42 protein-coding genes and 3 tRNA genes are annotated in these 40,846 nt (G+C 71.4%); 25 read left to right on the top strand and 20 right to left on the bottom strand.

Features of this window, described 5'->3' with window-relative positions; translation table 11 throughout:
* Positions 1-917, top strand: a 917-nt coding sequence (gene purD, locus RBH18_RS24145; RefSeq protein ID WP_306211594.1) for a phosphoribosylamine--glycine ligase, incomplete at its 5' end; no start/stop codon positions are given.
* A gap of 239 nt (positions 918-1,156) precedes the next feature.
* Here purD and RBH18_RS24140 read toward each other — a convergent pair.
* Positions 1,157-1,609: an SCP2 sterol-binding domain-containing protein gene (locus RBH18_RS24140; protein WP_306211591.1), complete on the bottom strand. Its 453-nt coding sequence runs from the start codon at positions 1,607-1,609 to the stop codon at positions 1,157-1,159.
* A gap of 130 nt (positions 1,610-1,739) precedes the next feature.
* Between RBH18_RS24140 and RBH18_RS24135 the strand changes: the two genes are divergently transcribed.
* The 3 genes from RBH18_RS24135 to purB are packed head-to-tail and all read left to right on the top strand — an operon-like array spanning position 1,740 to position 4,920.
* Positions 1,740-2,273: an ArsR/SmtB family transcription factor gene (locus RBH18_RS24135; RefSeq protein WP_306211590.1), complete on the top strand. Its 534-nt coding sequence runs from the start codon at positions 1,740-1,742 to the stop codon at positions 2,271-2,273.
* Positions 2,270-3,502 (top strand): MFS transporter, encoded by a 1,233-nt coding sequence (locus RBH18_RS24130; RefSeq protein WP_306211587.1) that lies wholly within the window; start codon positions 2,270-2,272, stop codon positions 3,500-3,502. Before RBH18_RS24135 ends, RBH18_RS24130 begins: the two co-directional genes overlap by 4 nt.
* Positions 3,499-4,920: an adenylosuccinate lyase gene (gene purB / locus RBH18_RS24125; RefSeq protein ID WP_306211585.1), complete on the top strand. Its 1,422-nt coding sequence runs from the start codon at positions 3,499-3,501 to the stop codon at positions 4,918-4,920. The genes RBH18_RS24130 and purB overlap by 4 nt, the downstream gene beginning before the upstream one ends.
* A 50-nt stretch (positions 4,921-4,970) precedes the next feature.
* On the opposite strand, the gene RBH18_RS24120 is transcribed toward purB, so the two are convergent.
* On the bottom strand, positions 4,971-5,654 hold the full coding sequence (locus RBH18_RS24120) for a S1 family peptidase (protein ID WP_306211583.1): 684 nt from the start codon (positions 5,652-5,654) through the stop codon (positions 4,971-4,973).
* Between the two features lie 283 nt (positions 5,655-5,937).
* On the opposite strand from RBH18_RS24120, the gene purS reads away from it, so the two are divergent.
* The 3 genes from purS to purL are packed head-to-tail and all read left to right on the top strand — an operon-like array spanning position 5,938 to position 9,694.
* Positions 5,938-6,204 carry a phosphoribosylformylglycinamidine synthase subunit PurS gene (gene purS, locus RBH18_RS24115; protein WP_306211581.1) on the top strand — a complete coding sequence of 89 codons (267 nt, stop codon included), beginning with the start codon at positions 5,938-5,940 and terminating at the stop codon, positions 6,202-6,204.
* A complete protein-coding gene (gene purQ, locus RBH18_RS24110; protein WP_306211579.1) occupies positions 6,201-6,911 on the top strand; it encodes a phosphoribosylformylglycinamidine synthase subunit PurQ in 711 nt (236 codons plus the stop codon). Before purS ends, purQ begins: the two co-directional genes overlap by 4 nt.
* Positions 6,908-9,694, top strand: coding sequence for a phosphoribosylformylglycinamidine synthase subunit PurL (purL, locus tag RBH18_RS24105; RefSeq protein ID WP_306211577.1), 2,787 nt, complete (start codon positions 6,908-6,910; stop codon positions 9,692-9,694). Before purQ ends, purL begins: the two co-directional genes overlap by 4 nt.
* Positions 9,695-9,817: 123 nt before the next feature.
* Here the strand turns inward: purL and RBH18_RS24100 are convergent, their stop codons facing one another.
* Both RBH18_RS24100 and RBH18_RS24095 read right to left on the bottom strand, forming a co-directional pair.
* Complete coding sequence (locus tag RBH18_RS24100; protein ID WP_306211575.1) at positions 9,818-10,282, bottom strand: GNAT family N-acetyltransferase; 465 nt, start codon at positions 10,280-10,282, stop codon at positions 9,818-9,820.
* Between the two features lie 173 nt (positions 10,283-10,455).
* Positions 10,456-12,525: a carboxypeptidase-like regulatory domain-containing protein gene (locus RBH18_RS24095; protein WP_306211573.1), complete on the bottom strand. Its 2,070-nt coding sequence runs from the start codon at positions 12,523-12,525 to the stop codon at positions 10,456-10,458.
* A 241-nt stretch (positions 12,526-12,766) separates the two neighbouring features.
* On the opposite strand from RBH18_RS24095, the gene RBH18_RS24090 reads away from it, so the two are divergent.
* The 5 genes from RBH18_RS24090 to amcA all read left to right on the top strand — a co-directional run bounded on the left by RBH18_RS24090 (position 12,767) and on the right by amcA (position 17,658).
* A complete protein-coding gene (locus tag RBH18_RS24090; RefSeq protein ID WP_306211571.1) occupies positions 12,767-13,129 on the top strand; it encodes a sterol carrier family protein in 363 nt (120 codons plus the stop codon).
* Positions 13,130-13,200: 71 nt separating this feature from the next.
* Positions 13,201-14,811 (top strand): amidophosphoribosyltransferase, encoded by a 1,611-nt coding sequence (purF, locus tag RBH18_RS24085; protein WP_306211569.1) that lies wholly within the window; start codon positions 13,201-13,203, stop codon positions 14,809-14,811.
* Between the two features lie 204 nt (positions 14,812-15,015).
* On the top strand, positions 15,016-16,167 hold the full coding sequence (gene purM / locus RBH18_RS24080; protein WP_306211566.1) for a phosphoribosylformylglycinamidine cyclo-ligase: 1,152 nt from the start codon (positions 15,016-15,018) through the stop codon (positions 16,165-16,167).
* Between the two features lie 200 nt (positions 16,168-16,367).
* Positions 16,368-17,471: a cyclophane-forming radical SAM peptide maturase AmcB gene (gene amcB / locus RBH18_RS24075; RefSeq protein ID WP_306211596.1), complete on the top strand. Its 1,104-nt coding sequence runs from the start codon at positions 16,368-16,370 to the stop codon at positions 17,469-17,471.
* A complete protein-coding gene (amcA, locus tag RBH18_RS24070) occupies positions 17,440-17,658 on the top strand; it encodes a multiple cyclophane-containing RiPP AmcA (protein WP_306211563.1) in 219 nt (72 codons plus the stop codon). Before amcB ends, amcA begins: the two co-directional genes overlap by 32 nt.
* A gap of 640 nt (positions 17,659-18,298) precedes the next feature.
* Here the strand turns inward: amcA and RBH18_RS24065 are convergent.
* A complete protein-coding gene (locus RBH18_RS24065) occupies positions 18,299-18,514 on the bottom strand; it encodes a DUF3073 domain-containing protein (RefSeq protein ID WP_306211562.1) in 216 nt (71 codons plus the stop codon).
* Positions 18,515-18,832: 318 nt separating this feature from the next.
* On the bottom strand, positions 18,833-19,915 hold the full coding sequence (locus tag RBH18_RS24060; protein WP_306211560.1) for a Glu/Leu/Phe/Val family dehydrogenase: 1,083 nt from the start codon (positions 19,913-19,915) through the stop codon (positions 18,833-18,835).
* A gap of 148 nt (positions 19,916-20,063) precedes the next feature.
* On the opposite strand from RBH18_RS24060, the gene RBH18_RS24055 reads away from it, so the two are divergent.
* Both RBH18_RS24055 and RBH18_RS24050 read left to right on the top strand, forming a co-directional pair.
* Entirely contained in the window at positions 20,064-20,903 is an 840-nt protein-coding gene (locus RBH18_RS24055) for a hypothetical protein (RefSeq protein WP_305788613.1), read from the top strand.
* 280 nt (positions 20,904-21,183) lie between these two features.
* On the top strand, positions 21,184-21,393 hold the full coding sequence (locus RBH18_RS24050) for a BldC family transcriptional regulator (protein ID WP_030438450.1): 210 nt from the start codon (positions 21,184-21,186) through the stop codon (positions 21,391-21,393).
* Positions 21,394-21,462: 69 nt separating this feature from the next.
* On the opposite strand, the gene RBH18_RS24045 is transcribed toward RBH18_RS24050, so the two are convergent.
* Complete coding sequence (locus RBH18_RS24045; protein WP_306211557.1) at positions 21,463-21,834, bottom strand: PPOX class F420-dependent oxidoreductase; 372 nt, start codon at positions 21,832-21,834, stop codon at positions 21,463-21,465.
* A gap of 18 nt (positions 21,835-21,852) precedes the next feature.
* Between RBH18_RS24045 and RBH18_RS24040 the strand changes: the two genes are divergently transcribed.
* Genes RBH18_RS24040 through RBH18_RS24025 form a run of 4 tightly spaced genes read left to right on the top strand, consistent with a single transcriptional unit; the run spans position 21,853 to position 25,095 of the window.
* On the top strand, positions 21,853-22,629 hold the full coding sequence (locus tag RBH18_RS24040; RefSeq protein ID WP_306211555.1) for a class I SAM-dependent methyltransferase: 777 nt from the start codon (positions 21,853-21,855) through the stop codon (positions 22,627-22,629).
* The gene (locus RBH18_RS24035; RefSeq protein WP_306211553.1) at positions 22,626-23,177 is read left to right on the top strand and encodes an RNA 2'-phosphotransferase; all 552 of its coding nucleotides are present in this window, start codon (positions 22,626-22,628) and stop codon (positions 23,175-23,177) included. The genes RBH18_RS24040 and RBH18_RS24035 overlap by 4 nt, the downstream gene beginning before the upstream one ends.
* Positions 23,178-23,233: 56 nt before the next feature.
* A complete protein-coding gene (locus tag RBH18_RS24030; protein ID WP_306211551.1) occupies positions 23,234-23,803 on the top strand; it encodes a hypothetical protein in 570 nt (189 codons plus the stop codon).
* 38 nt (positions 23,804-23,841) lie between these two features.
* The gene (locus tag RBH18_RS24025; RefSeq protein ID WP_306211549.1) at positions 23,842-25,095 is read left to right on the top strand and encodes a PrsW family intramembrane metalloprotease; all 1,254 of its coding nucleotides are present in this window, start codon (positions 23,842-23,844) and stop codon (positions 25,093-25,095) included.
* Between the two features lie 4 nt (positions 25,096-25,099).
* Here RBH18_RS24025 and RBH18_RS24020 read toward each other — a convergent pair whose 3' ends face one another.
* Positions 25,100-25,348, bottom strand: coding sequence for a hypothetical protein (locus RBH18_RS24020; protein WP_306211547.1), 249 nt, complete (start codon positions 25,346-25,348; stop codon positions 25,100-25,102).
* Positions 25,349-25,450: 102 nt separating this feature from the next.
* Here RBH18_RS24020 and RBH18_RS24015 point away from each other — a divergent pair, with 102 nt between their 5' ends.
* From RBH18_RS24015 to RBH18_RS24000, 4 genes are all read left to right on the top strand, one after another.
* On the top strand, positions 25,451-25,843 hold the full coding sequence (locus tag RBH18_RS24015) for a hotdog fold thioesterase (RefSeq protein ID WP_306211545.1): 393 nt from the start codon (positions 25,451-25,453) through the stop codon (positions 25,841-25,843).
* Positions 25,844-25,889: 46 nt separating this feature from the next.
* Complete coding sequence (locus RBH18_RS24010) at positions 25,890-26,282, top strand: hypothetical protein (RefSeq protein ID WP_306211543.1); 393 nt, start codon at positions 25,890-25,892, stop codon at positions 26,280-26,282.
* On the top strand, positions 26,282-26,923 hold the full coding sequence (locus RBH18_RS24005; protein ID WP_306211541.1) for an HAD family hydrolase: 642 nt from the start codon (positions 26,282-26,284) through the stop codon (positions 26,921-26,923). The genes RBH18_RS24010 and RBH18_RS24005 overlap by 1 nt, the downstream gene beginning before the upstream one ends.
* A 124-nt stretch (positions 26,924-27,047) precedes the next feature.
* Entirely contained in the window at positions 27,048-28,043 is a 996-nt protein-coding gene (locus tag RBH18_RS24000; protein WP_306211540.1) for an SGNH/GDSL hydrolase family protein, read from the top strand.
* A gap of 76 nt (positions 28,044-28,119) precedes the next feature.
* On the opposite strand, the gene RBH18_RS23995 is transcribed toward RBH18_RS24000, so the two are convergent.
* From RBH18_RS23995 to RBH18_RS23955, 9 genes are all read right to left on the bottom strand, one after another.
* Positions 28,120-28,431 (bottom strand): STAS domain-containing protein, encoded by a 312-nt coding sequence (locus RBH18_RS23995; RefSeq protein WP_306211538.1) that lies wholly within the window; start codon positions 28,429-28,431, stop codon positions 28,120-28,122.
* 57 nt (positions 28,432-28,488) lie between these two features.
* Complete coding sequence (locus RBH18_RS23990) at positions 28,489-28,890, bottom strand: ATP-binding protein (protein WP_306211536.1); 402 nt, start codon at positions 28,888-28,890, stop codon at positions 28,489-28,491.
* A 765-nt stretch (positions 28,891-29,655) separates the two neighbouring features.
* Positions 29,656-29,732 (bottom strand) — tRNA-Phe (locus RBH18_RS23985).
* A gap of 31 nt (positions 29,733-29,763) precedes the next feature.
* Positions 29,764-29,840: transfer RNA gene (locus tag RBH18_RS23980), tRNA-Asp, on the bottom strand.
* An 85-nt stretch (positions 29,841-29,925) separates the two neighbouring features.
* Positions 29,926-29,998 (bottom strand) — tRNA-Glu (locus RBH18_RS23975).
* Between the two features lie 337 nt (positions 29,999-30,335).
* The gene (locus RBH18_RS23970) at positions 30,336-31,475 is read right to left on the bottom strand and encodes a MerR family transcriptional regulator (protein ID WP_306211534.1); all 1,140 of its coding nucleotides are present in this window, start codon (positions 31,473-31,475) and stop codon (positions 30,336-30,338) included.
* Positions 31,465-32,037 carry an isopentenyl-diphosphate Delta-isomerase gene (gene idi, locus RBH18_RS23965; RefSeq protein WP_306211532.1) on the bottom strand — a complete coding sequence of 191 codons (573 nt, stop codon included), beginning with the start codon at positions 32,035-32,037 and terminating at the stop codon, positions 31,465-31,467. The genes RBH18_RS23970 and idi overlap by 11 nt, the downstream gene beginning before the upstream one ends.
* A 29-nt stretch (positions 32,038-32,066) precedes the next feature.
* On the bottom strand, positions 32,067-33,581 hold the full coding sequence (crtI, locus tag RBH18_RS23960) for a phytoene desaturase family protein (protein ID WP_306211530.1): 1,515 nt from the start codon (positions 33,579-33,581) through the stop codon (positions 32,067-32,069).
* An 88-nt stretch (positions 33,582-33,669) separates the two neighbouring features.
* On the bottom strand, positions 33,670-34,863 hold the full coding sequence (locus tag RBH18_RS23955; RefSeq protein ID WP_306211528.1) for a polyprenyl synthetase family protein: 1,194 nt from the start codon (positions 34,861-34,863) through the stop codon (positions 33,670-33,672).
* A 76-nt stretch (positions 34,864-34,939) separates the two neighbouring features.
* On the opposite strand from RBH18_RS23955, the gene RBH18_RS23950 reads away from it, so the two are divergent.
* Both RBH18_RS23950 and RBH18_RS23945 read left to right on the top strand, forming a co-directional pair.
* Positions 34,940-35,848: a phytoene/squalene synthase family protein gene (locus RBH18_RS23950; protein ID WP_306211526.1), complete on the top strand. Its 909-nt coding sequence runs from the start codon at positions 34,940-34,942 to the stop codon at positions 35,846-35,848.
* Between the two features lies 1 nt (position 35,849).
* On the top strand, positions 35,850-37,181 hold the full coding sequence (locus RBH18_RS23945) for a cryptochrome/photolyase family protein (protein ID WP_306211524.1): 1,332 nt from the start codon (positions 35,850-35,852) through the stop codon (positions 37,179-37,181).
* Between the two features lie 134 nt (positions 37,182-37,315).
* Here RBH18_RS23945 and RBH18_RS23940 read toward each other — a convergent pair whose 3' ends face one another.
* The 3 genes from RBH18_RS23940 to RBH18_RS23930 form a co-directional block, all read right to left on the bottom strand.
* A complete protein-coding gene (locus RBH18_RS23940; protein WP_306211522.1) occupies positions 37,316-38,149 on the bottom strand; it encodes a hypothetical protein in 834 nt (277 codons plus the stop codon).
* Positions 38,150-38,254: 105 nt separating this feature from the next.
* Positions 38,255-38,728: an ATP-binding protein gene (locus RBH18_RS23935; RefSeq protein WP_306211520.1), complete on the bottom strand. Its 474-nt coding sequence runs from the start codon at positions 38,726-38,728 to the stop codon at positions 38,255-38,257.
* The gene (locus RBH18_RS23930) at positions 38,718-39,575 is read right to left on the bottom strand and encodes an MEDS domain-containing protein (RefSeq protein ID WP_306211518.1); all 858 of its coding nucleotides are present in this window, start codon (positions 39,573-39,575) and stop codon (positions 38,718-38,720) included. The genes RBH18_RS23935 and RBH18_RS23930 overlap by 11 nt, the downstream gene beginning before the upstream one ends.
* 72 nt (positions 39,576-39,647) lie before the next feature.
* Between RBH18_RS23930 and RBH18_RS23925 the strand changes: the two genes are divergently transcribed.
* Positions 39,648-40,502, top strand: a complete 855-nt coding sequence (locus tag RBH18_RS23925; RefSeq protein ID WP_306211516.1) for a Rieske 2Fe-2S domain-containing protein — start codon at positions 39,648-39,650, stop codon at positions 40,500-40,502.
* The last annotated feature ends 344 nt before the right edge of the window (positions 40,503-40,846 follow it).

Here is a 40,846-nt window from a genome sequence, read left to right as displayed (position 1 = left end):
TCATGACCGCCGCCGGCGTGCCCACCGCCCGCGCCTTCGCCTGCTCGACGGCCGAGGAGGTCACCGCGGCGCTGACCGAGTTCGGCGCGCCCTACGTGGTCAAGAACGACGGGCTCGCCGCGGGCAAGGGCGTCGTGGTCACCGACTCCCTCACCGTCGCCGCCCAGCACGCCGACGAGTGCGGCCAGGTCGTGATCGAGGAGTTCCTCTCCGGCCCCGAGGTGTCGCTCTTCGTGGTCACCGACGGCACCACGGCCGTCCCGCTCATGCCGGCCCAGGATTTCAAGCGCGCCGGCGACGGCGACGAGGGCCCCAACACCGGCGGCATGGGCGCCTACGCCCCGCTGCCCTGGGCGCCGGCCGACCTGGTCGACCGCGTCCTGGCCGAGACGGTCGAGCCGACCCTCACCGAGATGCGCAAGCGCGGCATCCCGTTCGCGGGCCTGCTCTACGTCGGCCTCGCCCTGACCCCGGCCGGCCCGAAGGTCATCGAGTTCAACGCCCGCTTCGGCGACCCCGAGACCCAGGTCGTCCTGGCCCTCCTCGAGACGCCCCTGGCCGAGCTCCTCCACGCGGCTGCCACGGGCGCCCTCGCCGATTTCCCGCCCCTGACCTGGCGCGACGGCTCGGCGGTCACCGTCGTGATCGCCAGCCACAACTATCCGGGCACCCCCCGCACGGGCGACCCCATCGAGGGTGGCGAGCAGCCGGGCGTCATCCACGCCGGCACCGCCCGCACCGCCGACGGCACCCTGGTCTCCGCGGGCGGCCGCGTCCTGAGCGCGACTGCCACGGGCGCCGACCTGGCGGCGGCGCGCTCGGCGGCGTACGCGCTGGTCGACAGCATCAAGCTGGAGGGCTCCCACCACCGCACCGACATCGCCCTCGCCGCCGTCGAGGGCCGCATCACCCTTTGATCCCACCGACGGGAAGCGCCCACGCGGTGCCTGTCTGAGGTGCTGAGGGCGGCGGGTTCGGTGCGTGGTCGCCCGACCCGCCGGGGTGCGTTGCGCTGGGCGATTCCCGCGAGCGGGCGATCGCGGAGATGCGTGAGGCCATCCGCTTCCATCGGGACGGCCTGCGATGCGCTGTCAGAACTGAAACGTGAACCGGCCCGGGGTCCTCGAGGACCCCGGGACGGCGACGTTGCGAGGGGTCAGCCCTTCGGGATGTCGAAGAGCTTGGCGACCGAGGCGGCCAGGCCCAGGTCGCCCTTGGCCTTGATCTTGCCGGTCATGAACATCATCATCGGGTTGCCGTCGCCGGAGACGACCTTGAGGAAGGTCAGCGGGTCCATGGTCATGGCGAGCTTGGGCTCGCGGACAGGCTGGTTGGTGACGGTGCAGGCGCCGTTCTCGATGACGGTCTCGTAGGTGTCGGTGGTGCCGCCCGGGCCGCCCGTGATGTTCCAGTGGATGACTGCCTGGGTGGCGCCGGCGCGATCCGCGCGGAAGAGCGTGGGCATCCGGCTGAAGACCTCGTCGAGGATCTTGCCGCGGCCCTCGGCGCCCATGATCTCGGTGATCTTCGAGTCCGGCGTCGACTTCACCAGCTGGGTGAACTCCTTCGGGCCGATCTGGGCGAGCGTCTCGGGGCTGAAATCAGTCATCGTGACCTTCCGTTTTGAGCGCCAGTCCTACTCACGAGTAACCCTAGCGACCGCCACTGGGAAACCGCAGTGTCTCAGCCCCCCAATAAGTATTGGACAGTGAGGGCCGCCCCGTCCTAGACTCCCCAACATGTCTTTGGAAGGTGACAAGAGGCAAGCCGCGCTCCGCGCCATGGCCCATCCCGTACGCCTCCAGATCCTGTCCCTGCTCACCGGCGCCTCGATGACCGCCGCCGAGCTGGCTCGCGAGCTCGGGCTCACGCACGCCAACGCCAGCTATCACCTGCGGAACCTGCTGCACGGCGGCCTCGTCGTCCCCGACGGCGAGGAGCGGATCCGGGGTGGGGTGGCCAAGCGCTACCGCTACCACGCCGAACGGGAACGGGAGCCGGGCAATGAGGTCGGCGCCGGTACCGAGGCGCAACGCGGGCTGCTCGTCGCGTTCGCCAACGAGCTGATCCGGCGGACCGCCGAGGCGGACCTGACGACCGGCAGCACGGTGACCGATGCCGAGCTGTGGGTCACTCCGGAGGCGTACCAGGAGGTCCGGGACAAGATCATCGAGGCCAGCACGGCGTTGCACGCGGCGGCACAGGCCCCCCGTACGCCGGGAACCGTCCGCACCAGCACCACGATCGCCATGTTCCGGATGGAGGACAAGTGAGCGTGCTGGCGCCACTGCGCATCAAGCCTTACCGCTTCCTGCTCGCCGGCCGTACGGTCAACGCCCTCGGCAGTGCCGTGGCGCCCGTCGCCCTCGCCTTCGCCGTGCTCGACCTGACCGGGTCCGCGAGCGATCTCGGGCTCGTCGTCGGCGCCCGCGTGCTCACCAATGTCCTCTTCCTGCTCTTCGGCGGGACTCTCGCCGATCGGCTGCCGCGCTATCTGCTGATGGTCGGGTCCAGCGGCGCGGCGGCGGTCACGCAGGGTGCCGTGGCGCTCCTCGTTCTTTCGGGTACGGCCACCGTCCCGCTCCTGATCCTGCTGGCCGCCCTGAACGGCATGGTCAGCGCCCTGGCGTTGCCGGCTTCGTCGGCGATCCTGCCCGAGCTCGTGCCCGCGGAGTTCCGCCAGCAGGCCAACGCCCTCAACCGGCTGTGCTTCAACGGGGCGGCGATCCTCGGCGCACCCCTGGGCGGCATCCTCGTCGCCGTCGCGGGCGCCGGCTGGGGCATCGCCGTCGACGCGGGCTGCTTCCTGGTGGCGGCGCTGTTGTTCGCGCGGTTGCGTCCCGGCACTGTGCGATCCGCCGTCAAGGCCCGGGCCGGCATCTTCGTCGAGCTGCGCGAGGGCTGGACGGAGTTCCGGTCGCGTACCTGGCTGTGGGTGGTTGTCCTCGCCTTCATGGTGATCAACGCATGCCTGAGCGGCGGGATCAATGTCCTCGGCCCGGTCATCGCGGACGACACGATCGGACGACAGCTGTGGGGCGTGGTCCTCGGTGCGCAGACGCTCGGCATGGCGCTCGGAGCGATCGTCGCCATGCGGCTCCGGGTCCGGCGCATGCTGTTCTTCGGGGCGGTGAGCACGGCGTTCCTCGCCCTGCCGATGCTGGCACTGGGCGTCGTGCCGCACATCGTTCCGCTGCTCGGGGCGATGTTTGTCGCGGGACTCATGATCGAGCAGTTCAGCGTCGCGTGGGAGACGACGATGCAGGAGCATGTGCCGGCCGACAGGCTCGCGCGCGTCTACTCGTACGACATGGTGGGGTCCTTCCTCGCGATCCCGGTCGGGCAGATCACGGCGGGACCGGTGGCGGAGGCCGTCGGCGTGGAGGCGACGCTGGTCGGGGCGGCCGTGCTGGTGGTGGTCGCGGTGGGTGCGATGGTGGCGAGCCGGGACGTGCGTACCCTCCGGCACGGGAACGCGCCCGTGGAAGAATTGGCCGCGTGAGCATCCCGAACGTCCTCGCCAGCCGCTATGCCTCCGCCGACCTCGTGGCCCTCTGGTCGCCCGAGGACAAGATCCGGATGGAGCGCCGGCTCTGGCTCGCGGTCCTGCGCGCGCAGCGCGACCTGGGCGTGGCGCTGCCCGACGGGGTCGTCGAGGCGTACGAGCGGGTCGTCGACGACGTCGACCTGGCGAGCATCGCGGAGCGTGAGCGCGTCACCCGGCACGACGTCAAGGCGCGCATCGAGGAGTTCGGCGCGCTCGCCGGGCACGAGCACATCCACAAGGGAATGACCTCCCGGGACCTCACCGAGAACGTCGAGCAGCTGCAGATCCGTGCGTCGCTCGAGCTGATCCGCGGCCGGATCGTCGCCGCCCTCGCCCGGCTGGCCGAGCTCGCCGTGACGCACAGCGATCTTGTCATGACCGGTCGCTCGCACAATGTCGCGGCGCAGGCGACGACGCTCGGGAAGCGGTTCGCCAGCGCCGCGGAGGAGCTGCTCATCGCGTACGAGCGGCTGACCGACCTGATCGGCCGCTACCCGCTGCGCGGCATCAAGGGCCCGGTCGGCACGTCCGCCGACCAGCTGGACCTCTTCGACGGCGACGCCGCCAAGGTGGCCGAGCTGGAGCGCAAGGTCGCCGAGCACCTGGGCTTCGAGCGGGTGCTGACCAGCGTCGGCCAGGTCTACCCGCGGTCGCTCGACTTCGACGTGGTCTCCGCGCTGGCGCAGGTCGTCGCGGCCCCCTCGTCGCTGGCCACCACGATCCGGCTGATGGTCGGTCAGGAGCTGGTGACCGAGGGCTTCAAGCCGGGCCAGGTCGGCTCGTCGGCGATGCCCCACAAGATGAACACCCGCTCGTCGGAGCGTGTCAACGGTCTCGCGGTCATCGTGCGCGGCTACCTGTCGATGGTCGGTGAGCTGGCCGGCGACCAGTGGAACGAGGGCGACGTCTCCTGCTCGGTGGTCCGCCGGGTGGCGCTGCCCGACGCGTTCTTCGCCACGGACGGGCTGTTCCAGACGTTCCTGACCGTGCTCGACGAGTTCGGGGCGTACCCGGCGGTGATCGCCCGGGAGCTCGACCGCTTCCTGCCGTTCCTCGCCACCACGAAGATCCTGGTCGCGGCCGTCCGCAAGGGCGTCGGGCGCGAGGTGGCACACGAGGTCATCAAGGAGCACGCCGTGGGCGTGGCGCTCGCCATGCGGGAGAAGGGCCTGGCCGAGAACGACCTCTTCGACCGCCTCGCCGGCGACGAGCGGCTCGGGCTCTCGCGCGCCGAGATCGACTCCCTGGTCGCCGATCGCGCGGCCTTCGTGGGCACGGCACCGGCGCAGGTCGAGGCCGTGGTCGCGCGGATCGCCGCCATCGTCGAGGCCGACCCCTCGGCCGCCGCCTACGCCCCCGCGCCGATCCTCTGACGCGAGGACAGGCCGGCCCCTGGGGGAATGGGCCGGCCTGCCACCTCGGATCAGACGCCGGCGACCGACGTGATCCAGCTGCGGTTGTAGGCGACGCTGCCGTAGTACTGGCTCGTCGTGCCGTTGGCGGTCGAGGCGACACCCACCTGCGCGCCGTTGTAGACCTGCGGGCCACCGGAGTCGCCGCGCCACGCGTTGCCGCTGATCTCGTAGCTGCCGATCGCGCGGCCGCCGTAGGCGTCGACCTGGTTGGTCGAGGTGACCTGGACCGTCGCGGTCTTCAGCACGGTGGAGGCGTCACAGCCGCTGTAGCAGGTCATGCCCCAGCCGTAGATCGAGTTGGTCGAGCCGACCGGCGGGTAGGAGCTCGACAGCGGCATGTAGGTCGTCGAGACCGAGCTGCTCAGCCGCATCAGGGCCAGGTCGTTCTGGGTGACGGTCGACGAGACCGTACGGGTCACCCCGCCCGAGGTGCGGTTGACACTGCCGATCCGGACCGACATGGTGCCGCTGATGCAGTGCCGTGCGGTGAGCACGTAGTTGGCCGAGATGATGGTGCCTGAGCAGGTGAAGCTGCCGTTGCTGAACACGGCGGCCGCCCACGGCGCCGAGGCGACGGTGGACCCGCCGATGATCTTCTGAGGGCCGTCGTCCGCGGCCAGGGCGGCGGAGGGTACGGCCAGCGCGCCGGTCAGGGCGGCGGCAAGTGAGGCGACGACGGTGCGGATGCGCACGCCGGGCTCCTTCCGGATCGGTCGATGCGGGGTGACATCGACTCTTGTCGAGGCACGCTACGGTCCGATCCGGCGGTGTGACTACACGTCATCCGGTACCTATCACGGTGTGATGACCGTCCCCGTCCGTGGTGGAGATCACCGTCGAGATGCCCTGCTCAGTGGCTGTTCGGTCGGGCTGCCGACACCGGGCGAGAAGTTGATCGGCAGTCGCACAAGGTAGGCTTCTGACGCTCGCCCCTTCGAGGGCCATCCAACTGCGCGCCAACAGTCAGGAGTGCCCGTGGCTCGCGTCGTCGTCGACGTCATGCTCAAGCCGGAGATCCTCGATCCGCAGGGCCAGGCAGTGGCGAATGCGCTGCCCAGGCTCGGCGTGAGCGACGTCTCCTCCGTGCGCATCGGCCGCCGCATCGAGATCGAGTTCGCCGGTGAACCCGACCTCACCACCGCCCGCGAGATCGCCGACAAGCTGCTCGCCAACCCGGTCATCGAGGACTTCTCGATCCGGGTGGAGGAGCAGACCGGCGACGCTGCCCCCGTGAGCGCGTGACCATGCGCATCGGAGTCGTCACCTTCCCCGGTTCCCTCGACGACGGCGACGCCGCCCGCGCGGTGCGCATCGCCGGCGGCGAGGCTGTTCGTCTCTGGCACGGCGACGCCGACCTGCACGGCGTCGACGCGGTGGTCCTGCCCGGCGGCTTCTCCTACGGTGACGCGCTGCGCTGCGGCGCCATCGCCCGCTTCGCGCCGGTCATGGAGACCATCGTCGACGCCGCCCGCGGCGGCCTGCCGGTGCTCGGCATCTGCAACGGCTTCCAGGTCCTCTGCGAGGCCCACCTGCTGCCGGGTGCCCTCACCCGCAACCAGCACCTGCACTTCCGCAACCGCGACCAGCACCTGCGGATCGGCACGACGAAGACGGCGTGGACCAACTCGTTCACCGAGGGTGAGGAGATCCTCATCCCCGTCAAGAACGGTGAGGGCTGCTTCGTCGCGGACACCGCGACGCTCGACGCGCTCGAGGCTGAGGGCCGCATCGTCGCGTGGTACACGCGCGGCAACCCGAACGGCTCGCAGCGCGACATCGCCGCGATCACCAACGAGGCGGGCAACGTGGTCGGCATCATGCCGCACCCGGAGCACGCGGTGGAGGCGCTGACCGGCCCCTCCCTCGACGGCCTCGGCTTCTTCACCTCAGCCCTGCGGCACCTGGCCGGAGCCGCGGGCGGGCAGCTCACAGGGGGAGCGACTCGATGACCACCCAGCCCGACACCGTGACCGGCGCCGGGGAGGCCAAGCTTTCCGCCACGGCCTTCGCCGCGACCGATGTGCTGGCCGGCGACATCGACACCGTCGAGCAGGCGAGCAAGACGCCGGAGGAGATCCAGCCCCACACCGAGCTGGGGCTCAAGGACGACGAGTACGAGCGGATCCGCCAGATCCTCGGCCGCCGCCCCACCGCGTCCGAGCTGGCGATGTATTCGATCATGTGGAGCGAGCACTGCTCCTACAAGTCGAGCAAGGTGCACCTGCGCCAGTTCGGTGAGAAGGCCCCGAAGAACACCCGCATGCTCGCCGGCATCGGGGAGAACGCGGGCGTGGTCCAGATCTCCGACGACCTCGCCGTCACGTTCAAGGTCGAGTCGCACAACCACCCGAGCTACGTCGAGCCCTACCAGGGCGCGGCGACCGGCGTCGGCGGCATCGTGCGCGACATCCTCGCCATGGGCGCCCGCCCGGTCGCGGTCATGGACCCGCTGCGCTTCGGCGCCGCGGACCACCCCGACACCGCGCGCGTGCTGCCCGGCGTCGTCGCCGGCATCGGCGGTTACGGCAACTGCCTGGGCCTGCCCAACATCGGCGGCGAGATCGTCTTCGACCCGACCTACCAGGGCAACCCGCTGGTCAACGCGCTGAGCATCGGCGTGCTGCCGGTCGAGCGCCTCCAGCACAAGGAGGCCGCCGGCGTCGGCAACATCGTCGTGCTGCTCGGTGCGCGCACCGGCCGCGACGGCATCGGCGGCGTCTCCGTGCTGGCCTCCGCGACCTTCGACGAGGGCGCCGAGCAGCGCCGCCCGTCGGTCCAGGTCGGCGACCCCTTCATGGAGAAGCTGCTCATCGAGAGCTGCCTCGAGCTCTACGACGCCGGCCTCGTCGCCGGCATCCAGGACCTCGGCGGCGCGGGCCTGACCTGCGCGCTCACCGAGACGGCCGCCGCCGCCGGCACCGGCATGCGGGTGTGGCTGGAGCGGGTGCCGCTGCGCGAGGCGTCCATGTCGCCGACCGAGATCCTGGCCAGCGAGTCGCAGGAGCGCATGCTCCTCATCGTCAACCCGGAGAAGCTCGACGAGGTGCTCGCCGTCGCCGAGAAGTGGGGCGTCTGGGCCACCGCGATCGGCGAGGTCACCCCGAGCGAGACCGAGGGTGAGCCCGGCCGCCTGGTGATCAGCTGGAACGACCACGTCGTGGTGGACGTGCCCCCGGGCTCGCTCGCCGACGACGGCCCGGTCTACGCCCGGCCGATCCGCGAGCCCGGCGACCTGATCCTGCTGCAGGCCGACCGGGCCGAGACGCTGCCCCGCCCGGCCTCGCCGGAGGAGCTGCGCGAGACCGTCCTGCGGATGATCGCCTCGCCCAACCTCTGCGACAAGACGTGGGTCACCGAGCAGTACGACCGCTACGTCCTGGGCAACACGGTGCTCGCGCAGCCCGAGGACGCCGGTGTCCTGCGCATCGACGAGAAGACCGGGCTGGGCGTCGCGTTGTCGGTCGACGGCAACGGGCGCTACGCGCGCCTCGATCCGTACGAGGGTGCCAAGCTGGCGCTCGCCGAGGCGTACCGGAACGTTGTCGTCACCGGCGCCGACCCGGTCGCCGTCACCGACTGCCTCAACTTCGGCTCGCCCGAGGACCCGGCCGTCATGTGGCAGTTCGCCGAGGCCGTGCGCGGGCTCGCCGACGGCTGCCAGCAGCTGGGCATCCCGGTTACCGGCGGCAACGTCAGCTTCTACAACCAGACCGGCGCCGCCGCGATCCACCCCACCCCGGTGGTCGGCGTCCTCGGCATCCTGGACGACGTGGCCAAGCGGGTGCCGATGGGCTTCCCGCCGCCGCCCAGCGCGGAGGGCGACCTGCTCTTCCTGCTCGGCACCACGGAGAACGAGCTGTCCGGCTCCGAGTGGGCGTGGGTCACCCACGGTCACCTCGGCGGCCGCCCGCCCAAGGTGGACCTCGCCGCCGAGCAGCGCCTCGGCAAGCTGCTCGCCCAGGCGGCCGAGCGCGAGTTCGTCGTCGCCGCGCACGACCTCTCCGACGGCGGCCTCTCCCAGGTCCTCGTCGAGTCGGCCCTGCGCCGCAACGTGGGCGCCAAGGTCACCCTCCCCGGCGACGCCCGCACCGCCCCGTTCGTCTGGCTGTTCAGCGAGTCGGCGGGCCGCGCGCTCGTCGTCGTGCCCCGCGGCCACGAGACGGCGTTCCGCGCCCTCGCGGAGGAGCACGGCGTTCCGGTCACCGCCCTCGGCGTGACCACCGAGGAGCAGGTGCTCGACATCGAGGACCAGTTCTCGATCGGCCTCGACGAGCTGCGCACCGCCTTCACCGGCACGATGCGCCGCCTCTTCGGTGGGCCGGCCGAGCTGGGCGCCGAGTCGGCGACGGTGGCCTCGGTCTCCGCAATCTCCGCCACGGCCGACCCGGGCTTCACGTCCACGTCGCTCGCCGCGCCCGCTGAGGCGGCTCCCGCGGAGGGCGCTCCTTCCGCGGAGGCGGTCGGCTCCACGCAGGCGGCCGGCGCTTCGGAGGTGGCCGGCGCTTCGATTCCGGCCGACGCTTCCTCTTCGGCCGGCGCTTCCGCTCCGGGCGGCGCTTCGGCGGCGGGCGAGGACGGACCGGTTGCCGAGGTGGCCGAGATCCCGGCGGCCTCGACGGGCGGCTCCGAGCCGGCGGCCTCGCTCCCGGGCGGACCGGTCGACGGCACCCCGGCGCAGGCTCCGGCCCCGGCCGACAAGGCCGCCGACGCGGAGAAGCCCGCGCAGGACTGACACCGCTTTTCCTGACGACGCCACGGCGGGCTCTTGATCGGGTCAGCCGTGGCGTTCGTCGTCAACGCCCGGCCTCGGGCTTCTCAGCCTGCGCCCGGTCGTGGTCACGGTCTCGGGAGGTCGTCACGGCCTTGGCAGGTCGAGCACGCCGACCGTTTGGCCGCCGCTCTGCTCGCCGGTCACCGAGAAGCCGAGCTTCAGGTAGAACTGCTCCGGCCCACCGGGGCGCGGCTCCCACGTCACGTAGGCCCGGCTGCCGCCCCGCTCCCGGATCTTGGCGCACACGGCCTCGACGGCGTAGCGGCCGTACCCCTTGCCCTGCTCGCCGGCGGCGATGGTGAGGCGCCACAGCCCGGACCGCACGTCGTCCGGGTCGCTCTCCGGCCGCCACGGAATGTCCAGGAACGCCATCAGGAAGCCGACCAGCCGATCCCCGTCGTAGATGAGGCGCGGCCAGGCGTACTCGGCGAACACGTACGCCTCCGCCAGCGACTTCACCACCGGCTCGACCAGGTCCTCCTGATCGGGCCGGACGGACAGGGCGAGGGCTGCCTCGTAGTTCGCCGGCGTCGGCGCTTCCAACCGCATGCGCCGGACCTTAGCGCCCGGCCGCCACCGGTCACGACCGCTTTCGGCGCCGGAGCGCACGAGAAAGCCGGCCCCGTCACATCGACGGAACCGGCTCTCGGTCAATCAAGCTGCAGGCGACCCGTGGCAGCCGGCGCGGTGCTCGCCGACCGGCCCCGAACGGGACGACGTGCTTACTCGTCGCCCCAGCGCGGCCCGGACCTACTGCCCTGCGGCGGCTGCTGCCGGGGCGCCCCGCGCCGGCCCTCGTCGCCGTAGCCGCCCCGCTGCTCGTAGTCGTCCTGCTCGCCGTAGCCGCCGCCCCCGTAGGAGCCGCCGCCCTGGCCGCCGCCGTAGGTGCCGCCGCCGTACGCTCCGCCGCCCGGGCCACCGCCCTGACCGCCACCGCCCTGACCGCCGCCGTAAGTGCCGCCACCGCCGGCCCCGCCACCGGTGCCGCCGTAGGTCCCGCCACCCGGAGCGCCCCCGCCGTAGGTGCCGCCCTGACCGCCGCCCCCATAGGTGCCGCCGCCCTGACCGCCCCCGTAGGCGCCGCCCTGCTCGTAACCGTCGTCGCCGTAGCCGCCCTGCTCGTAACCGCCCGGAGCGCCGCCGCCGTAGCCCCCGCCCGACGCGCCGTTGCCGCCGCCGTAGGTGCCACCGCCGCCGTACGTGCCCCCACCGCGCTGCCCGCCGTAGGTGCCGCCGCCCTGAGCCCCGTTACCGCCTTGCGCGCCCCCGTAGGTGCCGCCCTGGCCGCCGCCCCCGTAGGTGCCGCCGCCCTGCTGTCCGTATCCGTTGCCGGCGTCCTCGTCGGACTCGTTCCAGGAGCCGTAGCCCCCGCCCTGGGCCCCGTTCCCGCCGTACGTGCCGCCGCCCTGGTACGCGCCGTTGTCCTGCCCGTAGCCGTCGTCGTAGCCCTGGTTGCCGCCGTAGCCGCCGTCACGCTCGTCGAAGGCGTCGGTCTCGGGCCGGAACATGCCGGTGGCCTCGTCGTAACGCTGCTGCGGCTGCTGCTGGCCGCCGCCGCTGTAGGCAGCCTGCTCGTCGTAGCCGTCGTAACCCTCGTCGTAGCCGTTGCTCTGCGCGGGCACCGCGGCGCCGGCGGCGTTCCATGCTCCACCGTTCTGGGGGAGCGGCGCGCCGTACGGGTCCGGGAACTCGTCGTCGAGCGCGGCGGGCGCCGGCTTGTGGATCATGGTGGGCGCGTCCGCGATGGACGGTGCCCCTGAACGCGGGGCGATCATCGTCGCGTCGCTGACCCGGCCCTCGCCGACCGGGGCCGAGATGCGCGTCTGGTCGGCGCCGGCGAAACCGCCCGAGGCCGCCGGGACCGGACCGCCGCCCGGGGCGTCGCTGCCGAGCTCGTCGTCGCCGCCCTGGTTCTTGCGGCGCATCATGACGAGGACGATCGCGCCGATGCCGGCCGCGACGAGCAGGACGCCCAGGATGATGAACATCGTCGAGCCGGAGCCACCGTCCTCGCCGGACGTCTGCTCGGTGTCGGGGGCGGCCGCCGCGGGGCTCTCCTCCTCCGTCGCCTCGTCCGTGACCTCCTCGCTCGCTTCCTCGGTCGGGGAGCTGCTGACCGAGGGGGAGGGGGACGGGCTGGACGTGGCCGGGGCCGCGACGAGCTTGATCACCAGCGGCACGTTGACGGACTGGTTGGCGGAGCCGTCCGCGTTGACCAGCGTCTGCTCGTAGCCGGACTTGACCGCTCCGACGGCGAGGTTGCCGGGGGCGATGGGCTTGCTGTCCGAGGAGCGGAACGAATAGGAGCCGTCGCCGTCGGACGTGGTGTTGAACACGTTGCCGCTGCTGTCGCGCAGGCCGACCTCGGCGCCCGAGACGGCCTTGCCGTCCTGGTCGCGGACCTTGCCGCTGACCCGGTTGACCGACTTGGGCTTGTCGGCGCCGCGCACGGTGATCGTGCGGCTGGTGCTCGCGTCGTCGCCGCCGATGGTGGCGGTGATCTGCACGTTGAACGACTTCGTCTGTCCGGCCTCGACGGTCGGCGCCTTCAACGTGACCTGATAGGTCTGGTTGGCGCCCGGCGTGATCGTCTTGGTCGTGTTGCAGTCGCCGTTGCAGTTCAGCCCGTTGCCGTTGACGACGACGGTCGCGGAGGTCTCCTCGGAGCCCTCCTCGCCCAGCGTGTTCCTGTTGGTGACCTGGAAGGACATGGTGGTCGAACCACCGGAGGGGAGGTCTCCCGACGACAGGTTGGTGATCGCGACCTGGGGGTCCTTCGCCAGGGCAGCCACGGGGGCTGCAAGGATCAGTCCGCCTGCCAACGCCAGGAACGCACCGGCCTGGACAGCCCGGGCTCGTAGGTGCGTTGTCACGTCCACCGCCTTCCGGTTCGCGCGGGTCCCCTGGCGCCTCGGAGGAGGCCGTTGATCCCACGGCGAGTACACACCGTCGGCCACTATGCCCTGTCGGATGACTTTCGCGCGAGTCAGGGCCGCCGGGTTGTGGCCGAATGCCGGGTCGTATTGTCCCGACGTGTCTTCTGCGCACAATAAATCCGAGTCGGTTCGGCAGGCGTTGGACGCGCTGGACGAGGGTGGCGAACCCGAGCGCCCGGTGCTTCGTGACGCTGTGCGAGCACTGCTGGCGGAGCTCGCGCGGCGGGCGCCCGGCCGATCGGTGGAGGTCCGTATTCCACCTTTCGGTGCGATTCAGTGTGTCGAAGGTCCCCGGCACACCCGGGGCACCCCGCCGAACGTCGTGGAGACCGATCCGATGACCTGGCTGCTCGTCGCCACAGGGCGGCTGAGCTGGGCAAATGCGGTCAGTTCGGGCCGGGTCCGGGCCAGCGGTATACGTACTGATCTCACCCCGTACCTCCCCGTGCACCAGGGCTGATGCGCCGGAGGCCGCGTACACTTGGCGGTCGGACCAGCAAGCCCAGCAGATCAGCATGAGGGAGCAAGCGCGTGCCCCGAGGCGACGGCCGGTTGACCGACGATCTCGACCCCCAGGACCGCGGACCCCAGGATGCCTGCGGCGTCTTCGGTGTCTGGGCGCCCGAGGAAGAGGTCGCAAAACTCACATACTTCGGGCTCTTCGCCCTGCAGCACCGCGGCCAGGAGGCGGCGGGCATCGCAGTCAGTGACGGCTCCGGCGTGGTGGTCTACAAGGATCTCGGCCTCGTGTCGCAGGTCTTCGACGAGCCGACGCTGGCGAGCCTGCGCGGGCACCTGGCGATCGGCCACACCCGCTATTCGACGACCGGCGGGTCCAACTGGGAGAACGCCCAGCCCACGATCCGCGCCACGACCGCCGGCACGACCATCGCCCTGGCTCACAACGGCAACCTGGTCAACACCGCCGAGCTGGTGCGCGAGATCAACGACCGCGGGCTGGAGATCGGCGACGCCACCTCCGACACCGCGATGGTGACGACGCTGCTCGCGAGCCGTCCCGACCTGTCGGTCGAGGCCGCGGCCATGGAGGTGCTCCCGCGCCTGCGGGGCGCGTTCAGCTTCGTCTTCATGGACGAGGGCACGCTGTACGCGGCCCGCGACGCCCAGGGCGTGCGTCCGCTCGTGCTCGGCCGCATGGAGCGGGGCTGGGCGGTCGCGAGCGAGACCGCCGCGCTGGACATCGTCGGGGCCAGCTTCGTCCGCGAGGTCGAGCCCGGCGAGATCCTCGCGATCGACGAGCACGGCCTGCGCTCGAGCCGGTTCGCGACCCCCGAGCCCAAGGGCTGCCTTTTCGAGTACGTCTACCTGGCGCGCCCCGACACGACGATCGCCGGCCGCAACATGTACGCGGCCCGTGTCGAGGTCGGCCGGCGGCTCGCCAAGGAGCACCCGGTCGAGGCCGACCTGGTCATCGGCGTCCCGCAGTCGGGCATCCCGGCCGCGATCGGCTATGCCGAGGAGTCGGGGATCCCGTACAGCGAGGGGTTCATGAAGAACGCCTACGTCGGGCGCACCTTCATCCAGCCGTCGCAGACGATCCGGCAGCTCGGCATCCGGCTCAAGCTCAACCCGCTGCGCGAGGTCGTCCGCGGCAAGCGCATCGTGGTCGTCGACGACTCGATCGTGCGCGGCAACACCCAGCGCGCCCAGATCCGGATGCTGCGCGAGGCGGGCGCCCTCGAGGTGCACGTGCGGATCTCGTCGCCGCCGGTCAAGTGGCCCTGCTTCTACGGCATCGACTTCGCCACCCGCGCCGAGCTGATCGCCAACGGGCTCGAGATCGACGGCATCCGGCGCTCGATCGGCGCGGACAGCCTGGGCTACATCTCGCTGGAGGAGTTGGTGCTCTCCACCGAGCAGCCCAAGTCGCGGCTGTGCATGGCGTGCTTCGACGGGCAATATCCGATCGAGCTGCCGGCCGGTCACCTCATCGGCAAGCACCTGCTGGAGAGCGTCGGCAAGCGGGCGAGCATGCCGGCCGCCGATGCCGCGGCCACGAGCGCCGCGGTGGCGGGCCTCGAGCAGGAGTACGAGGACGAGCAGTACGCGGAGGGTGAGCGGAGCACCGCCCAGCCTCTCGTGGGCAGCCCGGGCGGCGTCGACGCCCTGCACCGCCCGTAACGGCGTGCGCCCGAGTGCGGGCGCAGCGTCGTCAAGTCGTGCCGATTCCGGGTCGGCGGCGGCTGATCGTCGAGGTCAGCCCGCCGTCGGCTTGGGGCCGGACGGGACTCGGCCTTAGGGTCGAGAGGGCCGGAACGATCCGTGCCGTCCCGACGTCAGACAAAGAGCGGCCCAGCCGAGGCAGCACCACCTAAGGGGAGAAGCGTGACGCACGTGTCCGAGCGCAACAGTGCCGGATCCAACGGCGCCGAGGGCGGCGGCGACCGCCCGTGGTCGGCGGGCGCGGGCCGCACCGGCCGTAAGCGCACGGTGACGTACGCGGACGCGGGCGTCTCGATCCACGCCGGTGAGCAGGCCGTGGAGCTGCTGAAGTCCAAGGTCAAGAAAACGACGCGGCCCGAGGTCATGGGCGACCTGGGCGGCTTCGCGGGCCTCTTCAAGCTCGACATGACGAAGTACAAGAGCCCGATCCTCGCCAGCTCGACCGACGGCGTGGGCACCAAGCTCGTCATCGCCCAGCAGATGAACATCCACGACACGATCGGCATCGACCTGGTCGCCATGGTCGTCGACGACCTCGTGGCCTGCGGCGCCGAGCCGCTGTTCCTGCTCGACTACATCGCCACCGGCGAGGTCGTGCCCGACCGGATCTCCGAGATCGGCGCCGGCATCGCGGACGGCTGCCGTTACGCGGGCTGCGCGCTGCTGGGCGGCGAGACGGCCGAGCACCCCGGCGTGATGCGCCCCGACGAGTACGACGTGTCCGCCACCGGCGTCGGCGTGGTCGAGGAGAGCGAGATCCTCGGCGCCCACAAGGTGGAGCTCGGCGACGCCGTCATCGCGATGCGCTCGTCCGGCCTGCACTCCAACGGCTACTCGCTGGTCCGTCACGTCCTGCTGGGCGCGGGCCGGATGCGGCTCGACACGGTCGTCGACGACTTCGGCGGGCAGCGCACCCTGGGCGAGGAGCTGCTCACGCCCACCAAGATCTACGCGAAGGACTGCCTCGGCCTGATCGAGGAGACCGACACCCGCGCCTTCTGCCACGTCACGGGCGGCGGCATCCCCGGCAACCTGGTCCGGGTCCTGCCCGAGCACCTCGACGCCGTGGTGGACCGCTCGACCTGGCGCCCGCAGCCCATCTTCGACCTCATCCAGGCCAAGGGCCGGATCGACGACTCGGACATGGAGGCCACGTTCAACATGGGCGTGGGCATGTTCGCGATCGTGTCGGCCGACGACGCCGACCGCGCGATGGCCTACCTGACTGGCCGCGGCGTCGAGGCCTGGCAGGTCGGCGAGGTCATCGAGGGCAGCCAGGAGGTCCAGATGGTCGGGCAGTACACCCGCGGCTGAGCCCGCCGGGAGGAGCTGGACGGGGCCCGGTAGGGCCCCGTTTTTGCCGCCCGGCCCGGGCCGGAGGCGCTGTGCAATGATTCGTATGCTTCGATGTCTTGACACGGAACTCTTGGATGGAGGGGGAGGGCGCACGGCTGCGGACGGACCGCAGCCGAGGATGACGGGGAGGTGAGACCTTGGGCACGCGCTGGACGGGTATGCGCGGTATCGCCACAGTCCCTACCTACGTCGTCATGCAGCCCACCACGCTCTGCAATCTCGACTGCTCCTACTGTTACCTACCGTTCCGGCGGGTGGACCGGCGGATGAGCGTCGAAGTCGCCGCCGCCGTCGCCGGCCCGGTGAACGAATGGGCCCGCGAGGGGCGCTTCTCCGTCGTCTGGCACGGCGGCGAGCCCCTGGCCGCCGGGCGTGAGCACTTCGCGGCGCTGCTGGAGCCCTTCGGGCCCGAGGTCGAACATCACGTCCAGACCAACGCCACGCTGATCGACGACGCGTGGTGCGAGTTCTTCACCGGCCGGGACATCCGGGTGAGCGTCAGCGTGGACGGCCCGGAGGCGCGGAACCACGAGCGCGTGACCCGGGGCGGAAGGCCGGCCTACGACCGGATCATGCGGGGCGCGGCGGCGTTGCGGCGCCACGGCATCCCGTACTCGGCTCTGTGTGTCGTCGCCCGGCCGCAGCCGGGGCTGGCGACCGAGCTCTACGACTACTTCCTCGACCTCGGGTGCGAGGTGCTCGGCATCAACGTCGAGGAGCTCGAGGGCGTCAACACCCGCGCCAACAGGCACCCCGAGCGGGACGTCACCGGCTTCTGGGCGGAGCTGGTCGCGGCGTGGCGGCGCGACCCGAGGATTCACCTCCGCGAGATCGAGTGGTCGCTCCGATACGCCGCCGCAGTCCTCGACGGCACGGCCGACGCCCTGCTACCCCGCCGCCTCGACCCGATCCCCACCGTGGCCCACGACGGCAGTGTGGTCTTGCTCTCACCGGAGCTCGCGGGCTTCTCGGATCCCCGCTACGGCGACTTCAGCAGCGGTAACGTGCTGGCGACCCCGCTGACGGCGATCCTGCAGGAGGCCGCCGGGACGCCCTGGATCGGCGAGTTCCTCGACGGGGTGGAGGCGTGCCGGGAGCAGTGCCCGTACTTCGGCTTCTGCGGGGGCGCCCACGCGGCCAACCGCTACTTCGAGCACGGGCGGTTCGACGTGACGACGACGGACCACTGCCGCAACAGCAAGATCCGTCTACTCGAAGGAGTGCTCGATCATGCCCGAGACCACCAGCCCACGGCCGTCTGAGCCGGAGACCGATCCGGTGACGGCCCGGGTGCGCGAGACGCGTGCGGGCCTGGCCGAGCTGCTCGAGGAGGCCGAGGAGGCCCGGCGGCGGCGCGCCGAGACGCCGGCGGACGGGTCCGCGGTCTGCGCCTGGAACCACTTCGAGAACATCCCGACCTTCTACAACTGGAACAACCGTCCCCGCTGACCGTCCCGCGCTCCACAAAACGCTGCATCGGCGAGCAAAACCGCGGGGCGACGCGGAACGACGTCCGCCCGCTGAGCGTGGACCTGCCGCGCATCGGGGCGCGCGAGAAAGCATGGATCTGCCGCGCATCGGGCGCGCACGAGAAAGCGCGGACCTGCCGCGCATCGTGGGCCTGCCGAGGAAACGGCGGGCTGCCTCGAATCGTGGGCATGCTGAAGAAGCGCTCGACCCGGCTGGTCGAGCGCCCACACCCGTACCCGTCCCCACCCGGACCGCCGCATCCACTGCGCCCGCCGCACCGCCCACGCCCGGCCGGAGGCCGCGCTCGTAGCCGCCCGAGCAGGGCACGCCAGAGCGACACGGGAGCACGGAAGCCGACGGCGGGCGCGAGCGGCCCGCTGCCGGCATGAGCGCAGCACACCGGCGCCGGTGCCCCGGGTGACGCTGGTCAGCGACTGGCGCTGACCAACGGCCGGGATCCGGCGTCGGACGGATGCGGAGAACCGAGGATCGACTACGCGCAGACCATGATGCCCACGAGGGGAACCCGCGTGAGCATCATGGACCTACGGAACGACCGCGACACACGGGAGCACGCGGGAAGCCGCGTGCTCGGCGTTAGCGGGGTCGTCGATACGAGTCAGCGCCTCGGTGGCGAAGACCAGCGGTCCTGCTCGTCGTCCGCGTCGTCGTCATCGTCGTCGACGAACTCATCGTTGTCGTCGTCGAAGCGATGATCGGACTTCGTGGCACCCGCCAGTTCGCGCTGCAAGGCGGTGAGGTCGGTGTTCGGGGAGTGATACTTCAACTCCCGGGCCACCTTCGTCTGCTTGGCCTTAGCACGGCCGCGCCCCATGGCTCGACCCCCTCGCACAGAATTCGGGGCAGCCCGAAGGCGGGCCCCGATGACGTCAGGCATCTCTCGTGGGTCTTACGGTACATGGACGACGCCGCCTTCGGCACCTCGGGTTACGTGTACCACCGTCGCGCGTCGCGGCATGTCGCGGACCTGACGCGCGACGGCGTACAAAAGCCCCAAACGTCCGCCCTCCCGCAGGCCGCACCGGTAAAGGCAGGCTGCACTGGTAAAGGCAGGCTGCACCGGAAAGGACAGCCGCCCCCAGCGGTGGAGACAAGCCCGCACCGGTGAGGCGGGGCGGGGCGAAGGCCGGACTCACCCGAGGTAGATGCTCCGCAACCGGCCGACCTCGGCCATCCGCCGCTCGGCGAGCCGGTCCGCGGCCACCGCCGGCGGCACGCCCTCGTCCGCGGCAAGCCGCAGGATCTTGCCGGTCGTCTCGAAGATCTTGGTCGCGCGCAGCTTGGCCCGCTCGAAGTTGAAGCCCTCGATCTCGTCGGCCACCTGGATCACCCCGCCCGCGTTGACCACGTAGTCCGGCGTGTAGAGGATGCCGCGCTCCTCCAGCTGCTTCTCGATGCCGGGGTGGGCGAGCTGGTTGTTCGCCCCGCCGGTGACGACCTTGGCGCGCAGCGCGGCCACCGTGTCGTCGTTGAGGGCGCCGCCGAGGGCGCAGGGGGCGTAGACGTCGATGTCGCTGGTGACGAGCGCCTGGGTGTCCGCGACAAGATCGATTTGGGGGTACGTCGTCCGCGCCCACTCCAGCGCCGCCGCGCTCACGTCCGTGGCGACCACCGCGGCGCCGTCCTCGATCAGGTGACCCGCCAGGTACTTGCCGACCTTGCCCAGGCCCGCGATGCCGACCCGGCGTCCGGCGAGCGTCGGGCTGCCCCACGTGTGCTCGGCGGCGGCCCGCATGCCCTGGAAGACGCCCCACGCGGTGAGCACCGAGGAGTCGCCGGCGCCGCCGTGCTCGACGCTGCGCCCGGTCACGTACTTGGTCTCGCGCGCGATCACGTCCATGTCCGGCACGTACGTCCCGACGTCGCACGCGGTGTAGTAGCGGCCGCGCAGGGTCTCCACGAACCGCCCGTACGCCCGCAGCAGCGCCTCGGACTTGTCCAGCGCCGGGTCGCCCCAGATCACGGCCTTGCCGCCGCCCAGATCCAGCCCCGCCAGCGCGTTCTTGTACGCCATCCCGCGCGACAGATTCAGCGCGTCCGTGACGGCGGCCTCTTCGCTCTCGTACGGGTAGAACCTCGTCCCGCCCAGCGCGGGCCCGAGGGCCGTCGAGTAGATGCTGATGATCGCCCGCAGGCCGGTGTGCCGGTCCTGGCAGAAGACGACCTGCTCGTGCCCGGCGGCGTCCGGGCCGGCACTGCTTACGAACACGCCCATGACTGTTCTCTCCTGGTGGTCGGGTGTGCCGCCCTCGTGAGGCGGACGCGTGCGCCGGTGGGGTAACCGGACAAGACGCAGCCTAAGCCCGCGGCAATCCGGGGGCGCGGGAAGCCAACCACGGCCGTTTTCGTGAAAGGATCGCGCCGTGCCGTCCTTGTTCGCGTCGTACCTGCGTGTTTACGAGCCGCTGACCGCCTTCGACCGGGAGCGCCAGGTTTTCTGGCGGCGTTACGTCCGCGAGGGCCGGGCGCTGGGCCCCCTCGAGGGCCCGGTCAAACAGCGCACCGCCGTCCTCGAGGCGCTCGGCGCCGGCTGGACCCGGCTGCCCGACCTGCCCGACGAGGCGTACGCGCTGGAGTGGGGCGACACCCTGCTGGTCTGCCCCTGGAACCTGCGTCTCCGGGTGGCCGAGGCGGCCCTCAACGCCCGGGACGGCGTGCCCACCGTGCTGGCCGACGCCTTCGTGCCGCCGGTGCTGGCGGGCCAGGCCAAGGCGGTGGTGGACGACTGGCGCAGCGGGGCCAAGGTGCTCGAGCAGGGGGTGCCGCGCGTGCACGAGCAGGTCGCCACGTGGGGCGTGCCGCTGCGGTGGTTCGTGTTCGTGGACCTGGAGGAGCGGGAGATCGATCTCGGGGACGGCCGGCGGGTGCTGCGCTACCGCACCGAGATCTCCAAGGCGCGCCGCCGGGCGCACCGCGGGGTGTCGGTGCTGCGCAAGTCGCTGGGCGACGCCCCGATCACCGAGGCGGTGGAGGAGGGCACGCGGTGGCTGGAGGAGTTCCACCCGCGCTCGGTGGTCGAGCTCGACTACGGCGGCCTGACCGGGTTGCTCGGCGACGACGACCTTCAGGGTGACGATTCACCCGGACTGGTGGCTGCCGGCCTGTCGGCACTCTCCCGTGGCGACGCCGATGCGGCCACGGAGGCGTACGAGAAGATCGTCGCGAGGTGGCGCGCGGTCCAGTTGCTCGAGCGTTGCAACTGACGCCCGTCAATAACTCCGTGACCTGGTAAAAGGGGCTCGACAGGGGTCGCTGAGGCGAATACTCTTCGTAATCAGCGCTCCGCGAAGCGTGATTTTCGGTCCAAACGAGACACTTTCTGGCGTAGAAAATCGGTTTAAATCGGTCTTGCTTCCACCATCTATCTAGGGACGATCGGCCGTTCGGCCCATGTCGGACATCGGGGACTAGCCGGACCATGGGAGACGCACCGGCCGGCGGGACCCCGGCCGATGTCTTTAGGTACCTGTGGAGGAGTGACCGATGGCATCGCGTACGCACGATCCTGAGCCGCTACTAACGCCGGCCGAGGTGGCGTCGATGTTCCGTGTCGACCCGAAGACCGTCACCCGGTGGGCCAAGGCGGGCAAGCTCAGCGCAATTCGCACGCTGGGCGGACACCGTCGCTACCGGGAGTCGGAGGTTCGCGCCCTGCTGCAGGGGCAGATCCCCGCGCAGCGTCAGGGCGACTGAACGGACCGCAGTCGACCGAGGACCGTTTGAGGGGCGAGCGCCGGGGAAGGCGATCGCCCCTTGATCGTTTCATGAGACCAGGACCGCGGTCGTGCCGTCCGCACCGCGGCGCAGCCGGCTTCCGGTCAGGGTGAGCCACCCCGCCAGGCCGTACTTGCGCTTGATGGCGCTCTTGATCCGGTCCAGGTCCGCGCGGTCGCCGATCCGCGCGCTCGCCTCCAGGGACTCACCGCTGGGATTGCCCCGCATGTCGCACGCGGCCAGCGTCACCCGCCCGTTGTTGCGGATGCGTTTGAGCTTGGCGGCCTCGTTGAACGTCCAGAACGCGAGCCCGCCGCCGTCCGGCACCACCCACACCGGGGTGGCCACCGCACGGCCGTCCTTGCGATAGGTCGTCACCAGGACGTACTTCTCCGCGCCGAGTTGCTCGAGCGTCGCCATGTCATAAGAGTAGTGACAATGGACGAGCCTGAGCCCGGCGATGTTTTCGGCGAGTTGATCAAAGATGCATGGGCCGTTCGGACGGGTGTCGGTCCTCGCCCTCTGGCCGGCGGACGTGTACCCCGGCCGGTGATCGAGGTCATCGAGCGCGACGACGGACTGATCAACGGCGCCCCCGCCGACCACTATCTCGGCGAGCCCGCGGAGTGGCAGCCGCACGACCACCGCGCCCTCCGGCTGTGCCGCGGCGCCGTGCTCGACATCGGCTGCGGCGCCGGGCGTACGGCCCTCGAGCTGCAACGCCGCAGCATGGCGGTGACCGGCCTCGACGTGTCGCCGGGCGCCATCGAGGTCGCCCGCAAGCGGGGGCTGCGCGACACCGTCGTCGCGACGGTCGGCGACTTCACGCGCAGCGCGACCCGCTATGACACCTTCCTGCTGCTCGGCAACAACCTCGGGCTGCTCGGCGGCCGGGAGCAGGCGCCGGGCTTCCTCGCGTCGCTCGCCCAGCTGGCCAGGCCGGGCGCCCGGATCGTCGCGCAGGGCACGGATCCCTACGGCACGACCGACCCCGTGCACGTGGCCTATCACCAGCGCAACCGCGACCGCGGCCGGCTCGGCGGCCAGCTGCGGCTCCGGCTGCGCTACCGGCGCCTCGCCACGGACTGGTTCGACTACCTGAACTGCTCGGTGCCGGAGCTGGAGGAGCTTCTGGAGGGCACGGCCTGGCGGCTCAAATCTGTCGACGTCCAGGACCGCCCCTACTACCTTGCGGTCATGGAGCTGACCCCTTGACCAATGATCAGGTACGCATCAGCCGCCGCATCGCGATGGTGCTGCGGCACCGCCCCGAAAGCGCCGGCCTGACCCTGGACCCGCAGGGCTGGGTGCCCGTCACCGCCCTGCTCGCCGCCCTCCGCATCTCCCGCGCCACCCTCGACGCCGTGGTGGCCGGCAACGACAAGCAGCGGTTCGCCGTCGCCACCGGACCGGACGGCGTCGAGCGGATCCGGGCCAGCCAGGGCCACTCGCGCCGCGTCGAGGTGGATCTCGGGCTGCCGCCGGTGGATCCGCCGCCCGTGCTCTATCACGGCACCCCGCGGACGAACCTCGCCTCGATCCTGCGGGACGGGCTGCGACCGGGCAGCCGGCATCACGTACACCTGTCTCCTGATCTGCGGACCGCGACCATCGTCGGCAGCCGGCGTTCCACGGACGTGGTGATTCTGCGGGTCGACACGGCCGCCATGGCCGCGGCGGGACATGTGTTCCACCGCAGCGAGAACGGCGTCTGGCTGACCGCCGCGGTGCCACCGTTGTTCCTTATCGAACATTCGGAGTAAACGGACAAAAGCAACGCCTCGGTGAGGAAGCCGCCACCGCCCGTTAGCGTATGGGCATGGGGAGGGTTACTCGGCGTCAGCTGACGAACCTTCTCGGTGCGTGCGGGGTGGTCGTCACGCTCGGCGGTCTGTCCTTCGGGCTCCCCGCGCTCAACCACGCCCTCCCCGCCGACCGGCCGGTGCCCACCGACCGGCCGTACGACATCGGAGGTGGCGTGAGCGTCGTCCCGCCGCCCGGTGCGCGCATCGACGTCACCGACACGCGGCCCGGTGAGGACTCCGGCACCGTGCTGTTCCGGGTCGGTGCGGTCCGCTATCTCATCAGCGTCCAGCCCTTCGAGGGCTCGCTGAGCGCGGCCGTCGACCGGCTGCGCCGGCGCATCACCGGCAACTCCGGCTATCAGGTCACCGGCACCGAGCTGTCCGTCGCGACCACGGGCGGCCTGCAGGGTGTCCAGGGCGGCTTCAGCGGCCCGGGCCGGGGCGGCCGCTATGTGGTCTTCGTCGCCGACAGCCGCACCATCGAGGTCACCGTGAGCGGCGCCGATCTCGACCTCGGCCGGATCCTGCCGGCCATCAACCGCAGCACTGCCACCCTCCGGTACGCCCCGGAGCCCACCGGATGACCGCGGAGCCCCGATTGCGCAGTGACCGGAGTGCCCCTGTGCAGCCGGGAGCCGCGCCCGACGGGAGGCTGCCCGGCCTGCCCGCCTTCTGGATCGTGCTCGCCCTGCTGGCCGCCGGCGCCGTCCGGATGGCCATGATCATCACTGGCTACGTCCGCGAGTACCCCGTGGCGCTGCTCACCTCGGCGGCGCTCTTCGCCCTGCTCGCCGTGCCGTTCTGGTTCGTCGTCTCGGAGCTGGACTTCCTGGAGCGGGAACCCCCGTCGCTGCTGCTCATCGCGTTCGGCTGGGGCGGCCTCGTGGCGACCTCCGCGTCGATCCCGGCCAGCGGCGCCCTCGACGACATCATCGCCAAGCTCGGCTCGCCCCACCTCGCCGCCGACTGGGGTGTGGCGCTCGCCGGCCCCACGGTCGAGGAGATAGCCAAGGCGCTCGGCGTCGTCGCGATCGTGCTCATCGCCCGCCACCAGATCAACAGCGTGCTGGACGGCGTCGTCTACGGCGCGACGGTCGGCCTGGGCTTCCAGATCATCGAAGACATTGTGTACGCGATGGGAGCTGTCGCCCTTGCGGGCCAGGGCGACACCGTCGAGCCGGTCGTCACCACTTTTCTGCTGCGCGGCTTCGTCTCCGGCGTGTGGAGTCACACCCTGTTCACCGCGCTCGCCGGTGCGGGGATCGGCTACCTCGTCGTACGGGGAGAACGGTCATTCCGCACCCGCCTCGGCGCCGCCGCGCTGGCCCTCTTCGCCGCTTGGGCGTCACACGTCCTGTGGAACTCGCCGCTGCTCCGGGACGGCCTGGGCAACGGCGCGGTGGCCCTGCTCGCGGTGCTCGTGCTCAAGGGGCTGCCGCCGCTGGTGCTCATCTGGCTGCTGGTGCGGTCGGCGCACGACCGGGAGGCCGACTACTACGCCGAACAGCTCGCCAAGCTGGACGACGCCGAACTCATCACGCCCGCGGAACGTCAGGCGCTCAAGGCCGGGTCGCGACGGGCCAGCGCCCGGGCCCACGCGCGGGCCCGGGCCGGCTGGCGGGCCCGGGCGGCCGTGCGCCGGCTGCAGCGCGCCCAGGCCCGGCTGGCGGTCGAGCTGAGCCGCGGGACGCCGGACCTGAGCCGCTGGAGCCACGAGATCCGCCGGCAGCGCCGGGTGCTCAACCGGCTGGGACATCCCGAGGCGGTCGCGCCGGACGGGAAGGGGCCCTGGCGGCGTACGGCATCGGGGATCTTCTCCACCGCGCTGGCGCTCGCCGTGCTCTGGGCCGTGGTCAGCACCCTCGGCGGGGGTTGATCCCTCAGATCGTGGGCGGCAGGCCGCCGTCGCCGTCGACCACCTGGGTCGGGTTGTTGTTCTGGTCGAGGTCCACCATCGTGATGTCGACCAGCCCGTCGCCGTCGGTGTCGAACTGGAAGAGGTCCGCCTTGCCGTCGCCGTCGGTGTCGGCCACCCACATGTCCGGCTTGCCGTCGCCGTTGGTGTCGCTGGCGATCAGGTCCACGCGGTCGTTCCCGCGCGTCTCGACGGTCTCCTGGGGCTCGGTCATCGGTGTCTCCTCGTCCGCTGGGGGTCGGTCGGTAACAACGTAGGACTCGGTCTCCACCCGAGCTCGCCGGGAAACCCCGTTTCGCCGGTAACGTTGCCGACCGTGGACACGGACGCATTGATCAGCGGCACGCTCGGCGAGCGGCTGGGCATCGAGATCACGGAGGCCACCCCGGAGCGGGTGGTGGGGACGATGCCGGTGGAGGGCAACACCCAGCCGTACGGGCTGCTGCACGGCGGCGCCTCCTGCGTGCTCGCCGAGACGCTCGGATCGGTCGGGGCCGCCCTGCACGGGGCGACCGTGGACCGGCCGTTCGCCGTGGGTGTCGACATCAACGCGACGCACCACAAGGCCGTCCGGCACGGCGTGGTGACCGGCGTCGCGACGCCCCTGCACCGCGGCCGGACGGCGGTCACCTATGAGATCGTCATCACCGACGAGGAGGACGCGCGCGTGTGCACCGCTCGGATCACATGCCTCCTTCGTGGCGCGTGAGCCTCTCCAGCGGCGTTTCTTGACGGATCCGCGTACCTTTCTTGACGTGACCGACGTACCACAGCACGCATTGGACGACGCTGCGCAGGTGTTGCAATGCGCGCTCAGCGGCGACAGTGACGCCGTGGTCGGCACCTTCGACGCGGTCGTCGACCGCTCGGGGGTCGTGGGCGCCTGGGACGTGGCCTGGTGCCTGGCCGCGACCATGGTCGGGCAGCACATCCGGCCCGGCGGACCCTGGACCCTCGACTTCCCCGGCATCGACGACGCTCGCTACGACAAGCGGTGGGTGGCCCGCTTCGTCAGCGCCTACGTCAACGGCGACGTCCCGACCGGCGAGGCGCTCTTCGGGGCCGCCATCGCCGACGGGCAGCTGCCGGAGTGCCTGCTCGCGCTCGCCGGCTCGACCGTGGCGACGTTGCGCCACCGCGCCGCCTGATGCTGGTCCTCGTCGACCTGGACAACACCCTCGTCGACCGTACGGGCTCCTTCCGCCGCTGGGCCCTCGACTGGATCCCGGCGCACGGCGGCGCCGCGGTCGACGTGGCCTGGACGATCGAGGCGGACAACGACGGCTACGAACCGCGCCCGCGCCTCGCCGCCCAGCTCGCCGAGCGGCTCGGCCTGCCCGTCCAGCACCTTCTGGAGGAGCTGCAGCTCGGCGTGGTTGCGCACCTCGACCCCGACCCCGCGGTCGCCGCGGTGCTCCAGGAGGCGGTCGCCGCCGGGTGGTCGCCGGTCGTCGTCACCAACGGTTCCGTACGCCAGCAGGAGGCGAAGCTGCGTCGTACCGGCCTGGACAAGCTCGTGGCGGGCTGGGTCGTCTCCGAGGGCGTGGGCGTGCGCAAGCCCGACCGTCGCATCTTCGACCTGGGCGCCGAGGCCGCCGGCCTTCCCTCGGCCGCCGGCGGCTGGATGATCGGGGACAACCCCGCGGACGACATCGCCGGCGCCGCCGCGGCCGGCCTTCGCACCGTCTGGCTGCACCGCGGTCGCCAGTGGCCTTCCTCTCTCGCCGTGGAACCCACGCGCACGGCCGACGACTTCCCGAGCGCCCTGCGCGGGATCCTGGGCTCCTGATCTCTCCCGTCGGAGCCGCCGGCTCTGCTCCTCGATCACAACCTTCGGCTACCAGACAGTGATCGTTTCCGGGGCGGCTGCGCCGAACTTCTGAGCGTCAGCACCGCTCGGAGGGGAACGCATCATGGGGAATCGCGCACGCAAGCTCGGCTTCGCGGCCATGACCGCCGCCCTGGGCGCGAGCCTGCTCGCCGGCGTCAACGCCTCGATCCCCGCCGCCGCCGCACCGGCCCCCGCCACCGCGTTCGTCGCCACGAAGGTCATGCCGCTCGGGGACTCGATCACCCGCGGCGTCGGCTCGCCCACCCTCTCCTCCTACCGGACGAGCCTCGAGCAGCGCCTCATCCGCGGCGGGCTGGAGATCAACTACGTCGGCTCGCAGACCAACGGCACCGGCGGCGACAACCAGCACGAGGGACACGGCGGCTGGACGATCGACGAGCTCTCCGCCCGTCTCGACGGCTGGCTGGCGACCTACGAGCCCGACGTGGTGCTCGTGCACGCGGGCACCAACAACATCACGCTCGGCGACGGCCCGTACACCACGGCTCGCAAGCTCTCCGGCATGCTCGACCAGATCCGCCAGGCCCGCCCCGGCGCGCAGATCTTCGTCGCCCAGATCGCCACGTCCCGGGTGCCGCGCGAGGCCGCCGCCGACCGCATCTACAACCGGCTGATCCCGGCCATGGTCGCGCGGAAGCAGGACGGCAACATCACGGTCGTCGACCAGTCCACGGTCTCCGGCATCGACCTGCACGACCTGCGCCACCCGAACGACTTCGGCTACTCGAAGATGGCCTGGAACTGGTACCGCGCGATGTCCCTCGTGTACGGGCTGTCGGGCTACACCGGCGCGAACCCGTACCAGGCGACCCGCGCCCGCCGATGCCTGGCCGCGAAGGTCCGCGTGGGCGGCGTCGTCCGCCACCAGACCGAGTGCCGCGACTGGACGCTGCGCACTACGACCGTACGCACCAACGGCATCGAGCGGCGCGTCCGGATCTGGCAGACGCTGCGGGAGGACCGGCAGACCTACCGGGTACGCGCGGCCGGCGGCTGGATGACGCGCACGCGCGTGGTGCGCCGCTGGACCGGGCCGGGCAACCTGCTCAACGTCTGACCCCGTGGCTTCTCGCTGGGGTGCCGTGGCTTCCCGCTAGGGTGCCGGGGCTTCCGCTAGGGTGCCGGGCTTCCCGCTAGGGTGCCGGGTCGAAGAGGTCGAGCACGCCGGAGACGTCGAGCACGCGGTGGACGATGCCCGTGGCGTTGGAGATCGTCATCGGCACGCCCGCCTCCCGCCCGGCCAGCAGCCCGTCGATCAGCGCGCCCACGGCCTCGCTGTCGATGAAGGCCGTCTCGCCGAGGTCGATGACGATCCCGGCGGACCCGCCGTCCCGCACGGCCCGCAACAACTCGGACCGCACGTCGTCGCGGGCGTTGATGTCGAGATCACCGGAGAGCCGGATGTGACCGGCTTGCCGGGAGATCTGATAGGTAGGCTCGGTCACGTACACCTTCTGACATGGGCAGGGGGGCCTGGCCCGGACAGCCCTCGATGATCGCGATCATAGATCAGCCCGCACGGGGAACTCCGCCCACACATGCTTGGTGTCATCGTCGAGATACCAGCCCATGTCCAGCGAGAATTGCCGCGCCAGCTGCAGCCCGAGCCCGCCCCGCCCGAGCGCCCGATCCTCGGCCACCTCCGGCACCGCCTCCGGCGCATGGTCGACGACATCGAGCACAAAAGTGTCCCCGGCCCGGCCCAGCCGCACAATCGTCGGCGGCAACCCGTGCCGGAGCGCGTTGGTGGCCAACTCGGTGGCCACAAGCACAACCTTCTCCGGTATCTCGTCCAGCGCTGCCCCCGCCGGCAGCACCTTCCCCGTGAGCGCCTCGTGCAACGACGCCCGCAGCAGCTTGAGCTGCGCGGCGCTGTCCAGCACCCACCTGCTGACCTCGGTCATAGCGGGCGGCGTCTGCGCAGCGAGGTACGTCATGGTCCCCATATGCCCCCCACACCGGTCGATCATGCGGCCCTTCCCCCTCTCGGACCAGCCGCTCCCCGCCGCCGCCCGGACCCGCCCCTCCTTGCCGCTGGCCTTCCCCCGCCGCCCGGCCTTCGCGCTTTCCGTGCTCGGGTTCGCCTCCGCGTGCTCGCCGCATTTCCACCGGCCACTTCTTTAGCCGCACTACAACCCACAAGTGTCTGAGCGTCGCCGGACAGTAGGACCGCTCCACCAGCGACCTGCCCCGGCGCGGGCATCTGACCGAACCTGCCCGACGACCATCCGGACCGGCCGGCCGGCGCACGCCTGGACCAAGCCGGTGCCGACCGCGCCGCGCTCCGTCCCGCATGCCCAGCCAAGTCGATGCCGCCCCTGCCGCCCATGTGCGGAGCGAATCAAGTGTCGAGCCCGCCCCTGCCGCGCACGTGGTGCCGAATCTGTATCGACCAGGTCTGTGTCGCGCACGTGGTGCCGAGTCGGTGTCGACCAGATCTGTGCCGCGCACGTGGTGGGGCGAATCGGTGTCGAGCCTGCCGTGCCGCGCACGTGGGGGAGCGATTCGATGTCGGCCAGGTCGGTGTCGCGCTCGGTCCGTGTCGCGCTCGGTCCGTGTCGCGCTCGGTCCGTGTCGCGCTCGGTCCGTGTCGCGCTCGGTCTCGGGAAAGCAAAACGCCCACCCGGCGTTTCCGCGAGTGGGCGATGCTCAAAGCCCGGCGAGAGGCTTGGTGGCCAGGGGCGGGGTCGAACCGCCGACCTTCCGATTTTCAGTCGGACGCTCGTACCAACTGAGCTACCTGGCCGTTGCCGCCGATGATGCTGACGACTGGGCACTGGCGGTCCTGACGGGACTTGAACCCGCGACCTCCGCCTTGACAGGGCGGCGAGCACTCCAACTGCTCCACAGGACCTTGCTGGTGTTGCTGTCTTGCCGGTGTTGCTCACTCATTCTTACATGAGCGCTTTCTTGCTCTCGCACCGACCTAGGTCGGCCCGTACCCCCAACGGGATTCGAACCCGTGCTACCGCCTTGAAAGGGCGGCGTCCTAGGCCACTAGACGATGAGGGCAACTCCGCAATCATTGCACATCGGCAATTCCTGCGGTGTGGCCCCAACCGGCGGCCCCGCTTGAGGCTTGGAAAGCATACGTGATGGCGGGACCCTCGGCCAAATCGGTATCCCCCTCCCGGCGACGCGTCTCTGACCAGCGCAAACAGCCGCCCCCGCGGATTCGGCGGCCCGGAGGTGTGCCGAGCGCCACTCCAAGCCTTCCGTCGACGAGCCCACGACCTCGCCGAGATTCGGCCCCCAACGCCCGACGCTGACAGCACGCGACCAGCCGAGAGCGCCCAGGTACGACGCGAGACATCCGTCGGGCTGCCCGAGCGGCCGCCCGACAAGCGACTCAGAGCCCCGTCTCACCCGTTTGCCGACTACCGCCCCGGGTACTGGCCACCCGCGGTGCTGCGGCCTCCGCGACGCCACGATCGTCGGCGGACTCGGGCGTCGCGGCGACGGCGATCATGCGCACCGCCTCCATCAGGCTTCCCGGCCGTACGATCCCTTCCGGCAGCCCCTCCGCCGGCCACCCCGGCCCCGCAGCGACACACAGCAGCGGACTGTGGGCGGCCGCCCGCAACCGATGCCACTGCTCCGGGTCCCCCGTCGAGGACAGCTGGCTCCACAGCACCACGATGTCCGGCCCCGTGCGGTTGACCGCGTCGACGAGCGCCTGGGGCGGAACGCGACCGCCCAGCAGCCGGCTCGGCACGCCCCGCTCGGCCAGGCCCGCGGCGAGCGCCTCGAGCGGGAGGGTGTGCTGGTCCTCGTCGGCCGCGGCGAGGAGCACCCGGACCACCTCGTTGCCCGAGGGCCGCGCGACCGTGCTGAGCACCTCGGTGACCGTACGCGAAATCAGGTGCTCGACCTCGATGTAGCGCAACGTCGCCTCGTAGCGCTCGCCCACGCCGATCAGGACCGGCATGATCACGTCGTTCCAGGCGGCTACGACGCCGCGCTCCGCCACGGTCATCTCGAGGATCGTGCGCAGGGCGGCCGCGTCCAGCCGCATGGCAGCCCGGGCTACGCCGCGTGCGGTGGCCCCGGCGCGGCCTGTGCGGATGGTGTGGCCGCCGCCGTCACGCCCGGTGAGCGTCGCGAGATCCGCGATGTCCAGCCAGGACGTGTCGATGGCGTGCTGCAGGGGCGGCGGGGGGTCGGCCGGCCGCAAGTTGTCGGGTGTCGAGTGCCAGACGACGTCGATCATCGGCGCCTCCGGCGGATCCGTGCCTCCGGCGTCCGGCGCCGAGCCCGGCATCGGCGCACGTTTCGCCCACGCCGCGGCTTCCGCCGGCGCGACGCCCTGGGCCGTGAGCCGGCGCATCACCTCCAGCCGCTCGACGTCGTCGCGGGTGTAGCGCCGGTGCTGGCCGGGCACGTGATGGCTCGGCCCCAGCCCGTATCGCTGGTGCCATGTGCGCAGCGTGGTGACGGCGACGCCCAGCCTGCGCGCCACCGCCCCCGCTGTCAGGGCGTCATCGCCCACCTGACCGCTCCGCCGTGTCGTCGGGGTCGAGGTGGCGCTGGAGGGAGTCCGCCACGCCGCGCAGCCACGGCGCGTAAGCCCGCGGCTCCCGGGTGATCTGCGGCACCAGGTCGTCCAGGGCGACCCAGCGCAGGTCGGCCACCTCGTCCGGGTCGGCGGCCGGTGTCAGGCCCGCGGGGACGTCGCCGAGCAGCACGTGGTCGTACTCGTATTCCACGCGGCCGGTCTGCGGATCCTCCGCGTAGTACGAATAGACGCCCACCTCGGTCAGGGTCACGCCCGAGATGCCGACCTCCTCGGCGAGGCGCCGGACGGCGGCCACGGACGGTGACTCGCCGGGCGAGGGGTGACCGCAGCAGGTGTTGGCCCAGCGCAGCGGGAAGCGGGTCTTCACCGCGGCGCGCTGCTGGAGCAGGACCCGTCCCGACGGATCGCGAAGGAAGACGGAGAAGGCCCGGTGCAGCAGACCCGGAGCCACATGGGCGGCGCCGACGGTCGTCTGCCCGACGGCCAGGCCGTCCGGATCGACGAGCTCGACGAAGTCGCCCTCCCGCGTGGTCACGGGCTTCTCTCCTTCCGTGCGGCTCGTTGTCACGCCACCCTCCCCACCAAGCCGTCGGGCGCCGCGGCGGAACCGGTCACGCGGCTCGCTGCCAGCTTTCCGGAGATCAGCACCATCGGTACGCCCACACCGGGCTGTGTGCCCGACCCGGTGAAAACGACGTTGCCCAGGCTGGGGTGCAGGTTACTCGGGCGGAAGGGGCCGGTCTGAGCGAAGGTGTGCGCCGAGGCGAACGGGGTGCCGGCCGCCATGCCCTGGTCGGCCCAGTCGGCCGGGGTGATGATCCGCTCGACCTCGATCCCCTCGGAGAAGCCGATGTAGCCGCGGTCCTCCAGCGTGCGAACCAGCTCGTCCGCATACTTGCGGCCGAGCCCGCCGCGCCAGTCGAGCGGCGCGATGTCGAGATTGGGCGTCGGCGCGAGCACGTAGTAGGTCTGCCGGCCCGCCGGAGCCAGGCCGGGGTCCGAGTAGGTCGGGTTGGTGACCAGCAGTGAGGGGTCGCTCATCAGCTTGCCCTGCCGGATGACCTCGTCGAACGTGCCCTTCCACGCCGCTCCGAAGTGGATGTTGTGGTGGGCGATCTTCGAGTAGGTGCGGTCCGATCCGATGTGGAGCACGACACACGACGGCGAATACTTCAGCTTGCGCGGGCGCGCGGAGCCCGGGAGCAGATCGCGGTACGCCACGGGCAGGTCCGGGTTGAGGACGACGGCGTCGGCCGCGATGCGCTCGCCCGTGTCGGTGAGCACGGCGGTGGCCCGCCCGGCGGAGGTCTCGATCCCTGTGACGGTCGTCCCGTAGCGGAACTGCACGCCGTGCTTCTCCGCCGCGCCGGCCAGCCCCTTGGGCACGGCGTGCATGCCGCCCTTGGGGAAGTAGACGCCCGCGACCGAGTCGAGGTAGGCGATCACGGCGTAGATCGCGAGCGCGTCGTGCGGCGCCAGGCCCGCATACATGGCCTGGAAGGAGAAGATCCGGCGGGTACGCGGGTCGCGGAAGTACTGGTCGATCTTCGGCTGGAGCCGGCGGAAGCCGCCCAGGCCCAGCAGCTTGACCAGCTTGAGGTTGAGCAGGTCGATCGGGGTGTCGAGGTTGCGCCCGATGAAGTCCTCGCGCTCGAGCTGCCACAACTGCCGCGCGAAGTCGACGAAGCGCAGATAGCCGTCGGCCTCCCGCGGGCCGCAGACCCGGGAGATCTCGCCGGCCATGCGGACGGTGTCGGTGAGCACGTCGAGGGTCGAGCCGTCCGGATAGTACGCCCGGTAGGCCGGGTCGACCGGGGTCAGCTCGATCCAGTCGGCGAGCCGCTCGCCGACCGCGGCCAGGGGCTCCTCGATCAGCTCCGGCATGGTCAGGACGGTCGGGCCGGTGTCGAACTCGTAGCCGCCGACCGTGAGCCGGCCCGCCCGGCCGCCCGGGACGGCCTCCCGCTCGACGACGGTCACCTGCCGCCCGGCCGCGGCCAGGTGCAGGGCGCAGGCGAGCCCGCCCAGCCCGGCGCCGACCACCACCACGTGATCGGTTGGTCCCGTCACTTTCCGCACGTCACCAGCTCCAAAGAAGTTGTCGCAACGCCGGTGCGGGGGACGCGCCGGCGAGAAGGGAAGCAAGTGGGGAGAGAGAGTCCCGTCATCATGCCGGTCGATGCGTCGCAGTGACAGCAAGGTGCGTCAGGGCGACGCGGGCGTCCTCCTGCAGGGGCGCCTCCGCGAGAGCAGCGACGCCCTCCGCGACCCGCTCCTCGATCAGCGCCTCGAGCCGGGCCACCGCGCCGGTCTCGAGGATGATGTCCGCCTGCCGGGCGACGGCCGTCTCGTCGGCCTGCCGCTCGCGCGACCGGGGCGATCCGGCCGGGCCGGGCCCGCCGGAGCCGTCGGCGGGGATGACGGCTCCGGCGGGGTCGAGGGCCAGCTCGGCTCGCTGCGCGGGGGTAGCGAGCTGGCGAGCCAGCATGAGCAGGGCGGTGGGCTTGCCGGAGCGCAGGTCGTCGCCGGCCGGCTTGCCCGTGACGGCGGGGTCGCCGAAGACGCCGAGCAGGTCGTCGCGAAGCTGGAACGCCTCGCCGACCGCCAGGCCGTAACGGCTGTAGGCGTCGTCGATCGCGGCGGCCTCGGCCCGGGCGGGCCCGGCGAGCGCGAGCCCGAACTGCAGCGGGCGCTGCACTGTGTACGCCGCTGTCTTGTTCCGCGCCACGAGCAGCGCCCGATCGAGCGACCACTCGTCGGGCTGCGCCTCGCCCAGCACGTCGAGATATTGGCCGGCCACGGTCTCGACGCGCATGTGGTCGTAGCGCGCCCGCACCGCGAACAGGGTCGCTGTGGTCAGCGCGCTCTGCGCGATGAGCTGGTCGGCCCAGACGAGACAGAGGTCACCGACCAGGATCGCCGAGGTGGACCCGAAGCGGCCGGCGTCGCCGAGCCGGCCGGCGCTGTCGTGCTGCTCGGCGAAGAGGCGGTGGGCGGTCGGGCGCCCGCGCCGGGTGGCCGAGTCGTCCATCACGTCGTCGTGGACGAGGGCGAACGTGTGCATGAGCTCGAGGGCGGCCAGTGCGGGCAGGACCGGGCCGATCGGCTCGCGGTCGCCCACGACGCCGCGCCAGCCCCAGTGGGCGAAGGTCGGCCGGAGCCGCTTGCCGCCGGCCAGCACCAGGTCGCGGGTCGTGCGGGCGAAGCTGCCGAGCTCGGGATCCATGGCGTCGAGCGCGGCGATCTGGCGGGCGAGGAAGTCGGCCAGCGTCCCCTCGACGGCGCTCGCCAGCGCGTCGGCGGGCGTCGGCTGGTGAGGGAGGTCGCAGCGGGGGCGTCCCTCGAGGATGTCGTTGGCCATGCCGCGAGATTACCGTAGGCTGCGTGTTGCGTCGATTCGTGCGTCGATTCTTTTTGAGATGTTGAAGGAGGCCGGGGTGGAGACGGACCTTGCCGCTGCCTACGAGCGCAGCCGGCTGCTGCACCGCAGTCACGGTCGCACGTATTACCTGGCCACGCGCCTCTTACCCCGGTGGAAGAGACGTCATGTCCATGCGCTCTACGGATTCACCAGGTATGCCGACGAGATCGTCGACCGGGCGGGTGACCTTCCTCCCACCGAGCGCGCGGCCCAGCTCAACGAGTGGTCCGCCCAGTTCGTCGCGGGCCTGCGCGGGCAGCGGTCCGACGACCCGCTGCTGCCCGCGGTGCTGCACACGATCGCCGTCTTCGACCTGAGCGTGGACGATTTCGACGCGTTCCTGCGCAGCATGGCGATGGATCTCACCGTCACGTCCTACGCGACCTATGACGACCTGCTCGACTACATGGAGGGGTCGGCGGCCGTGATCGGCACGATGATGCTGCCGATCCTCGGGTCCCGCGATCCCGCGGCGGCGCGCGAGCCCGCCCGGCAGCTCGGCCTGGCGTTCCAGCTCACCAACTTCATCCGCGACGTCGCCGAGGATCTCGACCGCGGCCGGATCTACCTGCCCGAGGCACATCTCGCCGAGTTCGGTGTGACCCGCGCCGACCTGGAGCGGGCGCGCGCCGCCGGCCGGTCGACCCCGGCGATCAAGGCGCTGGTCAAGGCCGAGATCGCCCGCGCCGACGAGCACTATGCCCAGGCCGCGCCCGGCATCCCCATGCTCCAGCCCAGCTCCCAGGCCTGCATGCGGACGGCCTTCCATCTGTACGCGGGGATTCTCGACGAGGTCGTGGCAGCCGACTACGACGTGTTCGTCCGCCGGGCCACCGTGCCCAACCAACGGCGCGCCAAGGTCGCCGCCCGGTCGTTGCTGACCAAACCCGGCACGCCGGTGCCCGCCCTGGTGCGAGGCTGCTGACATGCGCACGGCCGTCGTCCTTCTCACGCGTGACCTGCGGGTCCACGACAATCCCGCGCTGGCCGCAGCCTGTGCCAATGCCGAGCGGGTCGTGCCCCTGTTCGTCCTCGATCCGCGGCTGGGGGAGCTCTCGCCCAACCGCAACCGCTTCCTCCACCAGAGCCTGGCCGACCTGCGGACGAGCCTGCGCGCGCTCGGCGGCGACCTGGTGCTGCGCCGCGGCGATCCCGTCGCCGAGACGATCAAGCTCGCCCGGGAGGTGTCCGCCGAGGGCATCGCGGTCGCCGAGGACGTCAGCACCTATGCGAGGCGGCGTGAGCAGCGGCTGCGCGAGGAGTGCGAGCGTCACCGCATCTCGCTGCGGCTCTTCACCAGCGTCACGGTCGTGGCCCCCGGCGAGCTGCGACCGGCCGGCGGCAGCTCCTACAAGGTGTTCTCGCCCTACTACCGGACATGGGAGACGGCGAAGTGGCGCGACGAGGTCGCCACTCCCGAGCGGATCACGCTGCCCGAGGGCATTACGACCGGGCGGATGCCGGCGCTGCCGCCGGGGGAGTCGCCGGCCGCACTCGACGGCGGGGAGACCGAGGGACGCCGCCGCCTCGACACGTGGCTGCGCCACCTGGGGCCGTACGACGAGTTGCACAACGACATGCCCGCCGACGGCACCTCGCGGCTGAGTGCGTACCTCCGCTTCGGTTGTCTTTCTCCGCTGGTCGTGGCGAACGCGGCGCGGGCGCAGGACGGCGCCGGACCCGCGGCGTTCGTGCGCCAGCTCAGCTGGCGTGACTTCTACTACCAGGTGACCAACGCGTTCCCGAAGATCTCGACGCAGCCCTACCGCGCATCGGGTGACACCGGCTGGCGCGCCGACGAGGAGGCGCTGCAGCACTGGAAGGACGGCTTGACCGGGGTGCCGGTCGTGGACGCCGGGATGCGGCAGATGCAGGCCGAGGGCTGGATGCACAACCGGGCGCGGCTCATCACGGCGAGCTTCCTCACCAAGCATCTCGGCCTCGACTGGCGCGACGGCGTGAAGTGGTTCTTCCGGTGGCTCAACGACGGTGACGTGGCCAACAATTCGGGCAACTGGCAGTGGGTGGCGGGCACGGGCAACGACACCAAGCCCTACCGGCGGTTCAATCCGATCCGTCAGGCCGAGCGCTTCGACCCCGCCGGCGAGTACGTTCGTCAGTACGTACCGGAGTTGAGGTCGATTCCGGGCAAGGCCGTGCACCAACCCTGGCGCCTGCCGGATACGGTGCGGTCAGGCCTGGACTATCCGGGTCCGCTGGAGTCGCATCGCGACGAGGCGGTCTGGTTGAGGCCATGAGATTTCCGCTCGGTCCGCTGGGCGGGAAGTGGGTCCTGCCGGCTTGTTGCGTTCGTCCGTTGATGGCCGGCAGGGCCCGCGACTTCCTGCCCAGGACGAGTCATGGGAAAACCTCTCCCATCTGGGCCGCCCGATCACTCCGTCAGCGCGCGCCAGCTGCCGTAACGATGCACCGCGATGCCGGCGAAAGCCGCCGTCCGGCGCGTCGCCGAGTCCACTTCGGCCAGCTCGCTCTGCAGGTGGGACGCGCCCTCCTCGGCAAAGGTGCACTGCGGGCAGTCCGCCAGCCGGTCCGTCTCCGCGCCCAGCCGCACCCGCTTGCCGACCGCCCTGCCCCGCGCCAGCCAGTCCTGACTGACGGCAAGGATCGAATTCGGACCGGTACCGCTGTCGCGATAGCTCATCACCGTGACCGCGTTCACCCGCTTGAGCACCTCGTCGGCGAGGTTGCGCCCCTTGACCCGATGCTCGCCGTACCAGAACGGCACATCGGCCTCGATCGGCAGCGCAGTCCCGGCCCGCACCTTGTCCAGCAGCGCCAGGTAGGACGTGGCGGTGCCCTCGAGGTTCTCGGACCACCCGGCGGTCAGGTAGGGCTCGACGTCCAGGTGGACGCCGGCGAAGATGCCGGTCGTCAGCACGGCGCGCAGCCACGCCAGGGCCGCCGCGTGATCGGTCACCCAGGCAGGGTCCCCGCCCAGGGCGCGCAGCTTGATCCGCTTGGCGTCCGCACGCTCCTTCATGTCCTGGAGCCGGGCCAGGTCACCGTTGGTGAGCACCGCGGGCGACACGTGCACGAAGATCTCCGACACCGCCTGCCGGGCCGCCCAGTCCACGACCTCGGCCGCCGGCTGGTCACCCCACAGCCACATGGCCCTGGTGCCGGCCGGTGCGGCGGTGAGACCGGCGCTGCCCGCGGACGATGCCACGGGCAGCGCCAGGGAGACGCCCATGAGGATGGCGGACACCAGCCCTGCCCGCCATCGCCCCCTCATGACCGCCCCCTCCTCGGTGTTTCCTCTTCCGCGGGGGTTCAGAATCGGTCACGTGGAGGACGGGATGAGAAGTCGCGGCTAGCCGGAAATCACCGACGTGACCGTCGTCCCGGCCGGCCCGGTGACGATGCGCACGTCGGACATGTTCCGGGCGATCCACAGGCCGCGGCCACCGGGCAGCGAGGGCGGCGGCAGAGTACGTCCGGCCTCCGGGTCCGTCAGCCCGGGGCCCGAGTCGGTGACCTCGCAATGGATCTCGTCGTCCCCGGCAATCCACAGCCTGATGCGTCCCGCGCCGCCGCCGTGGCGGACGGCATTGCTGCACAGCTCGTGGGCTATCAGCACGACCGTCTCGGCGGCCTGCTCACCGGCGACCTCGGTCACGTAAGTCGCCACGGCGGCGCGGAGTGCGTAGAGGTCACCGCCGTCGAAGGCACGCTCGAAGACCGGCGGCCGCGCGCCGGCCCGGGGACGACGCACCGGCTGGGCAGCCCGGGGCAGCGGATTCCGGGCGTTCCGGCCCGGCGCGGAGCCGGTCACGTCAGCGCTCACCGTGGCGTACCAGCATCCTCAGGGCGGGCACGTCGGCCGCACCGGCGACGGTCAGGGTGCGCTCGACAGGCTGCCCGCAAACCACCACCATCCGCCGCTGAGGAGGGAGGCCGGCCGCCGTACGCAGAATCACCGCCGCCGCTCCGGCGTCGATGAACCCCAGGCTGCTGAGGTTCAGGTGCACGTCCACATCCAGCCGTACGGCTTCGGCGAGCGCTTCGCTCAATGCCTGCGCGCTCGTGTAATCCAGCTCGCCCGCCACCCGTACGCCGGGAGGCACGTGCTGACGGCAGATCCGCAGGACCGGATCCTCGTGGTAGACCGTCGCCGCCACCCGCCGCGGGTGCACGCGGGCGGCATAGCCGAGCGTCACCGGGTCGAAGCTCTCCCGGTCGTACTCGCAGACGGCCGTGACCAGGCCGCCCTCGAAGAGCCGGCCGACCTCGTTCTCGAAGACCAGCAGCTGCTCGGCATTGACCTGAGGGCGCGCCGCCCAGCACATGTCGGCGGTGAACCGCAGGCCGGCGTGCCCCTGCCGCAGCGCGCTCTGCAGCTCACCCGCCAGCAGCTCGACCATCGTCGCCGCGTCCGGCCCGCTGCCGCCGCCCCACAACCGATCGCTGCGCAGCACGCTGAGCTCGGCGCCGGCATCAACCCCACGCTGTACGAACTCCGCGCGCAGATCGTCCACGTCGACCGCATCGGTGAAGCACAACACCCGCTCCCCGCGCCGCAGCCCCGCCGAGACGAACGCGGCCAGGATGTCGAGCCGCTCCTCCCCGTCGGAGAAGGTCAGGCACGCATGGTCACCCGGTGCGAGCCGGTCCACGGAGGTCGTGGCGGCCATCTGTCTCCCTCGGTTGTCAAGGCACGGTCAGTACCCTCGGTTCGACGCTTCCAAGCGGGGTACCACCACACCATGTTGCGCCAGACGATTACCCGGCTCGAGAAGTCCGCCGCCCTCGACCCCGTCAGTGACCGCCTGCAGGGAGCCGTGGAGAGTGCCGCGAAGCCCGGGCGGCTGCGCGACCTCCTGCACGGCACCGTGGTGGGCCACCCTGTCCATCCCGTGCTGGTCCAGGTGCCGGTCGGATCCTTCCTGAGCGCCGCGGTGCTCGACGTGGTGCCCGGTCAGCGCCGCGCCGCCACGCTGCTGATCGGCCTGGGTGTCGCCAGCACCGGACCGGCCATCGCGGCCGGCCTGGTCGACTGGGCCTCGCTTGCCAAGGACCAGCAGCGGGTCGGGCTCGTGCACGCCACCGCCAACACGGTGGCACTCGGCCTCTACGCCGGGTCACTCGCCGCGCGGTGGTCCGGGCGGTGGGGACTCGGCCGCTTCCTTGCGTACGCGGGCCTCTCCGTCGCGGGTGCTGGTGCGTACCTCGGTGGTCATCTGTCGTACAAGCAGGGGGCTGGGGTGAACCTCGCCTCGGCGGAACTGGTCCGCATGCCCGACGGCTGGACCGAGCTCGGCGCCGTGGCAGCACTGCCCGAGGGGCGTCCGGTCGTGCGGGAGGTCGAGGGCGTACGCGTCCTCCTGTACCGCCAGGGCGAAGAAGTCACCGCGATGATCGAGCAGTGCGGGCACCAGGGTGGGCCGCTCGGTGACGGCAAGGTCGAAGGGTCCGGTGCCGATGCCTGTGTCGTGTGCCCTTGGCACGGAAGCACGTTCCGGCTCGTCGACGGGACGGCCAAGCACGGACCCGCGGCGGCGGATCAGCCGCTCCTGAGGACCCGTGTGAACGCCGGCAAGCTGGCCGTCGCCCCGCGCTGATGGGTGTTTTGGCTGGTGGTGAGCGATGTGCTGCGGGACACGGCACCCCGATTTGGCGCCCGGGAAACAGCCGGGTAATGTTTTGCGAGCCGACAGGGAAACGGACGCCAGCAAGGCGGACGGCCTGTTGATTCGGCGGGGAGACGGACGCGACGCGGCCGTCCTGCCAAATCCTTCGACTTACGGGAACGTAGCGATGCTGCCCTGCGCAGCGCGCCCCGGGCCCGCAATGAAGGGTGCACTTGGTGCGAATGGCACGAACCGGGAGATACCGGTTGACAGGGCCAGGAAGACCGAGTAAAGTTGAGCGAGTGCCCCGGGGGCGGGCCGCGAGAGCGGAGCGC

Source organism: Actinoplanes oryzae (assembly GCF_030757795.1).
Taxonomy (GTDB): Bacteria; Actinomycetota; Actinomycetes; order Mycobacteriales; family Micromonosporaceae; genus Actinoplanes.
The sequence above is the reverse complement of the archived record's forward strand: the minus strand, read 5'-3'. Positions and strand labels throughout refer to the sequence as shown.

Coding starts and splice junctions, on each gene's coding strand:
- RBH18_RS24140 (WP_306211591.1), bottom strand. CDS start 1,609: ATGACTGATTTCAGCCCCGAGACGCTCGCCCAGATCGGCCCGAAGGAG.
- RBH18_RS24135 (WP_306211590.1), top strand. CDS start 1,740: ATGTCTTTGGAAGGTGACAAGAGGCAAGCCGCGCTCCGCGCCATGGCC.
- purL (WP_306211577.1), top strand. CDS start 6,908: ATGACCACCCAGCCCGACACCGTGACCGGCGCCGGGGAGGCCAAGCTT.
- RBH18_RS24100 (WP_306211575.1), bottom strand. CDS start 10,282: ATGCGGTTGGAAGCGCCGACGCCGGCGAACTACGAGGCAGCCCTCGCC.
- amcB (WP_306211596.1), top strand. CDS start 16,368: ATGCGCGGTATCGCCACAGTCCCTACCTACGTCGTCATGCAGCCCACC.
- amcA (WP_306211563.1), top strand. CDS start 17,440: ATGCCCGAGACCACCAGCCCACGGCCGTCTGAGCCGGAGACCGATCCG.
- RBH18_RS24065 (WP_306211562.1), bottom strand. CDS start 18,514: ATGGGGCGCGGCCGTGCTAAGGCCAAGCAGACGAAGGTGGCCCGGGAG.
- RBH18_RS24060 (WP_306211560.1), bottom strand. CDS start 19,915: ATGGGCGTGTTCGTAAGCAGTGCCGGCCCGGACGCCGCCGGGCACGAG.
- RBH18_RS24050 (WP_030438450.1), top strand. CDS start 21,184: ATGGCATCGCGTACGCACGATCCTGAGCCGCTACTAACGCCGGCCGAG.
- RBH18_RS24045 (WP_306211557.1), bottom strand. CDS start 21,834: ATGGCGACGCTCGAGCAACTCGGCGCGGAGAAGTACGTCCTGGTGACG.
- RBH18_RS24040 (WP_306211555.1), top strand. CDS start 21,853: ATGGACGAGCCTGAGCCCGGCGATGTTTTCGGCGAGTTGATCAAAGAT.
- RBH18_RS24030 (WP_306211551.1), top strand. CDS start 23,234: ATGGGGAGGGTTACTCGGCGTCAGCTGACGAACCTTCTCGGTGCGTGC.
- RBH18_RS24020 (WP_306211547.1), bottom strand. CDS start 25,348: ATGACCGAGCCCCAGGAGACCGTCGAGACGCGCGGGAACGACCGCGTG.
- RBH18_RS24005 (WP_306211541.1), top strand. CDS start 26,282: ATGCTGGTCCTCGTCGACCTGGACAACACCCTCGTCGACCGTACGGGC.
- RBH18_RS24000 (WP_306211540.1), top strand. CDS start 27,048: ATGGGGAATCGCGCACGCAAGCTCGGCTTCGCGGCCATGACCGCCGCC.
- RBH18_RS23990 (WP_306211536.1), bottom strand. CDS start 28,890: ATGACCGAGGTCAGCAGGTGGGTGCTGGACAGCGCCGCGCAGCTCAAG.
- RBH18_RS23955 (WP_306211528.1), bottom strand. CDS start 34,863: ATGGCCAACGACATCCTCGAGGGACGCCCCCGCTGCGACCTCCCTCAC.
- RBH18_RS23945 (WP_306211524.1), top strand. CDS start 35,850: ATGCGCACGGCCGTCGTCCTTCTCACGCGTGACCTGCGGGTCCACGAC.
- RBH18_RS23930 (WP_306211518.1), bottom strand. CDS start 39,575: ATGGCCGCCACGACCTCCGTGGACCGGCTCGCACCGGGTGACCATGCG.
- RBH18_RS23925 (WP_306211516.1), top strand. CDS start 39,648: ATGTTGCGCCAGACGATTACCCGGCTCGAGAAGTCCGCCGCCCTCGAC.